Here is a 57,671-nt window from a genome sequence, read left to right on the forward strand (position 1 = left end):
AGGTAAAAAAGATGAAGAAGTTTTTTAAAGATGCTAAAGGTCATTTAATGACCGGAATTGGTTATATGCTGCCGTTGATCATTGGCGCATCATTAATCGTGGCAATTCCAAAGTTGATTGGGGTTGCCATGGGAATCAATAGTTTAGATGTCTATGCTGATAAAGAGGGATTTTTACATATTTTATATTTATTAGAACAAGTAGGATGGACCGGAATTGGTTTAGTTAATACTGTTTTAGGTGGCTTTATAGCTTTTTCAATCGGTGATAAACCAGCAATCGGAGCTGGTTTGATCGGTGGGGCTTTAGCAACTAATACTAAAGCTGGATTTTTAGGAGCAGTCGTTGCAGCCTTTATTGCTGGATATGTGGTTAAATGGTGTAAAGAACATATTCATTTACCAGATTCAATGCAACAAATGATGCCTCTAGTTATTACTCCTTTTTTAGCGACTGGTGCGGTTGCAATCATTATGGGAGTTGTCTTAGCTGAGCCGCTAGCATTTATCAATGATGCTTTAGTATCTTGGTTAAAAGAGATGTGCAATAGTGGAACAAGCCAATTAGTTTTATCTTTGGTTTTAGGAGCCATGATTGCTTCAGATATGGGTGGACCAATCAATAAATCTGCATGGATGGCGGGAAATGTTTTAATGACAGAAGGAATTTATCAGCCAAATGTTTATATTAATTGTGCCATCTGTATTCCACCTTTAGCTTATGCAATTGCTACTGTAATTAAGAAAAAACGTTTTTCACCAAGTTTTCAAGAAGCTGGGAAAGGTAACTGGGTAATGGGCTTTATTGGGATTACTGAAGGAGCGATTCCTTTCACGCTTGTAAAAGCTAGTCGCTTAGTACCAATCAATATGATTGGTGGTGCCCTCGGTGCGGGAATTGCCTGCTTACTTGGTGCCACTGCCAATATTCCGCCAGTAGGTGGTATGTATGGCTTTGTTTCGATTACTAGTGGCTGGGCTTATCTTGTTGGAATTATTGTTGGGGCACTGTTTATTGCCATCGTTGCGCCAATAGTAGTTGATTTTAACGATAGTAGTGAAGAAGTGGATGAGTTATCTGAAGATGATATTGAAATAGAAATAGAAATTTAATAGGGAGATGAAAATCTTCCTATTGTTATAAAGGAGTTAGTATGAAAAGAAAAGTACATGTGATCCCACATTCACATTGGGATCGGGAATGGTATTTTACGACATCAAGATCAAAAGTATATTTGATGAAAGATTTAAAAGATGTTTTAGATACTTTAGAGACAAATGATGATTTTAAATATTTTATGCTTGATGCGCAAGGTTCATTATTAGATGATTATCTTAAATGGATGCCGCAAGATAAAAAAAGAATTGAAAAATTAGTTAAGGCTAAAAAATTAATTATTGGGCCATGGTATACGCAAACCGATCAGCTAGTAATTTCTGGTGAAAGTATCGTTAGAAATATGTATTATGGGATGAAACGCTGTGAAACTTTTGGTGGTTATATGAATGTTGGCTATGTGCCTGATTCATTTGGACAAGCTGGAAATATGCCCCAAATTTATCGTCAATTTGGAATCGAAGATACATTATTTTGGCGTGGTGTCAGTGATGATATGGTCAAACATACTGACTATAATTGGCGCGGTGATGATGGCAGTGTAGTCTTTGCAACGCAAATTCCATTTGGTTATTATATTGGGGGAAATATTCCTGAAGATGATAAAGATAGTGAAGAATTTTGGCAAAAAGAATGTTTTGAAAAAGCGGGTGGTAGAAGTGCCACGAAACATATTTACTTCCCTAATGGTTTTGATCAAGCGCCGGTGCGTAAAAATTTACCTGAACTAATTAAAGAAAGAAACCAAAAAGATCCTGATAATGAATATGTGATCAGCTGTGTTGAAGATTATATCAAGGATGTCAAAAATGAAGCTCCTGATCTAGAAGAAGTTAGTGGCGAGCTGGTAATCGCTAAACATATGCGAATTCATAAATCGATTTTTTCATCACGAAGTGATTTAAAAGTACTAAATACCCAAGTACAAAATTATGTAACAAATATTTTAGAGCCGCTATTAACATTATCGTATCATTTGGGCAACGATTATCCTCATGAGGCGGTTGGTGAAATTTGGAAATTATTATTTGAAAATGCAGCTCATGATTCAATTGGTTCTTGTATTTCAGATACGGCTAATGAAGATGTTTATATGCGCTATAAACAAGCTCGGGATATTGCTGTTAATTTAGTTGAATTACATTCACGTTTAATGGCAACTAAAATTAAAAATGAAACAAATAATACAATTACACTTACGTTATTTAATACTTTGCCTAAAAAACGTAATGATACAATCGTATTTGAAACCTATTTACCAGGTGACAAATTTGCAATTAAAGATAATTTTGGAAATCTTATTAAATATACGATTATTGAACAAACAGATTTAACCGATTATGTTTTATCACAAACGATTAGATTGAATCCTAGTAAAGAAATTTATCTGCCAGCTAAAGTTTATCGTGTTAAGATCGCTGTTGCAGCAAATGATGTCCCAGCTTTAGGATATGTTCAATATACAATTGACTTAGATGATCATTCTAATGACACTGTTTCAAAAATAGATATCATGGAAAATGAATATTATCAAATCAAAGTTAATGAAAAAGGTAGTTTAGATATCTATGATAAAATAGCTGATTTCCATTATTTAAATCAAGCGATTCTGGTAGAAAATGGTGATGATGGTGATAGTTTCAATTATTCTCCACCACGTCAGGATTTCGAAGTATATTCAACTGATAGTCGATTTACTAATAATATTATTGGTTCTAGTTTATATCAAAAAGCACTTATTAATTATGAAATGATTATTCCTGCTAATTTACAAGAGCGGGCTGAAGGAAAAGTAAGTACAAAGTTACCAGTAAGTTTAGAGGTAGGATTGAGAAAAGGCGCAAAAGTAATCGATATTAATGTTCATGTAGATAATCATGGTTTATCACATCGCTTATGCATTCTTTTTGATAGCGCTTTAACGACTAAATTTAATTATGCTGATCAACAGTTTGGATCAATTAAGCGGCCAAATGAATATGCAAAAGAAATGGCTTTGTATCTAGAAGGATTAGGAAATAAAGAAAAAATTGAAAAACCTAAAATTATCGAATTAGCCAATTGGGCCAATGATCAGTCTTCATGGCAAGAACCGCCAATTTCAATTGAACCAACTCAAAGTTACGTGAGTCTTGCTGATGAAAATAGAGGAATCACGCTTATTCCTCAGGGCGTCCGTGAATATGAAATCATTGGTGAAAGAGGAAATCAAATTAGATTAACTTTATTTAGAACATATGGTTTTATGGGGAAAGAAAATCTAGTTTATCGTCCAGGAAGAGCATCAGGAGAACGGATCATTGCTACACCGGCTGCACAATTATTAAAGGAAATGGATTTCACTCTGGGCTTTACTACTTTTTCTACAAATATCAATGATGCTAATATCGATCAGTTGGCAAAAGAATATAATACGCCAATCGAAGTTTATGAGTATGCCGATTTCTTAAATGGAAGATTGATTTTTGCACAAGAAGATGTTGAACAAACTTTATCTTCTTCAATATCATTATTTGAAACAGAGAATAAGCTTGTAATAAGTGCAATTAAAAAAAGTGAAGATGATAAGGGGTATATAATTCGTTTATTTAATGGGAAAGATCATTTAGATGTAGGTGATAAGCTATCTTTTAATTTCGATATTAAAGAAGCGTATTATACTAATTTAAAAGAGGAAAAGCTTGAAAAAATTGATATTGAAAATAATACTATTAAGATCGAGCCACTTTCTCACTGTAAATTTATTACAATATATGTCTCTTAAATTATTAACAGGTAAAAACGATAATCGTTTTTACCTGTTTGCATATATCAGACTTAGTCTGATATGGAAAATAGTCATAAAATTAAAATGCTATTTGAATACGAAAAGGGTACTTTTTAAAGATGATATGGCGATTTACTTTAATGGCATGATAAATTATTGAGATCAAACGAATGTAAAATTTTTTTAAATATGAATTATATGTTATAATAAGGTTACTTTTGTAGAAAGGATAGAGATGATGTATAATATTTTTGATATCTTACCTAATAACTTTTTTAATATTTTTATTGGCGATAATAAGCGGGTAATTTCTGATTGTTTGTTTTTAGTTTATCATTCATTTAAAAGTGATTTGTCTTTTTCGTCTACTAAAGAACAAGTTCTATCGATTTTTCAAGATTATTTTGAAAATCATGTTACCTTTTTAAAAAGTGATGAAAAGTTAGATGATTCACGTGATAAAGCTTTATATATTTTAAAAAGGTTAAAAGAATGTGGCTGGGTCAATGAGGAAACGGGCGAAAATTATGAGATATTTATTACTTTTGAAGATTATAGTATTAGAGTCTTAGAAAATCTATTTAGTCTTGATAGCAGTAGTGATAATGGTGAATATTCGGGTTTGATCTATAATATTTTTATGTCGTTCAATACTTTTGATGTTAATCGTGGCGATCTAGTTTTTGAAACAGGGTATGAAAATACAAAAGAGCTAGCTAATAAATTAAAAAACTTAAATTCTAATATAAAAAAATATATTCAAAATTTGTTGGATGAAGGGATCAAAGATGATCTCGAGGCGTTATTGAGCTCATTGTTACAAGATTATCAAACTAAGATCGTTGATCGCGCTTATTATAATCTTACTACTTATGATAATCCTTCTAAATATCGGCAGCGAATTATCAATAACATTGAAACTATTATTAGTGATGATAAGTATCTTGATATAATTGTCCGTAATATTATGGAACGTAAGGATCTTGGCTATCAGGAGGCATTAGAGCTGCTGTTGAATCAAAAGGATTATATTATTAATGCTTTTGAACATATTGAAGAAATAATGCAGGAAATCGATAGTAAAAATAATAGATTTATTGAATCAGCAATCAATCGAATTACTTTTTTATTAAACAATCAAAAAGATATTGAAGGAAAGATCAATAATATTATTAAAGCAATTGCTAGCGGTAAAGATGTAAGTGATGTGGGGAATCTATATTTAAATAGTTTTGTTTCGAGAGATTCTTTATATGTTCCTCGTAATTATACGAGTATAGTTAAATCAGAGGTAGAAAAGCCTGCAGTTCTTGATGAAGCATTAAAAGAGAAGGCTTTGAAACAAATCATTAAATCTAAAAATTATTCACATAAATATATTGAAGATAAGGTCTTGATGCTGTTAAAACAAAACGGGGATTTTTTAGGTTCTTCATTACCAATCAACAATAATGAAGATCTAGCGACTTTAGTGTTGATTTATTTATATGGTTTTACATATGGAACAAAATATGAAGTTGAACCATTAGATAATGAAGTAATAGTTAATAATTATCGCTTTAAAGATTTTAAAGTAAAGGAGAAAATGAATGGATAAATATCAGCAGGCGACAACTTTTTATAATAAATATATTCGTTTAAATGATAGTAAAAAAGAAGAGTTTTCAAGATTAACTAATAAATTATTAAGCTATAATTACATTTGTGCCAGCCGACCTCGAGATCTTGATGATTATTATAAAATTATTGCTGATTTTGAGCTTTATGCCAGCTATTTTGCCTTGATGGATTATGTGTTGGAAAATCATAATGTTGATAAAGTATTGAATTTATATAATTTACAAAATTATAATCGTTATTCTTTTAAGAAAAATGAGTCGGTTATTTTATTATTGTTACGACGCTTTTATTATCAAAAAATGCAGGAAGTATCTTTGCTTGATAATATCACAATAACTTTACAACAGCTTCATGATGCTATTAATGCAACTGGTATTTTTGATAAACGAATTAATAAAAGTGAACTTAAAGAAGTGTTTAGGGTCTTAAAAAGATATAATATTATCGATGTAACTGGTAATAGTGATGATGATAATGCAGTCATTATTATTTATCCGACTATTACGTATGTCTTACCGGTTGAACGCTTAGAACAAATCGATGATATTTTATTGGATTATCAAAAGCGAGGTGATAGTAGTGAAAAAACTAGTCAAGATGAAGTTGATTAATTGGCATTTATTTAATAATCAAACGATCGAAATCAAAAATAATGCCGTTATCACAGGGGAAAATGGGACTGGTAAATCAACTTTACTAGATGCTTTGCAGTATATATTAACAGCGGGGAAAGCTAAGTTTAATAGTGCGGCTAATGATTCGGGAAAAAGAAATATTGAAGGTTATATTCGTGGTAAATTAGGGCGTGAAGGAAAAGAGTATTTAAGAATGGGAGATGTGGTTTCGTATATTGTTTTAGAATATTTTGATGAAACGACAAAACGGAGCCAGTTATTAGGTGTTGTTCTGGAACTAAGTAAATCAAATATCAAAAAAGAGTTATTTTTTCAAGTAATCGATCAAAAAATAGCTGATGATTTATTTATTAAAGGAAATCATGTGTATAATCGTAATGAGTTTAGACGCTTTTTAACTAGTAAAAAGATTCAGGCTAATTATGTTGATAAAAAAAGTGCTGTGCCGGGGCTGTTTCGCCAAGCCTTGGGGGTATCAAAAAAATATTTTGAATTGATTCCTCGCGCATTAGCTTTTAAACCAATCAACCATGTGTATAATTTTATTTTTGACTTCCTTTTAAATGAAGATCCTGTTAAGATCGATGATCTTCGTAATAATGTAAGAGCGTATCGTAATTTAGGTAATGTTTTAAAAGATCAGCAAAATCGTTTAGCAGCTTTAGAAAAGATAGATACTTTTTATCAAAATTATCAAAAGATAGATCTTCGCTTAAAGAATCACCAAGATGCTAAAGATCATCTTTATCTGGATAGTTTGTATTATCAAAAGGAAGTAATTGAAAAAGCTATTTTAAAAAGCGAAGTAATTATCAAAGATTTAAAGCAGCTATTGATCATTGCTAAAGAGGAAAGTGAAAATCTTCAAAAAGAAGTTATTAGTTTAGAAAATATTTTAGACAGTAATGAAGGTTATCGTTTAAAGAAACAGCTTGAAAGCAATTTAAAAACGAAGCAAACGCAATTAAAACAGCTTGAAATCAAATATCATGATTATGTTGATAAATTAATTCAAGAAACAATGATTTTAAAACAACTTCGAATCAAAGAAACATTTATCAATAATGTTAATAGTAATGATTATGATAGTGAATATTTAAATGAACATCTTTTTGAAATAAAAAATGATCTAGTAAGTAAACGTAGTGATTTTAGTGAAAAGAAAATTATTTTTGAACAAGATTTAAAAAAGATACAGACTAAACAAAATGAATTAGTTGATCAACATAACCTTCTTTTAAGTAATCGCTTTTTTTATCGTAAGGAAATAACTGAGCTTATTAAAGTTTTAAAAGAACAGTTAGCTAATTATTATCAAAAGAAAATTGATGTAAAGCCACTTTGTGAATATTTAGAAATAACTGATGAATCATGGCGTAATGCCATTGAGGGATATTTAAATACCCAGCGTTTTGATATTATTATTGATCCTGAATATTTCACAAAAGCAATGCAGATATATGAACAGTATAAAAATAGTCATGGTATTTTTGGGGTCGGGATCGTCGATGTTGCTAAGCTGGATAAATATCAAGAAACCCAAGAAGACAGTTTAGCTAATTATGTTACAAGTCTTAACAGTTACGCTAAAAGATATGCTAATATGCTGTTAAATCGAGTTAAGTGTGTCGATACAGTTGAACAATTACCAATGCATAAAACGGCAATTACTAAAACTTGTATGGTTTATAATAATTATACGGTTAGAGCGCTTAATCCTAAGGTATATCAACAGCCGTATATTGGATTGGAAGCTTTGAAGATTCAAATAGGGATGATTGAAGAACAATTAAACCAAATTCAAGATGAAATCAAAGTTAAAAGTAAACAATATCATGAAATAAATCGGAATCTAAAGATCTTGAATAAATCACAAATCGATTTTTTAGTTGGTTCTACTAGTTTGATCGATGAATATCATGATTTACAAAATAATATCGATGAGATTGATAAACGTTTAAAAGAAATTATTCAAGATGATTCGATTGTTGCGATTGTCCAACAATTAGATCAAGTTAACCTAAAATACCAAAAAGCCCAAGATAACTATGATTTAAAACAGCGTAATCTTATCAATGAAAAAGCCAGCATTGATCAAAATAATAAAACAAAAAAGGAAATTGAAGCAGAATTAGAAATGCTTCCCAAGGCACCAGAAATTATTGACGAAGCAATTGCGGCAATTAAAAAAAGATATTATAAACGTTTTGGTCATAATTACGCATCGATTCAAAACAGTTTAGTTATAAAAATTCGTGAATTAGAAGGACAGTTAAATAAGGAAAATACGAATATTGAATGGGCCATGAAAGCTTTTAATCATGAATTTAAAGTTGGTTATGGCGAAACGATCGACAGTATTGATGTTTATTTGCAGCTATACTATAAATTAAGAGATATTGAAATCGTTAAACGTCAAGATGATGTGCGAAATGCAAGAAGAAAATGTGAGCAGTCATTTCAAGAGTCATTTATATCGCGATTGTATGAAAAGATCAATCAGGCGAAAAAGGATATTAAAGAATTGAACAAGGGACTTCAAAATAAAAACTTTAATGGCGATAGCTATGAATTTGAGGTCAATCCTAGCAGACGTAAAGATTATCGACGTTATTATGATATTATTGCTTCTAATCAGCAGTATAACAGTGATGATTTATTTGTAACGACTTTATCAAAAGAAAATCGAGCTGTAATGGATGAATTGTTTGATCAAATAGCTTTATTAGGTGAAGATGAAAGTGGTGAAAAGTTATTACAAAAATATACTGATTATCGTGAGTATTTAGATTATGATATTAAAATTTCACATGAAAATGGTGATTTTACTAAATTTTCTAAAGTTAATCGGGAAAAATCAGGTGGAGAAACCCAAACACCGTTTTATGTTGTTATTGCCTCAAGTTTTGAACAGTTAATCAAAAATCGTCTTAATGAAGATTCTGGCTGTGTTGTTTTATTTGATGAAGCTTTTAATAATATGGATGAAACGAGAATTCAGGCAATGATGAGATTTTATAATGAACTTAATGTGCAGATCATTTTGGCAGCACCACCAGATCGTGCTAGTACTATCATGCCTTATGTTGATACCACCCTAGCAATTATTAAATCCGGTGATAATTCTTTTGTTGAGGCTATTATTCATGAATAAATATGCAACAAAAATATTAACTAATCTTTTGGAAAAGTATGAACGCAGTGTTTTATCTAAACAAGGTTCTTGTTTAAATTTGCAGATAAAAGTTAAATTGCGAAAGCTTTTTCCAAAATATGATAACAGTGATTACTATTCGCAGCGTTTATTGATTGATGAAGCCTGTTATGATTTAAATAACTTACATCTTCTTGATATTGTTATTGATGATGAGGGAATTGATGAAATAGCACTAGTATTAGATGATAATTATATAAAAGAGGCATACCGTTTAATAAAGCGAATTTATTTAGCCGATTATCGTCTTGAAACAATTGATTGTTTAAAAGGGGTTTCATTTTCTATCGACTGGCTGGATCGTTTTAAAAATGAAATGATAAAAAAGATAGAAAACTATCAATCAGTAAGCAGGTATTTAAATATTGAAAATATTGAAGAAATCAATGATACATTTATTGTTTTACAAGCACTTGTAAAACAAAAGAAAGAAATTTCATTTCGTAAATTTTCTTTAATGGTTTTGAAAGATTCAAAACGATTAGAAAATATCAAAAGTAAGCTTGTTAATATTGTTAATGATTATTATAGTGAAAGCTTTCAAAATGAAGATGAATTGTTTGGATATTTTAATGTTATTAAAAATCCTGGTTTTATATATTTAAGTGGTCAAATCAAAATCAGTTTAAATGAACAGATTATTGATATTGGTAAACTTAATAGTCCCTTTTCTTTAACTACTGAAAATATTAAATTATTGAAAATCTTAGAAATTAGAGATGCTAATGTTTTAACGATTGAAAACCTAACTTCATTTTATGATACTGCTGTTGATAATACTTTGATAATCTATTTAGGCGGTTATCATAATGCATTAAGAAGAGAACTGTTGTTGAAAATCTATCAATTTAAAACAGATCTTAATTATTATCATTTTGGTGATATTGATGCTGGGGGATTTTATATTTATTTGCATTTAGTTGAAAGGACCAATATTCCTTTTAAAACCATTGCCATGAATATAGATATATTACAAAAGTATCAAGAATATACAAAAAGATTGACGGCTAATGATCGTAAAAGATTAATTAAATTAAAAGAACAGTTTCATGATAAAGTCATTGATTATATGTTGGAAAATGACTGTAAATTAGAGCAGGAGATCGTTGAACTGCATACTATTGATCATTGATATAAAGGTGTTCAAGATTAGTTTGAACACCTTATTTATATAAGTGATTATTATAGATAAATGAGACATATCGATATTTATAGCTGGCATGAAATAACAAATAATAATATTTGCTTCTAAAAAAGAGACTATTCTAACAACGTGGGGTCAATATCACCTCATGTTTTAATAGTCTCTTTATTTAAATCCTCAAGTTATTTTGTCTGTTGGTAAATATGATGAATTCTAAAATTTCTCATTTTTATTATTTATAATAGATTTGCTGATATTAAATAGTTTTAAGATTAGTATAAGTATCAAGTTCTTCAATTATTAATAAGTTCATTTCTTCTAAGTATGTTTTAGATAGTTTTTTTAAATTATTGTATCTTTTTTTTAGACTAAAACCATGCTCTAAACCACTTAGATACTTATCGTCAATTTTTATGTAATATTCTGCTATTAGACCAGAACTTTCTACTTCTTTTGGCGTATCAGTATCAGTATCACTATCGACAATCGATGTATCATAATATAAATAATATTTTATATTAACAGTATATGCGCCATACTCAAAAGTATCTTCTAAAGTATCTGCGGCATCAACCATTCTATAATTAGTATAGTAATCTGTCAGCTCACTAGTTATTGTAAACATATTACCACAATGTATCCCAACCTTTTTGCCATGGGCTTTTATTTCATTATCCATACCAGTTGGAAGTTTATCCAATTTTATATATTTTGAAAAATTCCCTAATTCAGATTCACAATTAATATTGCGACCCATTTTAGCAGTTAATCCAGGAGGTCTACCGCATGCTGAACATAGAATTAAAAGTATTATAACAATACTGATTTTGTTTATCTTTTTCATTTTTTTTGACAAGAAAACTGTCATTGGTATCTGTAGCAAAATTGTAATCTCCTTTCTAAATATTTTTCTTTGTTTATTCAATTTCATAAATTTTAATAGTCGATAGATACTGTAGCCATGGCTTAAGAACCAGTGATTTCTTTATTATGATTATCCGGATCATCAATGCATTTGTAATATCCTACAAATACACTTGTTTCTATAAAAAAGATGTGCATATTTATTTAATTTTTATCATCCCGTTGTCATTATTTATATTTAAAAGCGCTTTCTATATTTATATAATAACATAATATATTATAAAGACAAGAATGCATAGAAAATATAGTTAAATAATTTTTTTAATATAATATAAAATAAAATATGCGATGTTATTATTAAGTATTTTAATAACTATTAAAAATGGGACTATCGCCTGCTTCTAAGATAATGTTAAATATAAGATACAGTCTGTTTAATGTTGATATTAGAGTTATTGCATTAATATTATGTTATTATGTTAAAACATTATCTGGTACAAATGTTTAAATAAAGGAGGCAATGTAAATGTTAAAAAATTATTTTTATGGGATTAGATAGACAAAATAATAAAATATTTTAAATAAAAAAATATTAATGATTAATTTTTACTGTTATTAATGTAAGCGCTATTGCTTGTGGTTTTTGAATAAGTTATAATCTTTTATATAAAAACAAAATAGGGAGCATAGAAATGAATGTGTATGAATTAAAAATAAAAATATATTTATTAAAAGATATCAAAATTGAAGAAATACAAAGTTATCTGGCGTATTTTATAGATAGTGTTTTGGTAAAAGAAAACGAATTTTTAAATATTCATGAAACGAATATGTATAAGTTTTATACTTTTGACAGTCTTTATCCTCTAGCGAAAAATGGCGTATATCAAAAAGATAATACTTATGTATTTAGAATACGAACTGTTGATTATAAGCTGGCTGAATATTTATATAAGACATTGATAAAAAATCGTACCAAAGAAATCCAGGGATTAACAGGTGAGGTTAAGATCATAAAGCCTAAAATGATTAAAAAATTATACACGTTAACACCTATAATATTAAAAACTGAGCATGGTTATTGGAAAAATAATATCAAGGTGGAAGAATTTGAAAAGCGCTTAAAAATAAATTTAATAAAAAAATATAATAACATTACTAGCGATAAAATAAATGAAGATTTTCAGTTATATTATCATATTATTTTTAAAAATAAAGTTCCTGTTTTACGGACATATAAAGGAATTAAATTATTAGGAGATATGATTGAACTAGATATTGCTGAAAATGAAAATGCTCAAAAATTGGCAATGTTAGCCATCGGCGCAGGACTTTTGGAAATGAATGCCCGGGGCTTTGGCTTTGTTAATTATTCATTTTATTGAAAGGAGGCTATGTGATGCTGGAAGAGTGTCTAGAAATTTTTAGTCAGGAACTTAAAAATAATCCAAATTTAATTTTGGAGACAATGGTTTTAACGAATGGTGATTATGTTTTGGTACATAGTGATGGCAGTTATCAAGTTGAAAAAATCAAGTATTCAAAAAAGGATCATTGTTTGATTGAAAAGCCCGATGATGAAACATATCGAAAATTATGTTTTTATGATTATCAAAGTCAATTAGTAAGTATGAATAAACCCCAAGACTCGGGGAAAACGATCCATTCTAATAATTATTTGTCGTTTTTTGTTAAAAAGGAAAGTTTTAACAATGGCAAGATGAATAATGAAGCGATTGAAAGATATTTTAAGTCTTTAGAGTGTCCGCAAGAGAAATATAAAGGTAAAGATTTACAAATGTATAATTTTGTAGCTGATGATATTGGTGAAATTGATCAAGAGAAGTTACAAAGAAATAAGCAATGGTTAGTTGAAAATATATATAATTTAGATAATGTTGATTATAGTGAAAAAGATTATTTAAAGGTCTTTTTTGAAGATGATGATCAGGCATATATTAATGAGGGAAATCGTTACACTTTAACGAAGATATTTAATTGTAATGATTATAATATTTATGATGATAGTGATGTTTATGGTTTGCCGAATTATAATATGCAGTTAAATTCTAAAAAACCGTTTTTGGAAAATAAGACAAGAATGAATAAGATTCCTTACATGTTATCTTTAAAAGAAGCTTTACTTGAAAAAAAGTTTTTTGATTTTTTGATGAATCAGGCAAATGATGGTAAAACAAATATTTATTTTAGTAGTGATGAAGATGATGATAAAAGGATCTATTGTTTAAATAATGTTGAAAGAATAGAAAAAGGTTTTGATGGGATCGTTGTTAAAACAAAAAAAGGTAAAGAATTAGAAATTCATTATCTGGATGTTGTTACGGATTATAAAGTTTTTTTAAACCCTTTATTTAATTATAAAAATGTTATCGGTTCTTTAGCTGATGAATGTTATAAAGAGTATGAAAAAAGAACAGATGTTGAAAATCTTATTAATGAGATCTTGTTTTCCAAATATTTGAAAAATAATTATTTTACAGCTCCTGATGACCTCAAAGGCGTTGATAGTATTTATAAAAAGAATCTTTTGATTTGTAGGGAAGCAGTTCATGCTTGGGTATATGCAGGAAAAGTTGAAAATATTGGAAATGTTTTGTTAAAAGCTGCTTTGGATATAACTAAATATTCAATCAAAATGGGTTATCTAAAAAGTGCGAAGAAACAAATGAATTTATATTTTGCGTTAAATAAGTATTTTAATCAAAAGGAGAATGGTATGGAAAATATACGAGATGTTTTACGAACGAAAATAAATGCCAAACATCAAATGAAAATTGAAGATGATTTGGAATATAGTTTTGCTGTTGGTCAAGCTATTGCTTACTTGCAATCAAAAAGCAAAGCAAAAAATAAAACCCAGGATATTATTAATCAATTTATCGTTATTAAAAATGACAAAGTTTTAAAAATTAAGTTGGAACAATTTTATCGTCGGTATAATTATGATTTATTTGTAGGTAAAACGCGCTTTAATTATTTGTTTGCGATGGTCATGGAATATATGGATGTCAAGAAAATTGATCAAAGTATGTTGATGGCAGGTTATCTTGGTGAAAATTTAATTTATGAAAAAGGGGAAAAAGAAAATGGATAAAAGAGTATATGGAGTTATTGGAATTGCCTCAATAATGGCTAATTGGAATGCAGATTTTTCTGGTTATCCTAAGAGTTTATCAGATGGAACGATTTTTGGTAGTGATAAAGCCTTAAAATATCCAATGAAAAAGATGTGGGATAGTGAAGGTAAAAAAGTGTTATACATAAAATCAATGAAATTTTCACCACAAAAAGATGGTAGTGTAACATTAGTACCTAATTCATTAAAAGAACGTTATGAAAAGTTATTTGATGTTGAAGATTTATCAAAATGTAAAGATGCTAAAGAAGTTTTCACTAATTTAATGAATGCGGTAGATGTTAAAAACTTTGGAGCTACTTTTGCAGAAGCTAAGAATAATATTTCAATTACTGGTGCTGTTCAGTTTGGTCAGGGAATTAATAAATATGATGGCAGTGTTGCTGAAGAACAGCAAATTTTATCACCATTTAGAGATGCTTCTAAAGATAAAGAAAAAGATGAGGAAGCTAAAAATTCGACATTAGGAACGAAGATCGTAAGTAATGAAGCACATTATTTTTATCCTTTTTCAATCAATCCTAATGCTTATAAAGAATTAGTATCATTAAAGGTAACTGATGGGTATACCGAAGCAGATTATCAAAATTTTAAACGGACAGCTTTAGTAGCTGCTACTTCATTTTCTTCTAATGCTAAAGAAGGGTGTGAAAATGAATTTGCTTTATTTGTCGAAACTAAGTCAGATACATATTTACCAAATTTAAGTGAATATATTAGTTTTGAAAAAACTGATCTTAACAAAATTAAAATTGAATGTAATATGTTAAATGAACTTGATGATATTTTAAGTATTGAAATATATTATAATCCCGAAACAACAGTTTTAGAATCTAATTTAAAAAATGCCAAGATATATCATATCATTACTAAAAAAGAGGTGTAATTTATGCAGGCACTTAAATTTACTTTAAGTGGTAAAACAGCTTTTTTTAAGCGTCCTGAAGTCAATACCTATTATTATTTTACATTTGGTAATATTCATAAAGTAGCATTACTAGGAATGTTTGGCGCTATTTTAGGGTATCAGGGTTATAACAATACTAAAGAACTACCGGAGTTTTATCGAAAACTAAAGGATGTAAAAGTATCTATTATACCGCAAAATAAAAAAGGTTATTTTTCTAAAAAGATTCAGTATTTTAATAATTCAGTGGGATATGCTTCAAAAGAGCAGGGTGGAAATCTGATTGTTAAGGAACAGTGGTTAGAATATCCAAAATGGGATATTATTGTCCTTTTAGATAATGAAGAAGCTAAAAAAATTGCTGAGTCATTAATTAATCATAAGTGTATCTATATTCCTTATTTAGGAAAAAATGATCATCCTGCAATAATTGATGATGTTTATATTGTTGAATTGGATGAAAGAAATATTGATGAAGAAAGAATTGATAGTTTATTTCCTAAAGGAAGTTTTGAAGAAGCTGAGGATATTGATATCGATTTTTATAAGTATCAGGAGAGTTTACCAATTGGTTTAAATGAAAAAACAGGATTATATGAATATATGACTTTTATTCATACAGATCTATTGATGGATGAAGGGACTGTATATACTTTTGATAGTAAAAATATAATATTTTATTAGACCCGCTTTATTGCGGGTTTTATTGAAGGAGGAAGTTATGGATATTGATAAATATGTGGTGTCACTAGAACGATTAATGAAAAATATTAATAATTGTTATGGCCATATTAAAGATGAGCAGCATGAAACGATTGTTGAACATATTCAATTGTGTATTAAATATTTAAAAGAAATTTTTGAATTAAAAAGATTAGATAAAATAATGGTGTCTTTTAAAAATAATTTAGTTAGTGATTTATCTGATGAAGGAAAAGAAGTGTTTAATGAACTTTTTATTAATACGATCGTTTTCCATGATACCGGTAAAATAAATCCCATTTTTCAAAATGATAAGATGAATAATCCTGCTATGAATTATATGACACCGCCACCAAACTTAGATTCTAAACACTCGATATTATCAGCATATATTTATTTAGGATATTTTCTAAATAAAATAAGTTTACTTGATAAAAATGATTATAAAATATTGAAAAGAATTACTTATATAAATGCTTTTGTGATTTCTAGGCATCATAGTAAGATCGATGATTTTAGAACTTGTTTTATTGATAAATTTGATAGTGATGATAAATTAGAAAAAAGAATCATAGATTGGGTAAATAGTGATGAATTTGTAAAGCAGTTTAATGTCGATTTTAATTTTGTTCCCTTGAAAAAAAAGGGTAGAAATATTTTGTTTAAAAAACTACAAAAATATAAAATCGATAAACAAATTGATTTCTATGCTTATGTTAGATTTTTATATTCTATTTTAGTTACATGCGATTACTATGCAACTAGTGAATTTTATAATGATCAAAAAAGTATTAGTGTAATGAATGATTTTGATTTTAAAGAACTGATCAAACAATATAATAATACCGAGCTAATAATTAAGATCAGAAAGAAACAGACTTTTGAAAATAGTATCAATGAATTAAGAACGGAGATATTTTTAGAAGCCGAAAAAACATTAATAGAAAACTGCGATAAAAATATTTTTTATCTCGAAGCACCAACTGGTAGTGGTAAAAGTAATACTGCGATAAACTTAAGTTTACGTTTGATTGAAAAAAATAATGATTTAAATAAAATCGTCTATGTTTATCCTTTTAATACGTTAGTAGAACAAAATATCGCTTCATTTAATAAAATATTTGATCATAGCAGAATTTTAAATAATCTTGCAGTTGTTAATTCAACAACACCAATTAAAATTGATGAAAATAACCCTAATAAATATCAAAAGGCACTATTAGACCGTCAGTTTTTGAATTATCCAATTATTTTAACTACACATGTTAGCTTATTTGATACATTGTTTGGTGATAATCGTGAATCAGCATTTGGTTTCTATCAACTAGCTAATTCAGTAATTGTTTTAGATGAGATTCAAAATTACCGGATTGAACGCTGGAATGAGATAATTAACTTTTTAAAAGAATATGCAAAAGTTTTAAATATGAAAATAATCATTATGTCAGCTACTTTACCTAATTTAGAGCTGCTTACAAACGATAATAGTAATTCAGTATCATTAATTAAAGACTGTAAAAAATATTTTTTAAACCCTGTTTTTAAAGATCGGGTAAAGATTGATTATGGTTTGTTGGAAATAGAAAATGTTGAAGAAAAATTGTTTGAACATGTCTTAAAAATGAATAAGTTAAAGAAAAAAATCATGTTGGAATTTATTGTAAGAAAAAGTGCTGAAAAATTTTATCGGCGTCTTAAAAACGAAAAACTTGATTGTGAAGTGTTATTTATTAGCGGTTTTGACAGCATTTTAGAAAGAGAAATAATCATTGATAAGGTCAATACGTGTAATCATCTTATTTTAGTAGCGACACAAGTAGTTGAAGCAGGCGTTGATATTGATATGGATATTGGTTATAAAGATATTTCAAAACTAGATAGTGAAGAACAGTTTATGGGAAGAATAAATCGTTCTTGTTTAAAAGAGGGGATAGTGTATTTCTTTAATTTAAACAAAGCTGCAAATATTTATAAAAAAGATGAAAGAGTTAGTATAAATTTAACGTTATTAAATGATGAAATGAAGGATATATTATTAAATAAGAATTTTAATCAATATTATCAAAAATTACTTACAGCTTTAGTATATAAGGCCAGAAAATATAGTGATGATAATGTTGAAAATTTTTTTAGGGAGGCTGTTGCCTGTTTGAATTATAAAGAAGTAAGTAAACGAATGGAACTGATCTTGGATACAAGAGATCGCGTGACGATTTTTTTGGGACGTAAGATAAAAGATGTTGATGGTAATGAATATGATGGTAATTTGATATGGACTCAGTATGTGGAGTTATTACAAGATAATGATATGGATTATTCAAAAAAGATTTATCAGTTATCAGTTGTAAAAAGTAAAATGAATTATTTTATGTATCAAATTGATAGTAAATGTCAATTTGATTATAAAGAACAGATTGGTGATATTTTTTATATTGAAGATGGTGATAATTATATTTTAGATGGAAAATTAAATACAGGATTATTTGATACTGAAGATGAATTATTTATATAGGTGGTGTGATCATGCAAATAAATGGGACGTTGATAAATTATTATTTTCATTGTAAAAGACAATGTTATTTACATGGTAATCGTCTTAATTTAGAAGATGAAAGTGAAGATGTAAAAATTGGAAAAGCTTTGCACGAACAAAAATATAGTGATAACAAAAACTCAGAAATAGCAATAGATAATATTAGATTAGATAAATTAACGGCCAAATACTTAATTGAAACTAAAAAATCTGATGCTGACTTGATAGCAGCTAAATGGCAGCTTTTGTATTATCTTAAAATATTAAAATCAAAAGGAATAATTAGAAAAGGTAGGATCGAAGTAATTGAAAAAAACAAACAAAATAAATCTTTTATTGAAGTAGAATTAAATGCTGTAGAAGAACAGAAATTAGATAAAGTAATTGTAGAAATTGAAGAACTATTGGAAGGTAATCAAATACCACCAGTTTTAAATGAGAGTAAATGTAAAAAATGTGCATACTATGCTTATTGTTATATATAGGAGGTGAGGTTATGGGAAGTACAAAATATATAACTAGTATGGGTGATTTAAAGCGAAAAGACGATTCACTTTGTTTTAGAAAAGGTAATAAAAATATCTATTTACCAGTAGAAAATGTAAAAGAGATATATTGTTTAAATGAAATATCATTGAATACTAAATTGTTGGATTTTATTTCATCAAAAAATATAATTATTCATTTTTTTAATTACTATCAGGGCTATAGTGGAACTTTTTATCCTAAAGATAAATATACTAGTGGTAAATTATTGATTAAACAAGTTGAAGCATTTAGTAATCATAGAAAAGAAATTGCTAGTGCGATCGTTCATGGAATAGCAATTAATATTGATGAAACTTTGTATCATTATTATAAACATGGCAAAAAAGAAGTTAAAGAAACTATTGACTGGATTCGAAAAGAAGTTTCTAGACGTTTACAAGATGCTAATAATATTAAAGAAATAATGGCGGTTGAAGGCGAGTTGTGGCAAAGATTTTATAGTACTTTTAAATATATATTACCTGAAGATTTTATAATGAATAAGAGAGTTAAAAGACCACCAGATAATCCAATCAATGCTTTGATTTCTTTTGGAAACACATTATTATATACAAAAACAATTTCGGCGATATATCAAACTCATTTAAATCAAAGTATTTCATTTTTACATGAACCAACAGAACAAAGATTTTCTTTATCATTAGATCTAAGCGAAGTATTTAAACCAATAATAGTTTTTAAAACTATTTTTGAATTAGTAAATACTAGAAAATTAAAAGTTGAAAAACATTTTGACAAAAAAACCAACTATTGTTTATTAAATGAAGAAGGTAGACAAATATTTATTGAAGCTTTTGAAAACAGGATAGATACTAAATTCCAGCATACAAAATTAAAAAGAAAAATATCATATAAAACAGCAATAAAATATGACGGATATAAATTAATTAAAACAATTTTTGAAGGTACCACTTTTATACCATTTTCAATAAAGGATAAATACTAATGAAAATAAAAAATCATAATTATGTAATTGTTTGTTATGATATTGGTGAAAAAAGAGTTAATAAAATATTTAAGATTTGTAAAAAGTATCTTCCTCATTATCAGTATTCTATTTTTAAAGGCCCTATCACACCAGCAAAGTTAATTTTGTTGAAGAAAGAATTACAAAAGGCTATAAATAAGGATGAGGATTGTGTCAGTATAATTAAATTACAAAGTGAAAGTTCTTTTGATGAAGAGATATTAGGATGTCAAAAAGAAGAGAATACAGATAGTTTAATTATATAATTTACCAGGTAAAATTTTTAATAAAATGTCTAAACCTCTTGTTAGAGTAAGGGTTCAGGAGAATATGATAGAAAATTATAAAAAGAAGAATTTAGCTGGTAAAAAAATAGAAAGTTGTTGATATATATAAGCTTTGAGGTATAATGGAAAATGTAAAGTGGCTAATTTACTAGGGTTTAATAGTAACATTAGATGTATTGAAATTAGGATTAAAACAACGTTTAACGTTGGTGAACTTATTGTTTAATAGTAACATTAGATGTATTGAAATGCAGTTAGAGCAAAATAGTGCAGTTGGTACGGTTGGGTTTAATAGTAACATTAGATGTATTGAAATGCGTGTTTATCCACATCATAGTAATTTATATCCTTTGTTTAATAGTAACATTAGATGTATTGAAATTTCCAGATACAACGACAGGAGCACCTCTATTGCATGGGTTTAATAGTAACATTAGATGTATTGAAATTCACTATAGTAATGCATACAATTTGGACTGGAATTAGTTTAATAGTAACATTAGATGTATTGAAATAATAAGGGCTTGTAAGCGCGAAAACAACTTATTGAGGTTTAATAGTAACATTAGATGTATTGAAATTTTAATTGACGATGTAAAAGAAATAAAAGAAGGTGTGTTTAATAGTAACATTAGATGTATTGAAATTTAATGGCTGGGATAGAAAATAATTTATCGGTACATGTTTAATAGTAACATTAGATGTATTGAAATAATTAACGGTGTCGAACTATCGGGCAACGTGACAAGTTTAATAGTAACATTAGATGTATTGAAATTGACAACAATGAAAGATAAGTTAAGTGAAAAATTGTTTAATAGTAACATTAGATGTATTGAAATTCTAAATTCATTGTTAATAACCCTTTCTTTTATGCTGTTTAATAGTAACATTAGATGTATTGAAATGATGCAAAGTATAACGGATAAAAATAATGCTGTTAGTGTTTAATAGTAACATTAGATGTATTGAAATGATGGATTTCCAGTCTCAGGAGGCTTCTATCCTCCGTTTAATAGTAACATTAGATGTATTGAAATTTTGCTACTCGGCGCTTCTTAGCGCCTGCGTGCTCGCGTTTAATAGTAACATTAGATGTATTGAAATTATTGAAGAACAAAATCAACTGCATTACCAGCTGTGTTTAATATCAACATTAGATCTATTGAAATGCAATTTCTATGAATTTAAAAATCGAATTTTTGTAAGCTTAATAACAACATAGGATGTATCGAAATTAAAAGAAGGCATAACCTTCTTTTTCTTGTTTGTCGGTTTAATATCAACATTAGGTGTATTGAAGTATTTTTGATATTAAAACGTGTTTGAATTAAATTTAAAGTTTTATTTATGATGTTTGTTATATATTATGGGTAATTGATAATATAGATGGCATGATTTGATAAATTGTGATAAACTTTAAAGCATGAGGTGTAGGTATGAGAAATAGATACGTAGTTTTAGATTTTGAAACAACTGGTATTAATATGTATCATGATGATGAAGTAGTTCAAGTAGCAATAATTAATCAGGATGGGGAAGTTTTGATTAATGAATTGTGTAAGCCAAAAAGACATTTTTCTTGGTCTAATGCGCAAAGAGTGCATGGTATTTCACCATCTGATGTTAAGGATAAACTTAGTTTTGAAGATTATATCGATGCAGTAAAAGATATCTTTGATAATTGTGAATTTATTGTTTGTTACAATATTGCATTTGAACAAGGAATATTAAAGAATTATGGCGTAGATGTAGAAAAATATAAATTTAGAGATCCGATGAAAGAATTCGCACCTATCTATGGTGAGATGGGCAATCGTGGTAGATATAAATGGAAATCTTTGACCGTTTGTGCTGAATACTATGGCTATGAATTTACAGCTCATGATGCTTTAGAGGATGTAAAAGCAACTAGATTTTGTTTTGAACAAATTGAAGCATATAATACGAATAAACGTAATTTAAATTCACCATATATCGATGATTGGAAATCGTTATTTAAACCTTGGATCATTGAAAGAGGTATAAAATATTTTCAAGATGGAATGGTTGATATTATTTATCAAAGTACTGAACATATCGTAGCTTCGGTAAATGGAACAACTAAATATATGGTTTCTGTTGAGGTAAAAGAAAAAAGAATAAGAAAAATAGCATGTAATTGCCCATACGCTTCTAGTGGGAATAACTGTAAACATATGGCAGCTGTTCTTTTTAAAGTGAATGAGTAGTTTTATGGGGGATAAAATGATTAATAGATATAGATTAAAGATATTTTATAAAGAAAATAAAGTAACTATAGATGTTGATGAAAATATAACATTCAATAAATTAAGTGAGATAATTAATGATAGATTATTATTAAATAGATGTAAATTTTATGAATTTTTACATAATAATATTGTTATTGCAGCTGAAAATAAAAAAGAAGATGTTAAAATTAAGGATTATTTGGAATTAGATCAGAAATTGATATATCATACAGGCAAAAAAACTGATCCGTGTAATATTGAGATAATTGTTTGGGATTATATATTGGACGCTAACGATGCTGTGATGAAGAAGTTTGTACAGTTGGTAAAAAAAGTAGATAAAGCTAAACCTAAACAAATTTATTATTTAAGTAAGGAGCAAAGAAGATTTATTGATAATATATTAAAAGATTGTTACGAATCTTTAAAAACGCTTAATTTCGGTGGAGAATACCATTATCATCTTTTAAAAAATGGAAAGAATTATTTAGCAGTAAAATTAACTTATTATATGCTGGATGATAAATATGAATTATGTTTGTTTAATACTGTAAAAGAATTAGAAAACGGTACTTATAAATTCTTGATTACTTTTTATGATATGAATCGTGCTTATTTTAAAGGATATCAGGGGGTTAATCGAAATATTTTTGTATTGTCTGGAAAAGATGATACAATTAGAAGTGAAGATTTTGAATATATTTATAACGCGCTGAATCGTTTGATGTATATGTTTAAAGATGTAGACGGGGGTTATTTATTTGCGAATCATGATAAATATTTGATTTATGATATAGCTGATGGTCGATATCGGATAAAAAAATAAGGATCATATTTGGAATAAAATAGATCTGCTTATTGTATAGAATAAAGTTTAAGAAAAGTAATAAAAAGTTATATGGATAATGTAATCGTGATATAATATTTTATTGTTGCTATATGATAGATAAAGTAAAAGTAAAAAGGAAGTTTATTGAAATGTTAATAAACTTCCTTTTTGCCTACTATATGCAATAAAATCATTAAAAATAATTTGTTTTTACAGTTTAGTCAAATTGATCGTCTAAGTTGTAAGCATCATTAAAAAATTCTTTTCCAACTATTTGTTTTTTATCACGTGCTTCTTCGACCAAATTAGAGATCAAGCTTTTTACATCATGAGCATTTTTGATGTTTTTTAAATGAACTTCTTTACTACTATCAGCTTTAGTATACAAGATAACAGTCCCAGTCCCAAAAATTTTTTGAGCTAATGTTCTTTGTAAACATATATCGGTAATACGATATAAAAGTAATTCATCATAATGAGTGCTGATCAATCCTGTCTGTTGATACAAACGTTCATTTTTGATTTCATATTTTGTAAAACTAAAAGGAAACCACATGAAGTGTTTTCGATCATGCCAAATAATTTTATTATTCATAAAAATTCCTCCAATTAAATTGTTGTCAAAATTATAACAGTAATGATAAATAATTACTAGGATAATGACAATAATCTTATTTTGTATAAAAATAGATGAATTTCTAAAAATAGGTTTGTATATAATGAATAATTATGCTATACTCACCAAAGTAATTAGAAAGGTATTAAACGATGATTGAAAATAAATTTGAACAACTAGGATTAAGTAATGAAGTATTAAAGGCAATAGTAGACATGGGATTTTCTAAACCATCACAAATTCAAGAAAAAGCAATTCCCGTCTTACTCACTGGGGTGGACATAATTGGTCAGGCACAAACAGGAACAGGTAAGACTTTAGCGTTTGGAAGTGTACTTTTATCCAAAATAGAACCTGCTAATGATAAATTGCCACAAGCAATAATTCTTTCACCAACTAGAGAATTGGCAATGCAAATTCATGAAGAAATGAATCGAATAGGTAAATATAACGGTAGTAAAATTGCCTGTGTATATGGTGGAAGTGATATTGAAAAACAAATTCGAACAATAAAAAAAGGGATTGATATAATTGTTGGAACGCCTGGAAGAGTAATGGATTTAATGCGCCGTAAAGTTTTAAAACTTGCAAATATAAAATTTGTGGTGCTAGATGAAGCTGATGAAATGTTGAATATGGGATTTGTCGAAGATATAGAGATGATTTTAAAAGAAGTTGATGATAGTCGTCAAACGATTCTATTTTCAGCGACAATGCCAGCGGGAATTAAAAAGATTGCTCAAAATTATATGCACGATGATTTTGAACATGTTGCAGTATTGTCAAAGCAAGCGACAGCGACATCAGTAAAACAATTTTATTATGAAGTAAGACAAAAAGACCGTTTTGAAACATTATGTCGTTTAATTGATGTGGCTAATGTTAAAACCGGAATAATTTTTTGCCGGACTAAACGAAGTGTTGATGAAGTGACTGAACAAATGCAGCAGGCTAATTATAATGTCGAAGCGATGCATGGTGACCTAAGTCAAAATCACCGAATGAATACATTGCGCAAATTTAAAAAAGGCACGATCAATTTTTTGATTGCTACAGATGTGGCGGCTAGAGGGATCGATGTTGAAAATGTTACTCATGTAATTAATTATGAATTGCCTCAGGATATTGAGTCATATGTACATCGAATTGGTCGTACTGGTCGTGCTGATAAAGAAGGAATTGCTTATTCAATTATTACCCCAAAAGAAAAAAGTTTTTTAAAGCAGATCGAAAGAGTGACAAAATCAACGATTACTAAAGGTGCTATTCCGACTCTTAAAGAGATTTCTGAAGCTAAGATGGGAATGTTGATCAGTGATGTAGAAGATGTGATTCTAGCTGGTAATCATAAGAAATTTAAACAGCTGGTCAATGAAATCGATCCAACTATGTTAGCTGATTTTACAGCGGCTTTATTATATATGAATTATCAAGCTCAATTAGGTTTTGATTATAAACGTGATGTAATTCAAGAAGTAAAAGAGGAGAAAAAAAGACAGAATAATAAAGATCAGACAAGAATCTTTATTACAGCGGGATCAATGGATCGTATTAAAGTCCCTCAAATCATTAATTTCTTTGTTAGTAAAGCCGGAATCAGAAAAGAAGATATTGGGGATATTGATATAAAACGTAAGTTTACATTTGTTGATATTAATAAGAAAGTAGTTAATAAAGTTATTAAAAAATGTAATAAACAAAAGATAAATAATCGTAAAATTGAAATAGAAATTGCAAATAAAAGATAAATATGGATGAAGGAAGGACTGTATTTTTAATAATACAGTCTTTTCTTTATAACAAAATATGATAATTTCAAAGCGCTTCCACTTGAATGAAGGGGGGAAGATGTGTATAATATACACATGGATTAATTCTAAGGAGGATTATATTAAATGAAAAAATATGTTTATATGTTTAGTGAAGGAAACGAAATGATGCGTGACCTTCTTGGTGGTAAAGGTGCTAACCTAGCTGCAATGGTTAATTTAGGTTTACCAGTACCACAAGGATTTACTGTTACTACAGAAGCATGTAATGAATATTATGCTGATGGTAAGATCATCAATGATGAAATGAAAAAACAAATTGATGAATGTTTAGAAAGATTAGAAAAATTAGCTGGAAAAAAATTAGGTGGATTGGATAATCCTCTATTAGTTTCAGTTCGTTCAGGGGCAAAATTCTCAATGCCTGGAATGATGGATACAATTCTTAATTTAGGTTTGAATGATGAGACTGTTGAAGTTGTAGCTAAACAAACTGGTAATCGTCGTTTTGCTTTTGACAGTTATCGTAGATTTATTCAAATGTATTCTGATGTTGTTTGTGAAGTTGACAAAGAATTATTTGAAGCTAAATTAACTGAATTAAAAACAGCAAATGGATATGAAAGTGATTTGGATATTACAGCTGATGATTTTGAAAATATTATTATTCCTCAATATAAAGAAATTTTCAAAACTCAATTAGGAAGAGATTTCCCACAAGAAGCTAAAGAACAATTAATGGGAGCTATTTTAGCTGTATTTAGATCTTGGAACAATGATCGTGCTATCATCTATCGTAACTTAAACGGTATTCCTCATGATTTAGGAACTGCTGTAAACGTACAACAAATGGTATTTGGTAACATGGGAAATGATTCAGGTACTGGGGTATTATTTACTCGTAATGCTGCTAATGGTGATAATCACATTTATGGTGAATACTTAATTAACGCTCAAGGTGAAGATGTTGTTGCTGGTATTCGTACACCACAAAAAATCGCTAAATTAGAAGAAGATATGCCTGAAATCTATAAAGAATTAGTTACTATTGTTAAAGGATTAGAAAAACATTATAAAGATATGCAAGACTGTGAATTTACTGTTGAAAATGGTAAATTATTCATCTTACAAACTCGTAATGGTAAACGTACAGGTAAAGCTGCTTTAAAAATTGCAGTAGACTTAGTACATGAAGGGTTAATTAACAAATATGAAGCAATGACTCGTGTTGAACCTGATCAAATTTCTCAATTATTGCATCCAAACTTTACTGCTGAAGCATTAAAATCTGCAGATCCAGTTGTTGAAGGATTACCTGCTTCACCAGGGGCTGGTGCTGGTAAAGTATATTTAACAGCTGAAAAAGTTCATGAAAAAGCTGTTGCAGGTGAAAAAGTTATCTTAGTAAGACATGAAACTTCTCCTGAAGATATTCAAGGAATGGTTGACTGTGAAGGTATCTTAACTTCTACAGGTGGTATGACTAGCCATGCAGCTGTAGTTGCTCGTGGTATGGGTAAATGCTGTATCGTTGGTGCTAAAGCATTAACAATTGATTACGATGCTGGAACATTTACTATTGATGGTAATACTTATCCTGAAGGAACTGAATTATCATTAGATGGTTCTACTGGTAAAGTTTATTTAGGAGTATTAGATTCTGAAGAATCAGAATTAACAGGAGATTTCGCTGAATTAATGTCATGGGCTGATGAAATCAAAAAATTACAAGTTCGTGCTAATGCTGATAGTCCTCGTGATGCTGCTGTAGCAATCAAATTTGGAGCTGAAGGTATTGGTTTATGTCGTACAGAACATATGTTCTTCGAAGGAGATCGTATCGAATATGTAAGACAAATGATCTTATCTGATACAGTGGAAGAAAGAGTTAAAGCATTAGATGAATTATATAAATTCCAAGTTGAAGACTTTAGAGGAATCTATCGTGCAATGGTAGGATTACCAGTAACAGTTCGTTTATTAGATCCACCTCTTCATGAATTCTTACCACACACTGATGAAGAATATCAAGCAGTTGCTGATAAATTAGGTAAGACTTTAGAAGAAGTAAAAACTAAAGGAGCTACTTTAAAAGAAACTAACCCAATGTTAGGACATCGTGGTTCTCGTTTGGCAGTTACTTATCCAGAAATCTATAATATGCAAGTTAAAGCTATTATTGATGCTGCTATTGATGTTGAAAGAGAATTAGGATGCACTATCGTACCAGAAATCATGTTACCATTAATTGGTAGTGAAGCTGAAATCGTTTATGTAAAAAATAATGTTACAAAAGCAATCGAAGCTGCAATCATGGCTAAAAATGCTAAAATTGAATATAAGATCGGTACAATGATTGAAATTCCAAGAGCTGCTTTAACAGCTGATGAAATTGCTAAACATGCAGAATTCTTCTCATTTGGTACAAACGATTTAACTCAAATGACATTTGGATTCTCTCGTGATGATATTGGAAGTTTCTTACCTGAATATATCGATCGTAAAGTAATTCAAGTTGATCCATTCGTATCTTTAGATCAAAGTGGTGTTGGACAATTAGTTGAAATGGCTGCTACTAAAGGTCGTAGTGTTCGTCCTGATATCAAATTAGGTATTTGTGGGGAACATGGTGGAGATCCAGAATCTATTAAATTCTGCCATAAGACAGGATTAACATATGTTTCTTGTTCACCATATCGTGTATTGATTGCACGTCTTGCTGCTGCTCAAGCTGCTGCTGAAGAAATTATTTTGGAACATACTACTGATAAAGTATTAGTAGCTGATAAATAATAACGAAGACGTCTCTTTAATGCAAAGAGACGTTTTTTCTTTTTATACTACAACAAATTTGCTATAATGATAACGGTGATAAAATGAAAAATATAGTAATTATAGCTACAGGTGGCACGATTGCTGGTAGTGGAAAGATAGGTAAAGCGACAGACTATCAAGCAGGAAAGATAGATATCAAAGAAATTATTGATTCAATTCCGATGATCAATGAAGTTGCAAATTTAAGGGCAATCCAGCTTTTTAATGTCGATAGTAATGAAATGGATGAGAAACATTGGCTTTGTCTAACAAAAAAAATCAATGAACTAGCAAATTATGATGATGTTGATGGTATTGTAGTTACACATGGTACAGACACGTTAGATGAAACTGCGTATTTTTTAAATTTAACAGTTCATACATATAAACCTGTTGTTTTAACTGGAGCAATGCGTCCGGCTAGTGCTACTAGTGCTGACGGACCGATGAATTTATATCAGGCGGTTTGTTTGGCTTCAAGTGATGAAGCTTTAGGACATGGCGTGATGGCACTATTTTCAAGTACGATTTATTCGGGACGAGATATTCAAAAAGTGAGTAATTTTAAAATCGATGCTTTTGATCAAAAGGATTTTGGCTGTTTAGGATATATGTATGATGATAAAGTGTTGATGTTTTCGAGAACCTTTAAAAAACATACTTTACAATCAGTTTTTAGTAAGGATTTACTAGAAGAATTACCTGCGGTAGGAATTGTTTATTATTATGCTGGGGCTAAAGTTGATCTTTTAAAAACAATGGCAGATGAACACCAGGGTATTGTAATTATTGGCAGTGGTAGTGGTAATTATAGTCAGGTATGGTTGCAGGAAATTGAGCGCTTGACTAATCAGGGAATAGTGTTTGTTCGAGCTTCACGAGTAAATCAAGGTATTGTCTATAAAAGCGATGTTTTTGATCCTAATAATGTTTGTATTCCTTCAAATACACTTTCGGGTCAAAAGGCAAGAGTGTTATTAATGTTGGCTTTAAGTAAAACAAGAAACATTAATGAAATTAGACGAATCTTTGATGAGTACTAGGAGATGATGCTGTTATGGAACGAATTAAATTGAATTTTGATAGTATTGCAATGATGCTGTTTTGTGCTCATTTAAAAGCGTATAAAGAAATTCCTTTAAGTACTGATGAATGGTTGAAAGTTGAAAAGATTATTAAAAAGAAAGATTTAAAGGGGCCGGCAAGCTTACTTTCAATGTCGCAACAAGATTTAGAAGATATTTTAGAAATTGATGAATTTATTGCTGATAAGATGGTCAAACGTTTGGCAACAGTTAATGTTTTTTTAAGTGTTTTAAATAATTTAGAAAGTAACGGAATTAATGTTACAACTAAATATGAAGATAATTTTCCAGCTAGATTAGTTAAGCAGTTAAAAAAGAGATCACCACTATATTTATTTTATTGTGGCGATATTAATATTACTAAAGATGGTATTTCATTAATGGGTTTAACTAAAGTAACCAAAAAAGATCGAACGTACACGAAACGTTTGATTGATAAAGTAAGCGAAAATGATTTAGTGTATATTTCGAATGATAGTAAAGGAATCGATGAAGTTGCATTTCATTATGCTTTACAACAGGGGTGCAAATGTGTTAGTTTTGTTTGTGAAAGATTGACAGCAAAACAAAATGAATATAAAAAATATCTAAAAACGGGACAATTGGTGATGTTGAGTGCTGAAGATCCCAATAGTTATTTTAATATCACTAGTGCTATTGATCGCAATAGCTATGTTTGTGCCCTTTCTAAATATCAAATTGTTATTTCGAGCAGTATAAATAATGGGGCAACCTGGTTTACGGCTTTGCAGAATCTTCATAACAATTGGACTATTCCTTTAGCAATTGAAGGATCATATTTAGGAAACGATCGTTTGTTAGATATGGGGGTTACACCAATTTATATTAAAGATATTTTAGCGGATCTTTCATTTGATATGATATATGAGAAGAATAAAAGAATCTTAGAAGATACAGAGGTAAATATTGATCAAATGTCAATATTTGAATTTATAGGAGAATAGTATGAAATTTGATTATAAGAAGTATCCTGTCACAGTTATCGTAGTCAGTATATGTGTTTTAGTTTATGGTTATACGACATTCAAGTATAGCTTGGATATGAATGCTCAGCAGGGGATCGAATGCGGTGGATTTAATCCGATTTTAGTAGTTTATTTTAAACAATATTATCGTTTGATAACAGCTAACTTTATCCATTTTGGTTTAATGCATATTTTTTGTAATTGTTATTCATTGATTAATTTAGGTTCTGTAATGGAGTATTTGTTAGGACAAAAGCGTTATGGAATTGTGTTAGGAGTATCGGCGTTATCAACGACTTTATTACCATGTCTGTATTTTATCGCTACAGGTAATGGTGCTAATAGTGTGATGGGAGGAATTTCAGGAGCGATATTTGGATTGATGGGTGCTCTATTAGCATTAGCGATAAAATTCAAAAATATCTATGCTTATTTATTTAAACAAATTTCTTCAAGTGTATTATTAATGTTATTGATTTCATTTTTGATTCCATCAATTTCATTAGCTGGACATATTTCAGGAATGATTGGCGGGTTTATCGTAATGCTGCTGATTATTCGGTTTATGCCTTTAAATATTTGGAAAAAGCAAACAACGACATATAATAACATTGTTAATTAGAGTAAAATATATTTATAGATGAAAAGGAGAAAAAGATGAAACAGAGAGTTAGAAAAGCGATTATTCCAGCAGCTGGATTAGGAACAAGATTTTTGCCAGCAACTAAAGCATTAGCTAAAGAAATGTTACCAATTGTTGATACACCAACAATTCAATATATTATTCAAGAAGCGGTCGATAGTGGGATAGAAGAAATCTTAATTATCACTAATTCTAATAAACATGCAATGGAGAATCATTTTGATAAATCTTATGAATTAGAAGCCCGTTTAATGGAGGCTGGAAAAGTTGAGCAGGTTAAAATGATTCAGGATATTGCAAGTATGGCAAATATTTATTATATTCGTCAAAAAGAACCAAAAGGATTAGGACATGCGGTATTATGTGCTAAATCATTTATTGGTGATGAACCATTTGCGGTATTATTAGGTGATGATATTGTAGTAAATGAAAATGGTAAACCGTCTTTGAAACAATTGATCGATGCTTATATGAGCAAAGAGGCTTCAGTTGTGGGAGTGCAGACAGTTAATCATAATGAGGTAAATAAATATGGAATCGTCAGTCCTTCTAAATCACATCCGGTTGAGAGTGCAGGAAGACTGGTAAAATTAAATGATATGGTTGAAAAACCTGCAGTAGATAAGGCTCCTAGTGATATGGCGGTATTAGGACGTTATGTTTTAACTCCTAAAGTTTTTGAGTTGTTAGAAACTCAGGAAAAAGGTGCTGGTGGTGAAATTCAATTAACCGATGCAATAAAACGTTTGATGGATATTCAAGCTGTTTATGCGTATGATTTTGAAGGAATTCGATATGATGTTGGTGATAAATTTGGTTTTATCAAAGCGACGATTGATTTTGCGTTAAATCGTGATGATTTAAAAGATAAGGTTCAAGAATATATTGAAACAATTGTAAAAGGTAAATAATGATGAAAATTAGGGATAAATACAACGATTATAAGGAAAGAAAAGAAGCTCAGGCGTTTTTTAATCAGCATAATGATGAAAAAGTTTATGGTAAAGATTATTTGATAGCTGTAGTTGTGGGATTGATCGTTACAGCTGTTTTGGGAATAATCATGGAATGGATAATAGCTAAAATAGGTATTAATTTCTCATATTTTTCAATTATCGTTGGAATATTGCAGGCTCGAGCAATTAGAAGAGTTTTGAATAAAAGTGGGGAAAAACTAGCTATTATGTCTGTTGTAACTTTTGTTTTAGGAATTATTTTTGCTCAAACTATTTATATGTGCATTGTACTGCCATATTTTAATATACAGATATTAGTAAATATGTTTATGTTTTGTGTGAAGTATATGTTTATAGGAGATTTTTTGAATACTGTTATATATTTATTTGGAGCAGTGGCTTCATATATGGCTTTAAAAGATTAAGACAATTGAATACTTTTTAATTGAATGGCGGTTTTGGCAATTTATAACTAGCAAATAAATAATTGCCGTAGTATAATGTATTTATGCAAAAGGAGGATTTAAAAAATGGCTAAAAAGTTTTTATCAATGGATGGTAATACTGCTGCTGCGCATGTGGCTTATGCGTTTACAGAAGTAGCAAGTATCTATCCTATTACACCTTCATCTCCGATGGCTGAAAATGCAGAAGCGTGGGCTGCTCAAGGAAAGAAAAATATCTTTGGCTCACCAGTTAATGTAATCGAAATGCAATCAGAAGCAGGAGCTGCAGGTGCTGTTCATGGGGCTTTACAAGGTGGGGCATTAGCAACGACTTTTACAGCGTCACAGGGACTATTGTTGATGATTCCTAATTTATATAAGATTGCAGGTGAATTGTTACCTGGAGTATTCCATGTATCTGCTCGTGCACTTGCAACTAGATCATTAAATATTTTTGGTGATCATCAAGATATTTATGCTTGTCGTCAAGTTGGGATGCCAATGATTTGTTCACATTCTGTTCAAGAAGTTATGGATCTAGGAGGAATCGCTCATTTAACTGCGATCAAAGGATCTGTTCCTGTAATGCACTTCTTTGATGGTTTTAGAACATCACACGAGATTCAAAAAGTTGAAGTTATGGATTATGATGTACTTGCAGGTTTGTTAGATCGTGAAGCGCTTGCAAGATATAAAAAGAGTGCTTTAAATCCACATATTAACCCTATTGAACGTGGTGGGGCAGAAAATGATGATATTTATTTCCAAGGACGTGAAGCACAAAATAAACATTATGAAGCAGTAGTTGAAATTGCTGCTGATTATATGAAAAAGATTTCTGAAATTACGGGAAGAGAATATGCACCGTTTACATATTATGGTGCTCCTGATGCAACAAGAGTAATTATTGCAATGGGTTCAGTGACTGAAACAATTAAAGAAACAATTGATGAAATGAGTCGAAACGGTGATCGTGTAGGGTTAATTAAAGTGCACTTATATCGACCATTCTCTGCAAAATATTTATTGAATGTTTTACCAGATACAGTAGCGAAAGTTGCTGTGTTAGATCGTACTAAAGAAATGGGAGCTACAGGTGAGCCACTATATTTAGATGTATGTAGTGTTTTGAAAGATGTAGACCATGTTAAAACAATTGTTGGTGGACGTTATGGAATGGGTTCTAAAGATACTACACCACGACAAATTAAAGCAGTTTATGATCATTTATTGCAAGATGATCCATTTACATCATTTACAATTGGTATTAATGATGATGTGACAAATTTATCGTTGAAAGAAGATCCTGATTTTAATGTTAAAGCTGATTATACAGCATGTTTATTCTATGGTTTAGGATCAGATGGGACAGTTTCAGCGAATAAATCAGCAATTAAAATCATCGGAGATCATACTGATTTATATTCTCAAGCATATTTTGCTTATGATAGTAAAAAGGCTGGTGGAGCGACTCGCTCTAACTTAAGATTTGGACATAGTCCAATTAGAGCTACATATTATGTTAATAATGCTGATTTTATTTCTTGTTCTCTAGACAATTATTGTTTAAAATATGACATGTTAAAGAATCTAAAAAAAGGTGGAACTTTCTTATTGAATACTGAATTTAATGAAAGTGAGATCGTAGATTATTTACCAAACAAATTGAAAAAACAATTGGCAGATCTAGAAGCTAAATTCTATATTATCAATGCTAATAAGATTGCTCATGAAATTGGTATGGGAAGAAGAACTAATACGATTCTTCAATCTGCATTCTTTGCATTAAATCCACAAATCTTACCAATTGATGAAGCTATTACATATATGAAAGAAATGGCTAAAAAGACATATGGTAAAAAAGGTGATGCCATTGTAGAACTAAATTATAAAGCTATTGATGCTGGTAAAGACGCTATTGTTGAAGTTGAAGTTGATCCAAGCTGGAAAGATTTGACGGTAACTAGTCGCCGTGAAAGAACTGGTGATGAACATTTTGATAATTTTGTATCTATAATTAATAAATTAGATGGATATGATTTACCAGTTTCTGCATTTATGGATAAATTAGATGGTTCAATGAAATCTGGAGTTGCTATTAAAGAAAAACGAGCTATCGCTACTGAAGTGCCTCGTTGGAAAAAAGAAAACTGTATTCAATGTAATAACTGTGTAATGGTTTGTCCACATGCAACAATCAGAGCATTCTTGATTGATGATGAAGAAATGGCAGACTTACCAGAAAATATCAGTGATGATGTTTTAAAACCAATGGGTAAAAATGTTGATGGATTAGTATATCGAATTCAAGTTTCACCTGATAACTGTGTTGGTTGTGGATTGTGCGTAACTGAATGTCCTGGTAAAAAAGGCGAAAAAGCTCTTGAAATGGTACCGGTGAAAGAAGAATTAAAACATGCTAAATTAGCAGATCATATGTATGAACATGTTGCTTATAAAGCTGATAAATATCCTTTAACTACAGTAAAAGGTGTTGGTTTTATGAGACCATACTTTGAAGTTTCAGGTGCATGTGGTGGCTGTGGAGAAACACCATATTATCGCTTAGCATCACAATTATTTGGTAAGGATATGATGATTGCTAATGCTACGGGATGTAGTTCTATCTATACTGGTTCTACTCCTTCAACACCATGTAATATTGATAAAAATGGACAAGGTCCAGCATGGGCTAACTCATTATTTGAAGATAATGCTGAATATGGTTTTGGAATGAAGCTTGCTGAAAATTATAAAACAAATCATTTATTAAGTGTTATTGATGCTAATAAAGCGGATTGTGAACCTGAATTACAAACATTATTAGATGAATATGTTGCAAATAAGGGTAATCGTGAACAAGAAAGAGCAATCGTTGATAAAATGTTACCATTGATCGTTGCTTCTAAAAATGAAGGTATTAAAGAATTATTAAGTCAAGAAGGTGACTTAGTAAGTAAATCACAATGGATCATCGGTGGTGATGGTTGGGCATATGATATTGGTTATGGCGGTGTAGACCATGTTCTAGCTAGTGATCAAAACGTTAATATTTTAGTATTGGATACTGAAGTGTATTCAAATACTGGTGGACAATCATCTAAATCATCACAAGCTGGTTCAATTGCTAAATTTACAGCTGGTGGTAAAACAGTAGCTAAAAAAGATTTAGCACAAATTGCTATGGCATATGGTCATGTATATGTTGCTCAAGTTGCAATGGGAGCCAACCCAATGCAAACTATCAAAGCATTTAAAGAGGCTGAATCATATAATGGTCCATCATTAATTATTGCTTATTCACCATGTATGGAACATGGAATCAAAGGTGGTCTAGCTAATCATCAAAGACAGCAAAAAGATGCTGTGGCTTGTGGATATTTCAACTTGTTAAGATATGATCCACGTTTAGAAGATGCTGGAAAGAATCCGTTACAAATAGATTCTAAAGAACCTGACTTTGATAAATTTAAAGATTTCCTATTATCTGAAAATCGATTTGCACAATTATCAAAAGTCAACCCAGTTCATGCTGAAGAATTAATGGACAAATGTTTAGCTGATGCTAAAAAGCGTCGGATGCGTTTAAATAGAATGGTTTAAAAAATAAATTAAAGAGACTGAAAGAAAATGTTGTTTATCTAAACAAGATTTGACAGCAGTCTCTTTTTTTGTAGAGTTTAGTATAATTTACATAAGTAGTAGATTTTAGATTACAAAGTGAATGAAAAGATATATTATTAAAAATACAGATGTTTTATCGTTATGTTAATAATCATCTAAAAAATAGGGAATTTGAAGTAAAATGAGCTTTATTTTAGCTTAGATTTTATTATAAAAGATATTTTTTAACAAATTTGTAAAAAAAAAGAATAAAATTCTTTACATTCACCAATAATAGTGATAGAATGTTAATGCACTTGAGAAAAGTGGAGAGATCATTGAAAACTAAACAGAATTAAGAAACACACGTCAAAGAAGGATCCGGAAACGGATAGAAGAGAAAAAGAAGAGCTAAACAAACGAAAGATTGTAAAGATAAAGAGACAATGGAGAGTTTGATCCTGGCTCAGGATGAACGCTGGCGGCGTGCCTAATACATGCAAGTCGAACGCGGGCAGCAATGCCCGAGTGGCGAACGGGTGAGTAATACATAAGTAACCTGCCCTTTACAGGGGGATAACTATTGGAAACGATAGCTAAGACCGCATAGGTAAAGATACCGCATGGTAAGTTTATTAAAAGTGCCAAGGCACTGGTAGAGGATGGACTTATGGCGCATTAGCTAGTTGGTGAGGTAACGGCTCACCAAGGCGACGATGCGTAGCCGACCTGAGAGGGTGACCGGCCACACTGGGACTGAGACACGGCCCAGACTCCTACGGGAGGCAGCAGTAGGGAATTTTCGGCAATGGGGGGAACCCTGACCGAGCAACGCCGCGTGAAGGAGGAAGGTCTTCGGACTGTAAACTTCTGTTATAAAGGAAGAAAGGCGGATACAGGGAATGGTATCCGAGTGACGGTACTTTATGAGGAAGCCACGGCTAACTACGTGCCAGCAGCCGCGGTAATACGTAGGTGGCAAGCGTTATCCGGAATTATTGGGCGTAAAGAGGGAGCAGGCGGCAGCAAGGGTCTGTGGTGAAAGACTGAAGCTTAACTTCAGTAAGCCATAGAAACCGGGCAGCTAGAGTGCAGGAGAGGATCGTGGAATTCCATGTGTAGCGGTGAAATGCGTAGATATATGGAGGAACACCAGTGGCGAAGGCGACGATCTGGCCTGCAACTGACGCTCAGTCCCGAAAGCGTGGGGAGCAAATAGGATTAGATACCCTAGTAGTCCACGCCGTAAACGATGAGTACTAAGTGTTGGGAGTCAAATCTCAGTGCTGCAGTTAACGCAGTAAGTACTCCGCCTGAGTAGTACGTTCGCAAGAATGAAACTCAAAGGAATTGACGGGGGCCCGCACAAGCGGTGGAGCATGTGGTTTAATTCGAAGCAACGCGAAGAACCTTACCAGGTCTTGACATACTCATAAAGGCTCCAGAGATGGAGAGATAGATATATGGGATACAGGTGGTGCATGGTTGTCGTCAGCTCGTGTCGTGAGATGTTGGGTTAAGTCCCGCAACGAGCGCAACCCTTATCGTTAGTTACCATCATTAAGTTGGGGACTCTAGCGAGACTGCCAGTGACAAGCTGGAGGAAGGCGGGGATGACGTCAAATCATCATGCCCCTTATGACCTGGGCTACACACGTGCTACAATGGATGGAGCAGAGGGAAGCGAAGCCGCGAGGTGGAGCGAAACCCAGAAAACCATTCTCAGTTCGGATTGTAGTCTGCAACTCGACTACATGAAGTTGGAATCGCTAGTAATCGCGAATCAGCATGTCGCGGTGAATACGTTCTCGGGCCTTGTACACACCGCCCGTCACACCATGAGAGTTGATAACACCCGAAGCCGGTGGCCTAACCGCAAGGAGGGAGCTGTCTAAGGTGGGATTGATGATTGGGGTGAAGTCGTAACAAGGTATCCCTACGGGAACGTGGGGATGGATCACCTCCTTTCTAAGGAGAAAGAAGAGAAGTGAAGTTTCATTAATACTGTTTAGTTTTGAGTGATGCTCAGGAGGAGTATTGCTTAAAAGAGATCATTGAAAACTGGATAATAGAAGAAATTTGCGATAGAAAAGAAGAGATCGAGATAAGAAGATTATTGAGGTCTTTCTAGAGAAGTCGAAAACTAAGAAAAGAATCACTGAAGAGACGAAAGTAAATAGTAAAGTGATCAAGAACACCAATAGGTAAAGTAAGAAAGAGCGTATGGCGGATGCCTAGGCACAGAGAGGCGAAGAAGGACGCAGCAAACAGCGAAATGCGACGGTAAGCAGTAAGCATGCGAAGAGCCGTCGATATCCGAATGGGGGAACCCACCCGGAGTAGAGACCGGGTATCCTGAAGTGAAAAAATAGCTTCAGAGAGGCGAGACTCAGGGAACTGAAACATCTAAGTACCTGAAGGAAGAGAAAATAAAGAAATGATTCCCTAAGTAGTGGCGAGCGAAAGGGGAGGAGCCCAAACCGATCCAAGGATCGGGGTTGAAGGACTGTCGAGAAAGAGCAAGAAGACATTATAGACGAACGGAATGGGAAGTCCGGCGAAACAGGGTGAGAGCCCCGTAGTCGAAATAGTGAGGAAGCTTGAGACAGCACCTGAGTACGGCGGGACACGAGGAATCCTGTCGGAATCAGCCAGGACCATCTGGCAAGGCTAAATACTACTCTGTGACCGATAGTGAACCAGTACCGTGAGGGAAAGGTGAAAAGAACCCCGGGAGGGGAGTGAAAGAGAACCTGAAACCATATGCTTACAAGAAGTTAGAGCCCGTTAAAGGGTGATAGCGTGCCTTTTGTAGAATGAACCGGCGAGTTACGATATGGAGCGAGGTTAAGCAGGATATGCGGAGCCGAAGCGAAAGCGAGTCTTAAGAGGGCGAAAGTTGCATGTCGTAGACCCGAAACCGAGTGATCTAGCCATGACCAGGTTGAAGTTGGGGTAGAACCCGATGGAGGACCGAACCGACCCCCGTTGAAACGTTGGCGGATGAGTTGTGGCTAGGGGTGAAATTCCAATCGAACTCGGAGATAGCTGGTTCTCCCCGAAATAGCTTTAGGGCTAGCGTCGAGAGAGAGGTCAAGTGAAGGTAGAGCACTGAATATGTGATGGCCCCATCCCGGGGTACTGAATATAATCAAACTCCGAATGTCACAGAGACAGGCTCGGCAGTCAGACAGCGGGTGATAAGGTCCACTGTCAAAAGGGAAACAGCCCAGACCATCAGCTAAGGTCCCAAAATATATACTAAGTGGAAAAGGATGTGGAGATGTCCAGACAACTAGGAGGTTGGCTCAGAAGCAGCCATCCTTTAAAGAGTGCGTAACAGCTCACTAGTCGAATGACTCTGCGCCGATAATTTACCGGGGCTAAGTATATTACCGAAGCTATGGATTTACAGAGATGTAAGTGGTAGGGGAGCGTTCTATAGGCGGAGAAGCTGTACCGGAAGGAGCAGTGGAGCGTATAGAAGAGAGAATGCCGGTGTGAGTAGCGGAACGCGGGTGAGAATCCCGCGCACCGAAAACCCAAGGTTTCCAGAGGAAGGTTCGTCCGCTCTGGGTAAGTCGGGACCTAAGGCGAGGCCGAGAGGCGTAGTCGATGGACAACAGGTAGAGATTCCTGTACTTACGGTATGAATGAAGGAGTGACGGAGCAGGCTAGCGCATCCTGGAGCTGGAAAAGCAGGTGCAAGCGAGGTAGCTGACAGCCAGGCAAATCCGGTTGTCGAAAGGCGAAGGCGTGAAGCGGATGGAAAGCTAAGGCGAGTACAGAAGAGCGTGAAGCAAGCTTCCAAGAAAAGCTTCTAGTGCTAATCATACAGTAACCCGTACCGAAAATGGACACACATGGGTGAGGAGAGAATCCTAAGGTGAGCGAGAGAACTATAGCTAAGGAACTCTGCAAAATGACTCCGTAACTTAGGGAGAAGGAGTGCTCATAGAGATATGAGCCGCAGTGAAACGGCCCAAGCGACTGTTTACCAAAAACACAGCTCTATGCTAAGTCGAAAGACGACGTATATGGGGTGACGCCTGCCCGGTGCTGGAAGGTTAAGAGGATGTGTCAGCGCAAGCGAAGCACTGAATTGAAGCCCCAGTAAACGGCGGCCGTAACTATAACGGTCCTAAGGTAGCGAAATTCCTTGTCAGGTAAGTTCTGACCCGCACGAAAGGCGTAACGATTTGGGCGCTGTCTCAGCTGTAGACTCGGTGAAGTCTTAGTACCTGTGAAGATGCAGGTTACCCGCGACTAGACGGAAAGACCCCATGGAGCTTTACTGCAGCTTGATATTGGACTTTGATGCAGGATGTACAGGATAGGTAGGAGACGAAGAGACATGCACGCCAGTGTGTGAGGAGTCGCTGTTGGGATACTACTCTTCGTGTATTGGAGTTCTAACCGGATGCCATAAACTGGTGACGGGACAGTGTCAGGTGGGCAGTTTGACTGGGGCGGTCGCCTCCCAAAGAGTAACGGAGGCGCCCAAAGATACCCTCAGCTTGGATGGAAATCAAGCGCAGAGTGCAAAGGCAAAAGGGTGTTTGACTGCGAGACCAACAAGTCGAGCAGGGACGAAAGTCGGGCTTAGTGATCCGGCGGTGCTGAATGGAAAGGCCGTCGCTCAACGGATAAAAGCTACCCTGGGGATAACAGGCTGATCTCCCCCAAGAGTTCACATCGACGGGGAGGTTTGGCACCTCGATGTCGGCTCATCGCATCCTGGAGCTGAAGTCGGTTCCAAGGGTTGGGCTGTTCGCCCATTAAAGCGGTACGCGAGCTGGGTTCAGAACGTCGTGAGACAGTTCGGTCCCTATCTGTCGTGGGCGTAGGAAGTTTGAGAAGATCTGTCCTCAGTACGAGAGGACCGGGATGGACATATCAATGGTGCACCAGTTGTCACGCCAGTGGCACAGCTGGGTAGCTAAATATGGAAGGGATAAACGCTGAAGGCATCTAAGTGTGAAACCCACTTCAAGATGAGACTTCCCAAAACGCAAGTGAGTAAGACCCCTTAAAGACGATAAGGTAGATAGGTCAGGAGTGTAAGCATGGCGACATGTTAAGCGGACTGATACTAATAGGTCGAGGACTTAACCTAAAGAGAAGGTTGGAGACGAGCAAATGGAAGGAACTATTATCCGGTTTTGAGTGATTCTCGAAAGGAATTGCTTAAAGAGAAGAGATCTGGTAGCGATAGCATGATGGACACACCTGTACCCATACCGAACACAGAAGTTAAGCATCATAACGGCGAAGATAGTACTGCGGTGCGAAAATAGCAAGCTGCCGGTTCTTTTTTTATTTTGGATACCTCGGGTATCCTTTTTTTGTTTATACAGTGAATATATTATTTCTTTTAATACTTAACGATTTGTAGTATAATATCCATGGTGATAAAATGAAAATTAAATTATATTTTGGACAGGAAGATACGATAAAAAAATCGGGAATTGGACGTGCTTTTATTCATCAGAAAAAAGCCCTTGAATTAAATGGTATTTCATATACAGTTGATAAAGCAGATCTAGATTATGATATTTTACATATTAATACTGTTTGGCCTGATAGTATTAAAATGATTAATCAAGCACGGGAAAATAATAAGAAAATAGTGTATCATGCGCATAGTACAGAAGAAGATTTTAGAAATTCATTTATGTTTTCAAATTCAGTATCAGGTATATATAAAAAATGGTTGATTAGTTTATATACTAAGGGTGATCATATAATTACACCTACACCATATTCAAAAAGAATATTAGAATCTTATGGAATCACATTGCCAATTAGTGCTATATCTAATGGAGTAGATTTGTCACAATTTAATCCTACTAATAAACAAATAGATTTATTTAAAAATAAGTTTGGTATTGAAGATAATGATGTAATAATTATCTCGGTTGGCTGGTTATTTGAACGTAAAGGTTTTGATACTTTTATTGAAGTGGCTAGAAGATTACCTAGTTATAAATTTATGTGGTTTGGAGATGTCAAATTATCTCATCCAACTAAGAAGATAAAAGATCTTTTGGATAACTTGCCTGATAATGTGATTTTACCTGGATATGTTAGTGGCGATATAATCAAAGGTGCATACGGAAGAAGTAATATCTTTTTTTTCCCATCACGAGAAGAGACAGAAGGAATTGTTGTGTTAGAGGCTTTGGCATGCAAGTGTAATGTCTTATTGCGTGATATTCCAGTATTTTCAGATTGGTTAGAAGATGGTGTTAATTGTTATAAAGGTAATGATACTGATGATTTTGTTGATATTATTAATAAAATGATTGAAGGTGAGTATCCTTCATTGGTTGATCAAGGTTATGAGGTAGCTAAACAAAGGGAACTGTCAAAAATCGGAAAAGAATTATTAGAGGTATATGAAGAAACACTTAGACTCTAATTTGAGGTGATTTTATGGATAAGAAATCTAATAAGAAATATGTTTTTAATATTTTATTAATTTTAATATTAGGAGCAGCTGTTATTTATTTAACAATGAAGGATGATCTACAAGCTTCATTGAAAGCGCTGATGTCGGCTTCTCCGATGTGGATTTTATTTTCCTTTATCTTGATGGGAGTATATTTTGTTCTTGATGGTTTAAATTTATATACGTTTGGTCGTTTATACAAAAAAGATTATCGTTATAAGCAGGGATTTGTAAATGCTATTTCGGGTACTTTTTTTAATGGAATTACACCTTTTTCTAGTGGTGGACAATTCGCACAAGTATATATTTTTAATCGTCAGGGAATCCAGCCGACGAATTCGGCAAGTATTTTATTAATGGCTTTTATTGTATATCAAAGTATTCTTGTTTTATTTACAGCGGTGATTATGATTTTTAAATATAGTATTTATAGTTCTATATATAGTGAGTTTTTTTCATTAGCTATAATTGGTTTTTTAATTAATTTTTTTGTTATTGCAGGATTATTTTTAGGTGCTAAATCTAAAAAACTTCAAAATTTTATCTGTAATAATATCATAAAATTTTTAAGCAAAATTCGTATTGTAAAGAATTATACAGATACTGTATTTAAAATTTCGAAGTCATTAGAAAATTTTAGAGAAGAATTGAATATTTTACAGCGCAATAAAAATATTTTAATAAAATCATCAATAATAAATCTTTTTAAACTAATAATTATTTATAGTATCCCTTTTTTTGCGGCCAAAGCTCTTCATATAGATGTATCAATAAAACAATTACCTAATTTTATAGGTATTTGTTCGTTTGTGTATATGATTACAGCTTTTGTGCCTATTCCAGGGGCTAGTGGAGGTAGTGAAGGGGTGTATTTTATGTTATTTTCACCATTACTGGGAGCAGTTGGAACTCCCACGACAATGCTGATTTGGCGTTTTATTACATATTATTTAGGATTGATTATTGGTGGTTTAATTTTTGCAGTTAATAAAGAGATAAATAGAACGGAGTAAAATTATGAAAATAGCTATTTTTTCAGATACATATATACCAGATATAAATGGAGTAGCTACTTCAACTAAAATTTTGCGAGATGAGTTGATTAAACACGGTCATGAAGTTGTTGTAGTTACAAGTGAATTACCAAGTGAAAGCGATTATTTGGATGACCCTGATGATAATATTTTAAGGGTTCCAGGATTAGAAATTCAGGCATTATATGGATATCGAGCTTGTAATATTTATTCATTTAAAGGAATGCGTGAGATAAAAGGGATGAACATTGAAGTGATTCATGTTCAAACAGAATTTGGAATAGGAATATTTGGTAGAATAGTTGGTGAATCATTAAATATTCCTGTTGTGTATACTTATCATACTATGTGGGCAGATTACTCTCATTATGTAAATCCTGTTAATTCAACAGCAATTGATGGATTGATAAAAAAAGCGATTACCCGAATAAGTAAATTTTATGGTGATAAGAGCACAGAATTGATTGTTCCATCTACAAAAACAGAGGACGCGTTAAGGAAATATGGTCTTAATAAGGAGATGCATGTTATTCCAACGGGATTGGAATTAGATAAATTTGATCCTAAAAATAAAAATGAAACATTGATCAATCAAATTAAACAACAGTATGGAATCAATGATCAATTTATTATCACATTTTTAGGTCGAATTGCAAAAGAGAAAAGTATTGACGTGTTAATAGATGCAATGAAAGAAGTTGTTAAAGAAAATGATAATGTGTTGTGTTTGATCGTAGGTGGAGGTCCACAGCTTGAAGAATTAAAAGAATTAGTTAAAGATGATCATATAAGTAAATATGTAGTCTTTACTGGTCCAAAACCTAGTAATGAAGTTCCAAGTTATTATCATCTTTCAAATGTTTTTGTTTCTGCTTCAATTACAGAAACTCAAGGATTGACATATATAGAAGCAATGGCAAGTGGAATACCAGTAATTGCTCGTTATGATCAAAATTTAGAAAATGTCATTATTGATGGTGTAAATGGCTATTTCTTTAAAGAAACAAATGAATTAGTTAGTATTTTATTAAAGATGATAAATAGTGATAATTCAAAGATGGCAAAAGAAGCCTATTTGAATGCGATGAAATTTAGTAGTGAAGTATTTTATGAAAAAGTGCTAGATGTATATCAAAGAGCAATTAATTTAAAACATTATACTTATACTGTTAAGTCAATTTATCCAATAAAAAAAGGTAGTAATGAAGTTGTTTTTTTATTTGATGAAAGTGAGATAATTGTTGAAGTTAGCGATAAAGTTATTAGAGCTTATAAATTAGAACCAGGTAAAGAAATCAATAAAGAAATTTTTGATATTATAAAAGATTATGAACAAGTCTCAAGGGCGTATAATAAGGCATTAAAGCTACTAACAGTAAAAGATTATACTTATAATCAAATGAAGAAAAAATTAATGGATAATGGTGATTATGATGATACTCAGCTTGATGCAACGTTAGAATTGCTGCAAGAAAAGAATTTAATTAATGATGAGGCTTATACCCTAAATTATTTAAAACGCTGCACACGCTTAGGTATTGGCTTAAATAAAGCAATATATAATTTACGTAATTATGGTATCAGCAGTGAAATTATTGATCGTTGTCTTGAAGAAAATGATCATGATGATGAGTATAATGCTGCAACAAATATAATCGATGCTTATTATAATCGTAATAATAATTTTTCTTATAAAGCAACATTAAAAAAGATTCGTGATAAACTTTATATCAAAGGATTTACCGCAGAAACTATTGAAAGAGCTTTAGCTGATTATGATTTTGATTTTGATGATCAAAAAGAGCGAAAAACTTTAGAAAAAGAATTTATAAAGCAAAAAAAGAAATATATAAAAAAATATCATGGGAATCAATTAAAAGAAAAAATAATTGATACTTTATTAAGAAAAGGTTACAATTATGAGCATATTAAAGAATTGTTAAATGAAGAAGGAGCTTTAAATGATGAATAAAATAAAGGATTTAAAACCAGGAGATGAAGGGGTTGTTGTTGAAGCCTTGATAAATCGTGTTGTAACTGGAAAAACAAATGGGGCCAATCGATCAACTTATTTGAGTATCACTTTACAAGATACAAGTGGATCAATTGATGCTAAACTTTGGAATGCTACTAATGAACAAGTAGAAAAACTTATCATGGGCACTGTTGTTCAAGTAAAAGGTGATATAATTAAGTATAACGAAGATCGTCAAATGAAGATCATTAAAATTCATGTTGCTTCTAATGATCCTCAAGAACAAGTAAAATATTTAAAAAGCGCTCCAAAAACTGGTGAAGAACTAATTAAAGAAATAAAAAAATATATTGATCGTATTGATAATTTAAAATTAAATCAATTGGTTAAAGCTATTTTTGAAGAACATATTGATAAATTAACTATTTATCCGGCTGCAAGTAAAAATCATCATGAGTATGTATCAGGATTAGCTCACCATACTTATAGTATGTTGAAAATTGCCGATGCTTTATATACTTTGTATCCTACATTAAATAAGGACTTATTATTTGCTGGAATCACTTTACATGATTTAGGGAAAATAGTGGAGTTAAGTGGACCAGTTGTTCCTGAGTATACAATCGAAGGTAAATTATTAGGGCATATTTCAATTTCACAGGCTATGATCAAGGAAACAGCTGATAAGATGCATATTGAAGGTGAAGAAGTAACATTACTTCAACATATGATTCTATCACATCATGGTAAAAATGAATTTGGATCACCAGTGTTGCCACAGATAAAAGAAGCAGAAATCGTTTATTTAATTGATAATATGGATGCAAGAATCAATATGCTGGAAAAGGCACTAGAAACAGTAGAACCTGGAAATTTTTCAAAAAGAGTTTTCGCCTTAGAAAATAGAGCTTTTTATAAACCAAAAATGAATTAAAAAAGATATAGAAATGGTTCTTTCTTACTTTAGGGTAAATATGAGAAAACGAGATTTCTCAAATGATTATTAAATATAATCATTTTTGAAATCTCTTATTTTTAACTACTCATTATTGAGTAAGAACCATGGCTATATCTTTTTATTTTGAAACTATTGATAGTAGATAGAGATCAGTGTAAAAAATAAATTTGAAATAATAATTTTAGATTTGGAAAAATATTTATATTATTAAAAAGGTGGAAAATCCACCTATAAATCACAACTAAAAATAATCTTTTTTATAAGATAAGTTATTTTTTTATTTTAGCTAAAATATCGTCAAGATCAATATCATTACTGCGATCTGTAAAATTAATTTCAATTTTGTCTGTTTGGTCATAACGAGGTATAATATGAATATGAAAATGCATCACAGTTTGTCCAGCAGCTTCATTTGCATTAGTAAGGATATTTACTCCTTGAGCGTTCAAATTGGTAACGATTTTTTTAGCAAGTTTTTTAGTGACTTTTGATAAATGAGCTAAAGTATCATCATCAACCTCTAAAAAATTTTTATAATGTTTTTTAGGAATAACCAAGGTATGACCATTGGTAGTTTGACTTAAATCTAAAAAAGCCAGACAGATATCATCTTCATAAATAACTTTTCCAGGTATTTCTTTTGTTGCAATCTTACAAAAAATACAATTTTCCATAAATACGTCCTCCATAAATTTATTTTAACATATAAAAAAGATAAGGGTAAACCCTTATCCTAAATAATCTTCATTAGCTTCTTTAATTTCATCTTTAATTGCTTCTTCATAAATGTCAAAATTATATTGTTTTAAATAATAACTTTCCATCTTAGTTGACATTTCACTAATAGAAGCTAAATTACTCTTAATTTCATCTTTAATCGCACTTTGATCACTATTATAGACATAAATAACAGCATATTTAGATTCAGATGTTTTAATTACTTTACTATATAAACCATCTTTAGTAAATTTATCTAATTTGTCAATAATTTTAGAATCAACACTAGTAGACTCAGTAGTTACCATTCCAGCATCACTACCACTGTTTTCATTCATAACAGTATCAAAATCAGCACCTTCATTGATTTGATCGATCAAACTTAAAGCCCCAGATTCAGTATCAACTGTAATGATTTTTAAATACTTAGGTTTATATTCTTTAACTAAAGCTTTATAGTTTTCATCAATATATTTTTCTTTAAGCATTTCTTGTTTAACGCCAACAGTTACGATACCGTCAATATAAGCCTGTTCATCTGCATAACCTAATTGTTTTGCATATTCGTCTAAAGAAGTAGATATATTTTCTTTTGTACTAGCAACTTTTTCATCGACTTTAGCTTTGATGGCATCTTCATCAGTGATTTCTTGATCTGCAATATAAGTAAGAGCTAAAGATAAAACTTCAGAACTTCCATATTGTTCTAATAAATAATGATATATTTCGTTTTTATTAATTTTGGTATCATCAATAGTAATTACTGCTTTGTCACCGTCACTTACTTCACTTGAATAATTTACAGCACTAGAAGAACCACATCCTACTAATAAAGTTCCAGCAACCATTAATGGAAATATTTTTTTCTTCATTACTCAGTTCCTCCTCTACTAGTTTCACGTTCTTTTAACGCTTCTTCGATAATACTGTTTACAAGTTTTTCAACATCGTCATCGCTATATTTTACATCATATGATTGATATGCAATATATGGTAGATACAAATCATAAGAAATCAATGGACTATCTATTGATAGATCCTTTTTTAGTGATTTTTTTATTGTATCTTTGTCTGTGTTAGTTACAGTTACAAAATAATAACCATCACTACCTTTGATAGCTTCACTTGTTTCTCCTTCATTTAATGCTAAAATCTTAGTTTCTACATCACTGCCATAAGTGCTGCTAATGCTGCTAGTTTTATCAATAACACCTAAACTACCTTTATTCATTTTAGTAGCAGTATCATCAGAATAATCTTTTGCAATATCACCAAATGATTTGCTTGAAGAAATCAAAGCAGCTACTTCGTTCAATTTTGTGCTTTCAGCTTCAGTTGGATTATCTACATCAGTCATAGCGACCTTGATAATGCTTGCTTCACGAGGACTTGATTGTGTGTAGTAGTCATCAAAAACTTCATCAAAATTATTTTCTACATAATCTAGTAAGAAGTTAGATTTTTGATAAGCTTTAACCATTGCTTCACGATAAGCATCTAATGATGCATAACCACTAGAAGATAGAATAGTATTTAATTGTTCCTCAGCACTATCCCCATATTGGCTTTCGTAGTATGCTTGAATTTGATCTACTGTTCTTTTAGCATCTGTTTCCATGTCATCATCAATAGGGAATTTGTCATCCATCAATTGTTGTAAAACAGCCTCAAAAAAAGCACTTTTACCACTAGTTGTATTAGTGATATCCTCAAAGATATCATCAGCAAAGATATTTTTATCTTTTTTATCTTTGCTTAAAGAGGCAACTACATATTTCCCATCCTCTTTAACTGTTTTGGAATTACCGCATCCAGTTAATAAGAAACTAGTTACTACTAAAGCAGCAGCATATTTTCCTAATTTCATATTTTTCCTCCTTATCTTTTCCATAACGATATGATTATACTATTTTCTTTACTTAATTTCAATAAAATAGGCAAAAACACACTAGCAATTGTTATTTTAACATAATTTATAATATGTAGGTGGTAGGAGGGAAATAGATGAGTAACTGTAAATGCAAAAATGTTCATATGTATGTTTTATTCATTATTTTAGTTATTGTCGGTATCTATTGTTTATAAAAGGAGGCGATTGCAATGGCTTGCCAAGATAACTCTTTTACTTTAGTATTAGTTTTATTCATATTATTAGTTATTATCTGTAATATGTGTTAATGAAAAGGGATGTCAGTTTTGACATCCCTTAAATATAGAAAACGATAGCAATAAAATGTAAGATCGAAGCTATTGAAATAAAAATATGCCAAATAACATGGTTATAAGGAATCTTTTTATTCGCATAAAAGAAAGCTCCAATTGAATACATAATCCCTCCTGCAACGATCAGCCATAGAAAAATGGCACTAGAATTATTAATGATTGATGGAATGAATAATATTGCAGTCCATCCCATCACCAAATAAATCGTTAAAGAAAGTTTAGGAAGGCTTTTTATTGAGATAGATTTATATAAAATGCCAACTAATACCATGACCCACTGGATAATTAAAATGATAATTCCCTGGTATCCTTTAATCAAACACAAAGCAACTGGAGTATAACTTCCTGCTATTGCAAAATAAATAAAAATATGATCTAAAATTCTAAATACTTGTTTATGGGAACTGTCATGATCCATCGCATGATAAAGAGTTGATACTAAAAACATTAAGAAAATACAAATGGTAAAAACACTAACACCAAATGATTGCAATATTCCACCTTTAATATAAGCATATACAGCACAAACTGGAATCAAGACAAGCATGATAAAGGCCATAATGCCATGAGTTATACAATTAAATAGTTCTTCTTTAAAATAGGGTGGAAAAATACGTTTTATTTTTTTTGATAATTCATTATTAACTTTTTCCATATTCATCACCTGAAAATAATATAATACATATTATTTTGAAATTCAAACAAAAAGATACACTAAGTGTATCAAATTAATAATTTATCCTGGTGGTGTTCTTTGTAGACCTGATAAGTCACTTTTACACTTACTAATAAAGGCATCGCAATAACCATTCCTAACATGCCAAATAAAGATGAACCAGATAAAATTCCAAAAAGAACCCACATAATACTTAAATCAATTCGTGAGGAATATATTTTAGGTGTGATAATGTAAGACATGACGATCGATTGAATAAAGATCAAAATGCATAAAACAAAAATCGTAGTCGTCCCCATTCCTAAAGAAGTAATTAAACCTAAACAGTTAGCTGTAACTGGTCCAACATAAGGAATGATGGAACTTACCCCAGAAACAAATCCTAAAATCAACCAGTTAGGATGGCCAATCAATAAATACATCAACATAGCTGTAATAGCTTGGGCAATTGCACCAATAAAAAATGCTTTAACATATTGAACTAGTGATAAATCAATTTCTTTTAAATATCCCGGTAGCTGATGATCGATTCTCGCAGTAATTTTTTTTATTGTTTGACGAATATGATTAAATGTACTAGACATATAAATAGCTAAAATTATGTAAATCAAGATATTAGTTACATTTATCAATACTTGATTTAAAACATCTATCGTTGTATCTAAAACGGTAGAATCATTAAAAAATTCACTAACAATATTTTGAATATAACTAGTCAAAGATGAAATATCATAATTAAAATTATCTTGAACAAAAACACCGATTTCTTTTAATCCCGCATTAAATGCTGGAAACATTTCAGAAATACTATCATAAATCATTGGCACTGCAAGTGAAATAATTAAAATTAAAATCGCTAAAGACGCTAAATATATTAATATGACAGAGATATTTCGTCTTTTTACATATTTATCAACAAAATTGATCAAAGGATTTAAAACAAAAGCAATCGTAAAGCCAATGATAAACGGTCGTGAAACTAACCAGACGACATTAATAACACCACTCCATAAATCACTGGTGGAAATAATCAAAAGAATGATTGCTAATACGATCATTAAATTTAATAACGTATGCGTGATTTTTTTTGAGGAAATAATACGTAAAAATTTATTTAAAAGTTCCATTTTTACACCTCCATTACATATAAATATACCACAATCTGGTAATAATATAAATTGAAATGGGTTTCTATTTTAGAAAAGAAAAAAATTTATTAATAATTATCATTTTATTTGTTTTTTAGTAACTTATTTAGTAGAATTAGTTAGAAATAGAAAGGGGCTTAGATATGTCAACTTTAAAAATAGAAGATTTGCATGTGAGTATTGGTGAAAAAGAGATTCTAAAAGGGATTGATTTAACAATAAATACTGGTGAGATCCATGCCCTTATGGGACCTAATGGTAATGGTAAATCAACATTATTATCAGTTATCATGGGACATCCTAAATACGTAGTTACAAAGGGAAGTATTTATTTAGATGGAAACGACGTTTTAAAAATGAGCGTTGATGAAAGAAGCAAGGCTGGGATATTTTTAGGAATGCAGTATCCTCAAGAAATTCCTGGTGTTACGACTTCAGATTTTTTAAGAGCAGCAGTGAATGCCCATCAAGAAAAACCAGTATCTTTATTTAAATTTGTACGAATATTAGAAAAAAACATCGCTGATTTGAATATGGATGAAAATTTGGCTCATCGTTATTTAAATGAAGGTTTTTCAGGTGGTGAAAAGAAACGTAATGAAATTTTACAAATGAAATTGTTACAGCCTAAGATTGCATTATTAGATGAAATTGATTCTGGTTTAGATGTAGATGCTTTAAAAATTGTTGCTAATGCAATCAATGAAATGAAATCAGATGATTTTGGTTGTGTAATGGTTTCCCATTATGAACGTTTGTTTGAATTGGTATCACCAAGTCATGTTCATGTATTAGTCGATGGAAAAATTATTTTAAGTGGTGGAAAAGAAGTAGTGGAAAAAATTGATCAAGAAGGTTATGACTGGGTAAAAGAATTAGGGGTTGAAATAGCAACTAATGAAAAGAAACCGATTTTACTTGAAAGCTGTGCCAATAAAGAAAGAATGAAAATTAAATAATGAATCAATTACAAGATATTAGAAATTATTTAGTAGTTCAAAATGGTACAATTGTAAGTCATAAAAGTAATGATAAAATCAAAATAATCGATAATAAAATCATTGTTGATGATGCCGGATCATTACAAATTATTTACCTGATTGATCAAACAGGAAATTACAAAATCGATCTATCGATCAAAGGATCATTGGAATTGGTAGAAACGTATGATTTTAAAGTGGATGCTAAATTCATTAAAAATATTGAAATATTAGAAAATAGTAATATATTAAGATATGTTGATAACCAAAGTAATATAGAAGTTAAAACAAATATTGTTGAAAATGTCCAAATAAAACGTGATAGTAGTGTTAAGTGTGCATATGTTGAATTATCAAATAACAGTATCGATACAAATATCAATTATGCTTTAATTGAAGAAAATGCCAATGCAACGGTGCGTTTAGCAGCACTTGCTAGAGGTGAAGAGAAGAAACATCTTACATTATCATTAGTTCATGAAGCGCCGTATACTACAGGTATCATGGATAATTATGGTGTTGTAAAAAATAAAGCAAATTTGATCATTGATGGAATTGGGACGATAAAAAAAGGAAATCGTCAGTCAAACAGTCATCAAACAAATAAGATCATTGTTTTTGATGAAGGCTGCAACGCAAAAGCTAATCCATATTTATATATCGATGAATATGATGTCAAAGCTAGTCATGGAGCTAGTGTTGGTAAAATCGATGAAGAACATTTATATTATCTACAGTCACGAGGTTTAAGTAAGGAAGATGCCATGCATCTAGTTACGTATGGGTATTTTATTCCAGTACTAGAATTTATTGATAATGATGAATTAAAAGAATTATTTAATGAAACACTAAGAGAAAAGGTGGGAATTTAATGTTTGATATTACAAAAATTCGTCAAGATTTTCCGATGCTAAATGGCACTATGATGCATGGAAAACCGTTAATTTATTTTGATAATGGAGCTACGACTTTAAAACCTCAATGTGTAATTGATGCTGTATGCGATTATTTAACGAATTATTCTGGCAATGCTCATCGTGGTGATTATGATTTATCGCATGATGTTGATGAGCAATATGAAAGAACGCGAAAAATCGTTGCTAAATTTATTAATTGTGATCATCATGAAGTTGTTTATACATACGGAACGACTGATGGTTTAAATATGATTGCTTTTGGTTATGGAATGACACATTTAAATGAAGGTGATGAAATATTACTGACGGTAGCTGAACATGCTTCAAATACTTTACCATGGTTTGAAGTTTGTGATAGTGTGGGCAGTGTAATTAAATATATTGATTTAGATGATAATGGTCGTTTAACAGTTGAAAATGTAATGAAAGCAATTACTGATAAGACCAAGATCATTTCAATTGCTCAAGTTACTAATGTTTTGGGCTATGATAGTCCAATTAAAGAAATCTGTAAGATTGCTCATGAAAGAGGAATCATCGTTTGTGTCGATGGTGCCCAAAGCGTTCCTCATCAAAAAGTAGATGTTAAAGATCTGGATCTAGATTTTTTGGTCTTTTCTGGTCATAAAATGTGTGGACCTACAGGAGTTGGGATCCTTTATGGTAAATATAATTTACTAGAAGAAACGAAACCGACTCGCTGGGGCGGAGGCAGCAACGCCCGATATAAAAGTTGTGGAAATGTCAAATTAAAGACACCTCCAGCAAAATTCGAATCTGGGACACCGAATATTGAGGGTGTTATTGGACTAGGAGCAGCAATCGAATATTTGATGAGTATTGGAATGGATGATATTCATAAATATGAGCTGGAATTGAGAAAATATGCCGTTGAAAAATTATTAGAATTAGATAATATTGAAGTATATAATCCTAATGGTCATGGTGCAATCGCTTTTAATATTAAAGGGGTTTTTAGTCAGGATGGCGCTTCATTATTTAATACATATGGAATTGCTATTAGAGCCGGACAACATTGTGCTAAGATTCTTGATGAGTTTTTAGATGTTAGCCAGACACTTAGGGCTTCATTTTATTTTTATAATACTTTTGAAGAAATTGATAAATTTATCGAGGTATGTAAGAAAGGAGATGACTTTTTAGATGCCTTCTTTGGATAGTATGATGATGCGACAAATAATTATGGATCATTATGAATCACCACGTAATCATGGTTTAGTCGATGATGATAATTATAAGTCTGTAAACATGGATTCAGAAACATGTATAGATGATATTGATGTTCAGGCATTGGTTGAAGATGGAGTTATCAAAGATATTCGCTTTGATGGTGAGGCTTGTGCTATTTGTACTGCTAGTACTTCGATCATGTCAGAATTATTGATTGGTAAAACAGTCGATGAAGCTAAAGAAATTATTGAAAATTATTATAATATGATATATGAAAAAGATTATGATCCTGAGATTCTTGAAGAAGCAATCGTATTTATGAATACTCATAAACAGGCTAATCGAATCAAATGTGCAACTTTAGGATGGACAGGAATCAAGCAAATTCTCGATCAAGAATAGGAGGGAACATATGGCTGATATAAAAAATGAAATTCCAGATCAAGAGTACGCATATGGTTTCAATGATGGTGATGTTTCAGTATTCAAAACACCTAAAGGAATCAATGAAGAAATTGTTACAGAAATATCTAAAATCAAGAATGAGCCAGAGTGGATGCTGGAATATCGCTTAAAATCATATCGCTGTTTCATGGATAAACCAATGCCGACGTGGGGCGTTGACCTAAGTCGTGTTGATTTTGATGAATATACATATTATATTCGTCCTAGTGATAAACAAACAAATAAGTGGGAAGAAGTACCAGAAACGATCAAAGAAACTTTTAATAAATTAGGTATTCCTGAAGCAGAACAAAAGTATTTATCTGGAGTAAGTACTCAGTATGAATCAGAAGTTGTTTATCATAATATGTTAAAAGAGGTTAATGAAAAAGGTGTTATTTTCTTAGATATTGATAGTGGTTTAAGAGAATATCCGGAATTATTTAAAGAATATTTCGATACGGTTATTCCTTATAATGACAATAAATTTTCAGCATTAAATGGTGCTGTTTGGTCTGGTGGATCGTTTATTTATGTACCTCCAGGAGTCAAATTAGAAAAACCATTACAATCATATTTTAGAATTAATTCTGAGCAGATGGCTCAATTTGAAAGAACTTTGATCATTGTTGATAAGGGTGCCGATATTCATTATGTTGAAGGATGTACAGCACCTAGTTATTCAAAAGACTCTTTACATGCTGGAGTAGTTGAAATCATTGTTAAAGAAGGAGCTAAATGTCGTTATACAACGATTCAAAACTGGTCAAACAATATTTTAAATCTTGTTACGCAAAGAGCTAAAGTGTTTAAAAATGGATCGATGGAATGGGTCGATGGAAATATCGGTAGTGCTGTAACGATGAAATATCCTACTTGTGTTTTAATGGAAGAAGGGGCTAAAGGATCATGTATTACGATTGCTGTAGCGGGTGAAAATCAAATCATGGATTCTGGTTCAAAGATGATTCATCTAGCACCAAATACTTCAAGCAGTATTGTCTCTAAATCGGTATCGCGTCGTGGTGGAAAAGTCAATTATCGCGGAATGGTCCAGCATGGTAAAAAAGCTTATAACGCTAAAAGCAAAGTTGAATGTGATACTTTGATTCTTGATGATATTTCTACAAGTGATACGGTACCAGTTAACTGGATGTTAAATAATGAATCAATTATTGAACATGAAGCGACAGTATCAAAAGTTTCTGAAGAACAGTTGTTTTATTTGATGTCAAGAGGTCTAACGAAAAAAGAAGCAATGGAAATGATCGTAATGGGCTTTATTGAACCATTTGCGCGAGAATTACCAATGGAATATGCTGTTGAATTAAATCAGTTGATAAAATTGGATTTTGGAGATCAAGGAATTGGATAAAGCAAAATTACGAAAAAAAATGATTCAAGCAAGATTAGATTTAGGTAGTGATGAATATCTTACCAAATCTAATCTTATTATTTCTAAGTTAAAAAAGAATTCTGATTTTATCAACGCTAAAACTATTGGTATTTATGTGTCTTTTAGAAATGAAGTTAATACTATTTCTTTGATCAAAGAAATGCTGGCAGTAAAGAAAATCTGTGTACCTAAAACCGAAAATCATGAAATGAATTTTTATACGATCAATTCATTAAAAGAATTAAAAAAAGGTAATTATGGTATTTTAGAACCTGATAATGATAAATTAGTTAATAAAAAAGATATCGATTTATTGATTGTTCCAATCGTATCTTATGATAAAGACCATAATCGCTTAGGGTATGGTGGGGGTTATTATGATCGCTATTTAAAAGATTATGAAGGCAAGGTAATTGGTTTAGCATTTACCTTTCAACAAGTAGAAAAGCTGCCAGTAGAAAGATTTGATTTGCCAATAAAGACAATAATTGATGAAAAATAGATTTAGGTTTGCTATAATAATGGATGTAAAGTAGGGTGAAATTATGTCAAGAGAGAAAACACTAGTTAAAAATACATTGATTATGGCAATTGGAACCTTTTTGCCAAGAATAATAAATTTATTAACGACACCGATCATTACCGGAACAACGACAGATGCTCAATATGGACAGCTAGATTTGGTAACGACGACGATTTTATCGTTTATTGTTCCTTTATGTACTTTGCAGTTAGAGCAGGCGTTATTTAGGTTTTTAGTTGATGCTAAAAGTGTTAAAGAACAAAAAAGAGTAATTACTAATGGCTATGTAATGATTTTTATGCTGATGCTGATTGCTGGGATTATTTGTTTTTTTGTTCCCATCGATTTATTTAACGGAAGTTATAAGTTTTTAGTTATTGGTTATATTTGGATCGAAATTCTTGCTACAACGTCACGATTTGTTTTGCGAGCATTTTCTAAATATAAGGAATATTCTATTTTGGCAGCATTAGTTGTAATCATGAATTTTATTATCGTATCTATTTGCTTATTATGGTTAAAAACCGGATATATTGGTGTCTTGATTGCTTTAACGCTAGCCGATGTGGCAGGTTTT

The 57,671-nt window shown here is 31.3% G+C and carries 43 protein-coding genes, 3 rRNA genes and 1 CRISPR repeat array (1 of these 47 cut by a window edge); of the genes, 39 read left to right on the plus strand and 7 right to left on the minus strand.

From position 1 onward, the window contains the following. Positions 1 to 11: 11 nt before the first annotated feature. The 6 genes from OC535_RS09130 to OC535_RS09155 all read left to right on the plus strand — a co-directional run bounded on the left by OC535_RS09130 (position 12) and on the right by OC535_RS09155 (position 10,484). Positions 12 to 1,112: a PTS fructose transporter subunit IIC gene (locus OC535_RS09130; protein WP_027090777.1), complete on the plus strand. Its 1,101-nt coding sequence runs from the start codon at positions 12 to 14 to the stop codon at positions 1,110 to 1,112. A gap of 41 nt (positions 1,113 to 1,153) precedes the next feature. After that, positions 1,154 to 3,880 carry a mannosylglycerate hydrolase gene (mngB, locus tag OC535_RS09135; protein ID WP_498823633.1) on the plus strand — a complete coding sequence of 909 codons (2,727 nt, stop codon included), beginning with the start codon at positions 1,154 to 1,156 and terminating at the stop codon, positions 3,878 to 3,880. Between the two features lie 241 nt (positions 3,881 to 4,121). Then, complete coding sequence (locus OC535_RS09140) at positions 4,122 to 5,480, plus strand: Wadjet anti-phage system protein JetA family protein (RefSeq protein WP_024722607.1); 1,359 nt, start codon at positions 4,122 to 4,124, stop codon at positions 5,478 to 5,480. After that, positions 5,473 to 6,114 (plus strand): DUF4194 domain-containing protein, encoded by a 642-nt coding sequence (locus OC535_RS09145; protein ID WP_024722606.1) that lies wholly within the window; start codon positions 5,473 to 5,475, stop codon positions 6,112 to 6,114. The genes OC535_RS09140 and OC535_RS09145 overlap by 8 nt, the downstream gene beginning before the upstream one ends. Then, entirely contained in the window at positions 6,083 to 9,292 is a 3,210-nt protein-coding gene (locus tag OC535_RS09150) for an ATP-binding protein (protein ID WP_498823634.1), read from the plus strand. The genes OC535_RS09145 and OC535_RS09150 overlap by 32 nt, the downstream gene beginning before the upstream one ends. Further along, positions 9,285 to 10,484, plus strand: a complete 1,200-nt coding sequence (locus tag OC535_RS09155) for a Wadjet anti-phage system protein JetD domain-containing protein (protein ID WP_498823635.1) — start codon at positions 9,285 to 9,287, stop codon at positions 10,482 to 10,484. The genes OC535_RS09150 and OC535_RS09155 overlap by 8 nt, the downstream gene beginning before the upstream one ends. Before the next feature lie 268 nt (positions 10,485 to 10,752). Here the strand turns inward: OC535_RS09155 and OC535_RS09160 are convergent, their stop codons facing one another. Further along, entirely contained in the window at positions 10,753 to 11,379 is a 627-nt protein-coding gene (locus tag OC535_RS09160; protein ID WP_227052903.1) for a hypothetical protein, read from the minus strand. A 673-nt stretch (positions 11,380 to 12,052) separates the two neighbouring features. On the opposite strand from OC535_RS09160, the gene cas6 reads away from it, so the two are divergent. From cas6 to OC535_RS09210, 10 genes are all read left to right on the plus strand, one after another. Next, positions 12,053 to 12,745 carry a CRISPR-associated endoribonuclease Cas6 gene (cas6, locus tag OC535_RS09165; RefSeq protein WP_024722602.1) on the plus strand — a complete coding sequence of 231 codons (693 nt, stop codon included), beginning with the start codon at positions 12,053 to 12,055 and terminating at the stop codon, positions 12,743 to 12,745. Between the two features lie 14 nt (positions 12,746 to 12,759). Further along, on the plus strand, positions 12,760 to 14,475 hold the full coding sequence (locus tag OC535_RS09170) for a type I-B CRISPR-associated protein Cas8b/Csh1 (RefSeq protein WP_498823636.1): 1,716 nt from the start codon (positions 12,760 to 12,762) through the stop codon (positions 14,473 to 14,475). Then, positions 14,468 to 15,403, plus strand: a complete 936-nt coding sequence (locus OC535_RS09175; RefSeq protein ID WP_227052905.1) for a type I CRISPR-associated protein Cas7 — start codon at positions 14,468 to 14,470, stop codon at positions 15,401 to 15,403. The genes OC535_RS09170 and OC535_RS09175 overlap by 8 nt, the downstream gene beginning before the upstream one ends. 3 nt (positions 15,404 to 15,406) lie before the next feature. After that, complete coding sequence (cas5b, locus tag OC535_RS09180; RefSeq protein WP_498823637.1) at positions 15,407 to 16,108, plus strand: type I-B CRISPR-associated protein Cas5b; 702 nt, start codon at positions 15,407 to 15,409, stop codon at positions 16,106 to 16,108. 37 nt (positions 16,109 to 16,145) lie between these two features. Then, entirely contained in the window at positions 16,146 to 18,638 is a 2,493-nt protein-coding gene (gene cas3 / locus OC535_RS09185; RefSeq protein ID WP_498823638.1) for a CRISPR-associated helicase Cas3', read from the plus strand. Positions 18,639 to 18,649: 11 nt separating this feature from the next. Further along, complete coding sequence (gene cas4, locus OC535_RS09190) at positions 18,650 to 19,144, plus strand: CRISPR-associated protein Cas4 (protein WP_227052908.1); 495 nt, start codon at positions 18,650 to 18,652, stop codon at positions 19,142 to 19,144. An 11-nt stretch (positions 19,145 to 19,155) separates the two neighbouring features. Continuing rightward, positions 19,156 to 20,154, plus strand: coding sequence for a type I-B CRISPR-associated endonuclease Cas1b (gene cas1b / locus OC535_RS09195; RefSeq protein ID WP_024722597.1), 999 nt, complete (start codon positions 19,156 to 19,158; stop codon positions 20,152 to 20,154). Next, on the plus strand, positions 20,154 to 20,441 hold the full coding sequence (gene cas2, locus OC535_RS09200; RefSeq protein ID WP_498823640.1) for a CRISPR-associated endonuclease Cas2: 288 nt from the start codon (positions 20,154 to 20,156) through the stop codon (positions 20,439 to 20,441). Before cas1b ends, cas2 begins: the two co-directional genes overlap by 1 nt. Positions 20,442 to 20,615: 174 nt before the next feature. Next, a CRISPR array of direct repeats spans positions 20,616 to 21,766; the repeat unit is 30 nt; unit sequence GTTTAATAGTAACATTAGATGTATTGAAAT. A 135-nt stretch (positions 21,767 to 21,901) separates the two neighbouring features. Beyond that, entirely contained in the window at positions 21,902 to 22,693 is a 792-nt protein-coding gene (locus OC535_RS09205; protein WP_024722279.1) for a 3'-5' exonuclease, read from the plus strand. A 16-nt stretch (positions 22,694 to 22,709) separates the two neighbouring features. Then, positions 22,710 to 23,540 (plus strand): hypothetical protein, encoded by an 831-nt coding sequence (locus OC535_RS09210; RefSeq protein WP_024722278.1) that lies wholly within the window; start codon positions 22,710 to 22,712, stop codon positions 23,538 to 23,540. A 220-nt stretch (positions 23,541 to 23,760) separates the two neighbouring features. Here the strand turns inward: OC535_RS09210 and OC535_RS09215 are convergent, their stop codons facing one another. Further along, positions 23,761 to 24,138: a PH domain-containing protein gene (locus OC535_RS09215; protein ID WP_024722277.1), complete on the minus strand. Its 378-nt coding sequence runs from the start codon at positions 24,136 to 24,138 to the stop codon at positions 23,761 to 23,763. A gap of 173 nt (positions 24,139 to 24,311) precedes the next feature. Here OC535_RS09215 and OC535_RS09220 point away from each other — a divergent pair, with 173 nt between their 5' ends. From OC535_RS09220 to OC535_RS09290, 15 genes are all read left to right on the plus strand, one after another. Then, the gene (locus OC535_RS09220; RefSeq protein WP_498823641.1) at positions 24,312 to 25,907 is read left to right on the plus strand and encodes a DEAD/DEAH box helicase; all 1,596 of its coding nucleotides are present in this window, start codon (positions 24,312 to 24,314) and stop codon (positions 25,905 to 25,907) included. Between the two features lie 147 nt (positions 25,908 to 26,054). After that, a complete protein-coding gene (gene ppdK / locus OC535_RS09225) occupies positions 26,055 to 28,721 on the plus strand; it encodes a pyruvate, phosphate dikinase (protein ID WP_498823642.1) in 2,667 nt (888 codons plus the stop codon). Positions 28,722 to 28,804: 83 nt separating this feature from the next. Continuing rightward, positions 28,805 to 29,785 carry an asparaginase gene (locus tag OC535_RS09230; RefSeq protein ID WP_227052912.1) on the plus strand — a complete coding sequence of 327 codons (981 nt, stop codon included), beginning with the start codon at positions 28,805 to 28,807 and terminating at the stop codon, positions 29,783 to 29,785. A 14-nt stretch (positions 29,786 to 29,799) separates the two neighbouring features. After that, positions 29,800 to 30,792: a DNA-processing protein DprA gene (locus OC535_RS09235; RefSeq protein ID WP_024722273.1), complete on the plus strand. Its 993-nt coding sequence runs from the start codon at positions 29,800 to 29,802 to the stop codon at positions 30,790 to 30,792. A gap of 1 nt (position 30,793) precedes the next feature. Further along, positions 30,794 to 31,435, plus strand: a complete 642-nt coding sequence (locus OC535_RS09240; protein WP_024722272.1) for a rhomboid family intramembrane serine protease — start codon at positions 30,794 to 30,796, stop codon at positions 31,433 to 31,435. 35 nt (positions 31,436 to 31,470) lie between these two features. Continuing rightward, the gene (gene galU, locus OC535_RS09245) at positions 31,471 to 32,367 is read left to right on the plus strand and encodes a UTP--glucose-1-phosphate uridylyltransferase GalU (protein ID WP_498823643.1); all 897 of its coding nucleotides are present in this window, start codon (positions 31,471 to 31,473) and stop codon (positions 32,365 to 32,367) included. 2 nt (positions 32,368 to 32,369) lie between these two features. Further along, positions 32,370 to 32,837: an ARS2 family protein gene (locus tag OC535_RS09250; RefSeq protein WP_227052914.1), complete on the plus strand. Its 468-nt coding sequence runs from the start codon at positions 32,370 to 32,372 to the stop codon at positions 32,835 to 32,837. 105 nt (positions 32,838 to 32,942) lie between these two features. Next, positions 32,943 to 36,461, plus strand: a complete 3,519-nt coding sequence (nifJ, locus tag OC535_RS09255) for a pyruvate:ferredoxin (flavodoxin) oxidoreductase (RefSeq protein ID WP_227052915.1) — start codon at positions 32,943 to 32,945, stop codon at positions 36,459 to 36,461. A gap of 443 nt (positions 36,462 to 36,904) precedes the next feature. Continuing rightward, a 16S ribosomal RNA gene (locus OC535_RS09260) occupies positions 36,905 to 38,429 on the plus strand. Positions 38,430 to 38,664: 235 nt separating this feature from the next. After that, positions 38,665 to 41,577: ribosomal RNA gene (locus OC535_RS09265) — 23S ribosomal RNA — on the plus strand. Between the two features lie 85 nt (positions 41,578 to 41,662). After that, a 5S ribosomal RNA gene (gene rrf, locus OC535_RS09270) occupies positions 41,663 to 41,771 on the plus strand. Together the 16S, 23S and 5S rRNA genes form the textbook arrangement of a ribosomal RNA operon. 106 nt (positions 41,772 to 41,877) lie before the next feature. Beyond that, on the plus strand, positions 41,878 to 42,882 hold the full coding sequence (locus tag OC535_RS09275; RefSeq protein ID WP_227053237.1) for an LTA glycolipid anchor biosynthesis glycosyltransferase, IagA/BgsA family: 1,005 nt from the start codon (positions 41,878 to 41,880) through the stop codon (positions 42,880 to 42,882). A gap of 14 nt (positions 42,883 to 42,896) precedes the next feature. Continuing rightward, a complete protein-coding gene (locus OC535_RS09280; RefSeq protein WP_227053236.1) occupies positions 42,897 to 43,925 on the plus strand; it encodes a lysylphosphatidylglycerol synthase transmembrane domain-containing protein in 1,029 nt (342 codons plus the stop codon). A 4-nt stretch (positions 43,926 to 43,929) separates the two neighbouring features. After that, positions 43,930 to 45,918: a glycosyltransferase gene (locus OC535_RS09285; protein ID WP_498823644.1), complete on the plus strand. Its 1,989-nt coding sequence runs from the start codon at positions 43,930 to 43,932 to the stop codon at positions 45,916 to 45,918. Continuing rightward, entirely contained in the window at positions 45,911 to 46,855 is a 945-nt protein-coding gene (locus OC535_RS09290; RefSeq protein WP_227053234.1) for an HD domain-containing protein, read from the plus strand. Before OC535_RS09285 ends, OC535_RS09290 begins: the two co-directional genes overlap by 8 nt. A 293-nt stretch (positions 46,856 to 47,148) precedes the next feature. Here the strand turns inward: OC535_RS09290 and OC535_RS09295 are convergent, their stop codons facing one another. The 3 genes from OC535_RS09295 to OC535_RS09305 are packed head-to-tail and all read right to left on the minus strand — an operon-like array spanning position 47,149 to position 49,463. Then, complete coding sequence (locus OC535_RS09295; RefSeq protein ID WP_227053233.1) at positions 47,149 to 47,553, minus strand: HIT family protein; 405 nt, start codon at positions 47,551 to 47,553, stop codon at positions 47,149 to 47,151. 54 nt (positions 47,554 to 47,607) lie between these two features. Beyond that, positions 47,608 to 48,468, minus strand: a complete 861-nt coding sequence (locus OC535_RS09300) for a hypothetical protein (protein ID WP_024722266.1) — start codon at positions 48,466 to 48,468, stop codon at positions 47,608 to 47,610. Continuing rightward, positions 48,468 to 49,463 carry a peptidylprolyl isomerase gene (locus OC535_RS09305; protein ID WP_024722265.1) on the minus strand — a complete coding sequence of 332 codons (996 nt, stop codon included), beginning with the start codon at positions 49,461 to 49,463 and terminating at the stop codon, positions 48,468 to 48,470. The genes OC535_RS09300 and OC535_RS09305 overlap by 1 nt, the downstream gene beginning before the upstream one ends. A gap of 233 nt (positions 49,464 to 49,696) precedes the next feature. On the opposite strand from OC535_RS09305, the gene OC535_RS09310 reads away from it, so the two are divergent. Further along, complete coding sequence (locus OC535_RS09310; RefSeq protein WP_081721172.1) at positions 49,697 to 49,774, plus strand: YjcZ family sporulation protein; 78 nt, start codon at positions 49,697 to 49,699, stop codon at positions 49,772 to 49,774. Between the two features lie 28 nt (positions 49,775 to 49,802). Here OC535_RS09310 and trhA read toward each other — a convergent pair whose 3' ends face one another. Together trhA and OC535_RS09320 are read right to left on the minus strand one after the other, a co-directional pair. Beyond that, a complete protein-coding gene (gene trhA / locus OC535_RS09315; RefSeq protein WP_498823645.1) occupies positions 49,803 to 50,474 on the minus strand; it encodes a PAQR family membrane homeostasis protein TrhA in 672 nt (223 codons plus the stop codon). Between the two features lie 68 nt (positions 50,475 to 50,542). Beyond that, a complete protein-coding gene (locus OC535_RS09320) occupies positions 50,543 to 51,622 on the minus strand; it encodes an AI-2E family transporter (RefSeq protein ID WP_024722264.1) in 1,080 nt (359 codons plus the stop codon). Positions 51,623 to 51,786: 164 nt separating this feature from the next. Here OC535_RS09320 and sufC point away from each other — a divergent pair, with 164 nt between their 5' ends. The 7 genes in view from sufC to OC535_RS09355 are tightly spaced (at most 43 nt apart) and all read left to right on the plus strand, a layout consistent with a single transcriptional unit that may run on beyond the window. Further along, on the plus strand, positions 51,787 to 52,602 hold the full coding sequence (sufC, locus tag OC535_RS09325; RefSeq protein WP_498823646.1) for a Fe-S cluster assembly ATPase SufC: 816 nt from the start codon (positions 51,787 to 51,789) through the stop codon (positions 52,600 to 52,602). Further along, entirely contained in the window at positions 52,602 to 53,495 is an 894-nt protein-coding gene (locus OC535_RS09330; RefSeq protein ID WP_024722262.1) for a SufB/SufD family protein, read from the plus strand. Before sufC ends, OC535_RS09330 begins: the two co-directional genes overlap by 1 nt. Then, on the plus strand, positions 53,495 to 54,721 hold the full coding sequence (locus OC535_RS09335) for an aminotransferase class V-fold PLP-dependent enzyme (protein WP_498823647.1): 1,227 nt from the start codon (positions 53,495 to 53,497) through the stop codon (positions 54,719 to 54,721). The genes OC535_RS09330 and OC535_RS09335 overlap by 1 nt, the downstream gene beginning before the upstream one ends. After that, the gene (gene sufU, locus OC535_RS09340; RefSeq protein WP_024722260.1) at positions 54,705 to 55,133 is read left to right on the plus strand and encodes a Fe-S cluster assembly sulfur transfer protein SufU; all 429 of its coding nucleotides are present in this window, start codon (positions 54,705 to 54,707) and stop codon (positions 55,131 to 55,133) included. Before OC535_RS09335 ends, sufU begins: the two co-directional genes overlap by 17 nt. Before the next feature lie 10 nt (positions 55,134 to 55,143). Next, on the plus strand, positions 55,144 to 56,550 hold the full coding sequence (sufB, locus tag OC535_RS09345) for a Fe-S cluster assembly protein SufB (RefSeq protein ID WP_024722259.1): 1,407 nt from the start codon (positions 55,144 to 55,146) through the stop codon (positions 56,548 to 56,550). After that, complete coding sequence (locus OC535_RS09350; protein ID WP_227053229.1) at positions 56,543 to 57,073, plus strand: 5-formyltetrahydrofolate cyclo-ligase; 531 nt, start codon at positions 56,543 to 56,545, stop codon at positions 57,071 to 57,073. Before sufB ends, OC535_RS09350 begins: the two co-directional genes overlap by 8 nt. Positions 57,074 to 57,116: 43 nt before the next feature. Beyond that, a protein-coding gene (locus tag OC535_RS09355; RefSeq protein ID WP_024722258.1) for a lipopolysaccharide biosynthesis protein crosses the window boundary here: on the plus strand, positions 57,117 to 57,671 show its 5' portion. It continues 855 nt past the right edge of the window; 555 of the gene's 1,410 nt are visible here — the first part of the coding sequence; its start codon is at positions 57,117 to 57,119; its stop codon lies beyond the right edge, outside the window.

The sequence above is a fragment of the Clostridium sp. Marseille-Q5894 genome, from assembly GCF_946902305.1.
Classification (GTDB): Bacteria; Bacillota_I; Bacilli_A; order Erysipelotrichales; family Coprobacillaceae; genus Thomasclavelia.

Coding starts and splice junctions, on each gene's coding strand:
- OC535_RS09130 (WP_027090777.1), top strand. CDS start 12: ATGAAGAAGTTTTTTAAAGATGCTAAAGGTCATTTAATGACCGGAATT.
- mngB (WP_498823633.1), top strand. CDS start 1,154: ATGAAAAGAAAAGTACATGTGATCCCACATTCACATTGGGATCGGGAA.
- OC535_RS09140 (WP_024722607.1), top strand. CDS start 4,122: ATGTATAATATTTTTGATATCTTACCTAATAACTTTTTTAATATTTTT.
- OC535_RS09145 (WP_024722606.1), top strand. CDS start 5,473: ATGGATAAATATCAGCAGGCGACAACTTTTTATAATAAATATATTCGT.
- OC535_RS09155 (WP_498823635.1), top strand. CDS start 9,285: ATGAATAAATATGCAACAAAAATATTAACTAATCTTTTGGAAAAGTAT.
- cas6 (WP_024722602.1), top strand. CDS start 12,053: ATGAATGTGTATGAATTAAAAATAAAAATATATTTATTAAAAGATATC.
- OC535_RS09170 (WP_498823636.1), top strand. CDS start 12,760: ATGCTGGAAGAGTGTCTAGAAATTTTTAGTCAGGAACTTAAAAATAAT.
- OC535_RS09175 (WP_227052905.1), top strand. CDS start 14,468: ATGGATAAAAGAGTATATGGAGTTATTGGAATTGCCTCAATAATGGCT.
- cas5b (WP_498823637.1), top strand. CDS start 15,407: ATGCAGGCACTTAAATTTACTTTAAGTGGTAAAACAGCTTTTTTTAAG.
- cas3 (WP_498823638.1), top strand. CDS start 16,146: ATGGATATTGATAAATATGTGGTGTCACTAGAACGATTAATGAAAAAT.
- cas4 (WP_227052908.1), top strand. CDS start 18,650: ATGCAAATAAATGGGACGTTGATAAATTATTATTTTCATTGTAAAAGA.
- cas1b (WP_024722597.1), top strand. CDS start 19,156: ATGGGAAGTACAAAATATATAACTAGTATGGGTGATTTAAAGCGAAAA.
- cas2 (WP_498823640.1), top strand. CDS start 20,154: ATGAAAATAAAAAATCATAATTATGTAATTGTTTGTTATGATATTGGT.
- OC535_RS09205 (WP_024722279.1), top strand. CDS start 21,902: ATGAGAAATAGATACGTAGTTTTAGATTTTGAAACAACTGGTATTAAT.
- OC535_RS09210 (WP_024722278.1), top strand. CDS start 22,710: ATGATTAATAGATATAGATTAAAGATATTTTATAAAGAAAATAAAGTA.
- OC535_RS09215 (WP_024722277.1), bottom strand. CDS start 24,138: ATGAATAATAAAATTATTTGGCATGATCGAAAACACTTCATGTGGTTT.
- OC535_RS09220 (WP_498823641.1), top strand. CDS start 24,312: ATGATTGAAAATAAATTTGAACAACTAGGATTAAGTAATGAAGTATTA.
- ppdK (WP_498823642.1), top strand. CDS start 26,055: ATGAAAAAATATGTTTATATGTTTAGTGAAGGAAACGAAATGATGCGT.
- OC535_RS09230 (WP_227052912.1), top strand. CDS start 28,805: ATGAAAAATATAGTAATTATAGCTACAGGTGGCACGATTGCTGGTAGT.
- OC535_RS09235 (WP_024722273.1), top strand. CDS start 29,800: ATGGAACGAATTAAATTGAATTTTGATAGTATTGCAATGATGCTGTTT.
- OC535_RS09240 (WP_024722272.1), top strand. CDS start 30,794: ATGAAATTTGATTATAAGAAGTATCCTGTCACAGTTATCGTAGTCAGT.
- galU (WP_498823643.1), top strand. CDS start 31,471: ATGAAACAGAGAGTTAGAAAAGCGATTATTCCAGCAGCTGGATTAGGA.
- OC535_RS09250 (WP_227052914.1), top strand. CDS start 32,370: ATGAAAATTAGGGATAAATACAACGATTATAAGGAAAGAAAAGAAGCT.
- nifJ (WP_227052915.1), top strand. CDS start 32,943: ATGGCTAAAAAGTTTTTATCAATGGATGGTAATACTGCTGCTGCGCAT.
- OC535_RS09275 (WP_227053237.1), top strand. CDS start 41,878: ATGAAAATTAAATTATATTTTGGACAGGAAGATACGATAAAAAAATCG.
- OC535_RS09280 (WP_227053236.1), top strand. CDS start 42,897: ATGGATAAGAAATCTAATAAGAAATATGTTTTTAATATTTTATTAATT.
- OC535_RS09285 (WP_498823644.1), top strand. CDS start 43,930: ATGAAAATAGCTATTTTTTCAGATACATATATACCAGATATAAATGGA.
- OC535_RS09290 (WP_227053234.1), top strand. CDS start 45,911: ATGAATAAAATAAAGGATTTAAAACCAGGAGATGAAGGGGTTGTTGTT.
- OC535_RS09295 (WP_227053233.1), bottom strand. CDS start 47,553: ATGGAAAATTGTATTTTTTGTAAGATTGCAACAAAAGAAATACCTGGA.
- OC535_RS09300 (WP_024722266.1), bottom strand. CDS start 48,468: ATGAAGAAAAAAATATTTCCATTAATGGTTGCTGGAACTTTATTAGTA.
- OC535_RS09305 (WP_024722265.1), bottom strand. CDS start 49,463: ATGAAATTAGGAAAATATGCTGCTGCTTTAGTAGTAACTAGTTTCTTA.
- OC535_RS09310 (WP_081721172.1), top strand. CDS start 49,697: ATGGCTTGCCAAGATAACTCTTTTACTTTAGTATTAGTTTTATTCATA.
- trhA (WP_498823645.1), bottom strand. CDS start 50,474: ATGGAAAAAGTTAATAATGAATTATCAAAAAAAATAAAACGTATTTTT.
- OC535_RS09320 (WP_024722264.1), bottom strand. CDS start 51,622: ATGGAACTTTTAAATAAATTTTTACGTATTATTTCCTCAAAAAAAATC.
- sufC (WP_498823646.1), top strand. CDS start 51,787: ATGTCAACTTTAAAAATAGAAGATTTGCATGTGAGTATTGGTGAAAAA.
- OC535_RS09330 (WP_024722262.1), top strand. CDS start 52,602: ATGAATCAATTACAAGATATTAGAAATTATTTAGTAGTTCAAAATGGT.
- OC535_RS09335 (WP_498823647.1), top strand. CDS start 53,495: ATGTTTGATATTACAAAAATTCGTCAAGATTTTCCGATGCTAAATGGC.
- sufU (WP_024722260.1), top strand. CDS start 54,705: ATGCCTTCTTTGGATAGTATGATGATGCGACAAATAATTATGGATCAT.
- sufB (WP_024722259.1), top strand. CDS start 55,144: ATGGCTGATATAAAAAATGAAATTCCAGATCAAGAGTACGCATATGGT.